Source organism: Pseudomonas sp. HN8-3, assembly GCF_020790195.1.
Lineage (GTDB): Bacteria > Pseudomonadota > Gammaproteobacteria > Pseudomonadales > Pseudomonadaceae > Aquipseudomonas > Aquipseudomonas synxantha_A.
The window spans coordinates 2,914,609-2,972,279 of the sequence record NZ_CP086206.1; the positions used below are offsets into that span (position 1 = coordinate 2,914,609).

The following is a 57,671-nucleotide window of genomic DNA, read 5'->3' on the forward strand; positions in this document are numbered from 1 at the left end:
CTCGAGTCAGCGCCAACTGCGAGTCTTCCAATCCGGTCTCAATCACAACGCGATTTGCATCAACGGTCGTGATTCGGAAACGGGCGCTACGCGACGGTATTTGCAGTTCCTTGCCTTGCAGACGGCTGGTTAATGCCCAGAGAGTGTTGTCGACCTGAATGATATGCTGCATGGGATAATTCCTCCGTTGCTGAACGGACGCTAGCTTTAACTTGAAGCGACTTATGGAATCTTGATCCCCAACGCATTCAGCGATGGTGTATCCATCCGGCCATTCACGGTCAGCCCACTGTCCATCTGAAAGGCCATCAACGCACCACGTGTCGCCTTGCCCATCACCCCATCAATGGTGCCTTGGTAATACTGGCGCACCATCAGCGCGGTCTGCACACGGGTGACCAGGTTGCTTTTCTGCTCATTGGTCGCGCGGCTCTTTGAAGTGCTCGAACTTGTCCCGCTGGTAGTGCCAGACGACCGATAAAGGCTGCTGCTGCTTGGGATGCTGCTCGAAGCACTCGGCGCGCTGTAGCTTCGGGTGCTGGTAGCGGGTGGGCTGTAGTAGCGAGGTGCGCTATAGCCACCCGAGCCGCTGTAGTGAGAACTGTGCGAACTGTGGGACCGGTGAGAACTGTGCGAGCGATGTGCCGCATAGATGTTGACGGTGTTTGGCGCATTGAGCGTATCGGCAAATACCGGGGGCTGTAGCTTGTCGGGGGGTTGCCAGTTCGCATCCGCGAGCGACAGATGGCCCGCCTGTGCCAGGGTGGTACTTGCCATTGGCAGCAGGCTGATCCCACTGATGAGGACTTTCCAGCGATCGAGCAATTTCACTGTGCACTCCTTGCATAGGCGCTAAAGGCCTCGGTCGATAGTAGTTGTACGCCGCGGCTCTGCCAGCGGTCGGTGTGGGATTTGAAGAAGCCAGAGCAATGTTTGACGGCAGCGCATTGCTGGCAGGTATCGATGAACAGGTTCTTCCAGTCCGAGATGCTCTGGCGGGCGAAACGCGAGAGGTGGGCCGGGATCAGGCACAGGGGCAAGTTGTAGATCGAAACCGGCACTCCGCGGTTGAACAGGAAATACACGGCCTGGCTCAACGACTCCTGATAGTCCAGCGGGTCAATCCACAGTTCTTCATAGTGCTTCCTGGCCAGGCCGGTACTCTCGATACCCATCAGCGCAACATGCCGCACGAAGGGCAGGTTCCTGAACACGTAGTGGGCAAGTTCTGGCAAGCGTGGCGTGGTCAGGCGATTGAGCACCACGCGTATCTCGATGATCTGGTTGGCACGCGCCAGGTTGTAAAGACCTTGCAGGGTTTCGCTAAACGCGCCGGGAGCCTGCACCACATGATCATGGTCTTCGGCATTGTCGGCATACAGCGGAATACCCCAGCTCAACTGAGGGTGGTCGATAGTAGAGAGTGCTTGGATCCAGCTCGGATCTTTGAACAGGCGCCCATTGCTGAGCACATGAATGGATTTCTGCGGCAAAACGGCTTTGCACTTGGCCAGAGTTTCGAGTAGGCCGTCGCGATAGAGTGTTGGCTCGCCGCCGCTGATGCCCAAGTTTTCCTCGCCCGGGTCCATCAGGTCGATCAGCCGAAGGTTTTCCTCGATGTGCCAACGGTCATCGATATCTTTGGGTGGCTGCGAGCACATCAGGCAGAGGCTGTTGCAACGATCGGTCATGAACAGCAGGTTGCTGTCCGAGCCTCGTCGATACAGCACTCGCACCAAAGCGTTGCCTGGTGTGATGGCAATGACATCGCCGGGCTGCACGACATCCGCATCTTTGGGTGTGTGCAGGTGTAGCCGCTCGCTGTCGAAGTCGCCAATCAATGGCTCTGGGGTCAGGAATCCACCCACGGGCAATGAAAGCAGGTTCGGGCTCCGTAGCCGTTCTTGGTTTGGCAGCCAAAGCAGCAGCTCACCGACCTCAGCGTTTCCGGCACATACAGCCAGGCCTTGTTCGATAAACTCATCCAGGGTGATGACTTTGAGCAGCTTTGGCTCATTCAGGTGATGGATTTCGAAATGGGTGTCTTTGCGCAGCATCGCCATCAGCCCCTGTAACCCGGGAACCGAACATCGCTGTAGGAGCGCCTGTTCAACCAGGACAACAGCACCCTCTGCGCGTTGTCGTCGCCATCGCGAAGCAGGCCGAATAAATGCTTCAGCAGTCCCATGTTTTTCTTGCAGAAGCTGCTGAACACCCGGTGTCCGATTGGGTCGCCTTGGCGCGCATAGTGTTCGATGGGGTCTGCGCCGCAGTAGGGGACCAGTGCGCAGTCCGAGCAGCCCGGCAGTGCCTCCGCAACACCACTGGCAAGCAATGCCTCCATGACGGGCGATGCCAGTAGTTCAGACAAGTGTTGCTGTACGGTGCCGAGCCTCAAGCTATCTTCACCCATCTCCAGCAACATTCGGGCTTCGTCCGAGGGATAGACATAACCGTCATAGTTGTAAACCAACGCCGCAGTACCTGCGCCAGCAGGGGAGCGCAGGTCCACATAGCCGGAGGAGAAGGGCGTGAGGATGTTCTTCAGCAGCAGGCTCGTGTAACTCTCCGACAGGTACACGCCCTGCTGGTTGATACGCAGCAAATAGTCCAGTGCCTTCTTGTAGAAGGCCAGGTATCGCTCAATCGGATAATCAAGTCGATGGGCACTCTTGGTGGCAAACCCATAAGGGCTCAGAGGCCGAAGCGAGATGCCGGAGAAGCCCTGGCTTACATACTCATCGATGATCGCTTCAGGTTGTTCGAGGCTTCTTGAAGTCAGCGTGGTCAGCGCGGAAACTGCATCATGGCCAAGGCGCTCACGGACCCACTGGATGCCTTTTACAGTGCGTTCGTAGGAGTCTCGTGACGGGGTAGGGCGGTTGGCATTGTGCAAGGGCGCGGGCCCATCGAGCGAGGTCGAAAACTGGATGCGATTTTTTTCTGCGAAGTCGAGTATTTCCTCCGTCAGGTGGTGCAGCGTGGTGGTGATGACGAACTGGATATCCCGTTGTTCGACCACGTTCCGTTCAACGACCCATTCGACAATCTGGCGGACGCGCTCGAAGGCCAGAAGCGGCTCGCCACCCTGAAACTCCACAGTCAGGGCGGGAGCATTCGATTCGAACAGGCGATCGACCGCCGCCTGTGCATCCGCTTCCGACAGGTCGTGGCCGGATCCTCCCAGAGGGGCCCGCGACACCTGGCAGTACTGGCAGGTGTGGTTGCAGCGCAATGTAACCACGAACAAGTGCAGTGCAGGGCCCTGGAAGATGAAGTCCTTGCGGCTGCGATACTGCGCGGCCATTTCTGGGAACGGGTCGTGGCGGCCGGGTTCGTAGATGAAGTGGCGGGCCAGCAGGTCCTTGTAAAAAGGCGTACTTGCTTGAACGTCGAAGTAACTGAGGGCTCGTAATTGCGCGTCGTTCACGTGCATGTACTCACCGGTATCGGAGGTGAGTAGGATGTCACGGTCATGTCCCGTGTTCATGCGCATGAATCGAAAAGGCAGCAAGCGGTAGTGCTTGGCGTCTGTCGCAATCAGTGTCACTGCGAAACCCCACATCCAGCGAGCGCGGCTCGGGCCAGGACTTCGCGCAACCCTGCTGTTTCGCGGTTTATATGGTCGCGTAGGGCGAAGTCGTTCAGATGCTGGAGGATCAGCGAGTGAGCCTGCTCCGGGGAAAGCGTTAGCCTTGCTTCAGCGGGGTGGGCCGTGATGCTTATCTGATTGGTTTCAATACCGACCTGGATCGCGACAGTGTCGGCCAGGGAATAAGCGGCGCGTTTCACCACGCTGAGCGGGTAGACTGCGCTGTCGAGTTTCAGCGTGACTGGCCATGTCATCGGAACCGATCCTTCAAATCCGTTGGAAACGTGTGGATTTTGCAGGTTGCCGAGGCATTATGCCATCATAATTTTTTACATTTGCACGCATTTGTCCAGCGTGGTGGGTGGTGCGCTCACTACGGCTCGGCCATTGATACGGGGTAGGGCCGAGGGTTCATATCTCCCTCAGTTCACCCATCCTCATCAATAGCCTGCTTGGCCTCAGGCTGGGGGCATTCTTTTCAAACCAGCATACCCTCAGATTTGCCCCCAATGTAGCAATCCACTGGAAGTGAATGGATCTCCATGGCCTATGAAAAGCCAGAAATGATCAGCTAAACAACCTGCCCGACAAAGCCTAAAGACTCTCAGGATCCCCGAAAAACATCTGAATCCGCGACCTCAACCACCGCTCCCCCGGATCATTATCCTGCGACCCCCGCCATGCCATATGCAGCTCAAACGAGCGCACGGGCAGCGGCGGGTCTTCGGCGCGCAACCCTCCCGCCGCGGTCAACGCTTCAGCCGCATAATCCGGCACGGTGGCCAGAATGTCGGTACCCGCCAGCAAGGTGCCAAGCCCGTTGAACTGTGGCACGGCCAGTACTACGTGGCGTTTGCGGTCGAGTTTCTCCAGCTCTTCATCAATAAACCCGCTCAGGTCGCCGGCGAATGACACCAATGCATGGGGGCGTGAGCAGAAGTCGTCCAGGCTCAGCGAGCCGGGCACGCTGTCGGCGCGCAGCAGTTTTGGCAGGCTGCGCCGCAGTACCTTGCGCTTGGCATTGGCCGGCAGGTCGGCGGTGTAACTGACGCCGATGGAGATTTCACCGGAGGCGAGCAGACTGGGCATCAGGATGTAATTGACGCGGCGTACCACCAGCACAATGCCGGGGGCTTCGGAACGCAGGCGTTTGAGCAATTGCGGAAGCAGGGCAAATTCCACGTCATCGGACAGGCCGATGCGGAACACGGCGGTGCTGGTGGCGGGATCGAATTCGGCGGCGCGGCTGACGGCGGTGGAAATCGAGTCCAGGGCCGGGGAGAGCAGGGCGAAGATTTCCACGGCGCGGGCCGAGGGTTCCATGCTGCGCCCGGTGCGCACGAACAGCGGGTCATCGAACAGCCCACGCAGGCGCGACAAGGCCGCGCTGATGGCCGGCTGGCCGAGGAACAATTTCTCGGCCGCGCGGGTCACACTGCGCTCATGCATCAAGGTTTCGAATACGATCAAGAGGTTAAGGTCGACACGACGCAGGTCGTTACGGTTCATCTTGTGTCCTGGAAGAGTCTGCAAACTTGATGTGAGCGGTCACACAGGAACCCATAAGGTCCTATTCAGAAGCATGACCGGCATGAATCTTACGGGGAAAGGCTGGTACTCTGCACCGGCTAATTGATTTTTCCTACGATAGTTGAGGTCTGCTCCTCCTTCGCGGAATCAATGACAGGCATGTCGACTATTAATGGCGACCGGTGGTCTTACCTGGAAAGCCCAGATAAAGTTCATGGCATTAGAGGTTACTTTGACGAGGTTTGCGATGTCCCGCACGATCCGTTTTCACAAGTTTGGTCCGGCCGAGGTGCTCAAATGCGAAGAGCATGCAGCCGCGCAGCCCGCACCGGGCGAAGTGCAGGTGCGTGTCGAGGCAATTGGCATCAGCTGGTACGACATTCTGTGGCGCCAGAACCTGGCGTCTTCCCATGCGCGCTTGCCTTCGGGCCTTGGTCATGAAATGGCCGGTGTTGTTGTCGCCCTCGGCGATGGCGTGGATGACTTGGCAGTGGGCGACAAGGTGGCCAGTTTTCCGGCCGAGAGCCCCAATGATTACCCGGTGTACGGCGAGCAGATCGTCCTGCCCCGTTCGGCGCTGACCCGTTACCCGGATGTCTTGAGCCCGATTGAAGCCAGCGTGCACTACACGCCGTTGCTGATTGCCTACTTTGCCTACATGGATCTGGCGCGGGTCAAACCGGGGCAGTTTGCCTTGGTGACCGATGCCAGCCATTGTTCCGGCCCATCGTTTGTACAACTGGGCAAGGCCTTGGGTGTGCGGGTGATCGCCGCTACCAAAGACAGTGCCGAGCGCGAATACCTGCTGTCCCTTGGGGCAGAAAAAGTCATCGTCACCGAAGAACAAGACCTGCTCATGCAGATCAACAAGTTCACCGATAACCGTGGCGTGGACGTGGTATTCGATGGCCTGGGTGGCCCGCAGATGTCGCTGCTCGGTGATGTGCTGGCACCGCGTGGCAGCCTGGTGCTGTATGGCCTGCAAGGCGGCAACCAGACGCCGTTCCCGGCCTGTGCGGCGTTCCAGAAGAACATTCAGTTCTTCGTGCACTGTATCGGCAACTTCACGGGCAAGCCGGAACTGGGCATCATCCAGGACCAGGTGGCAGTGCAGCGCGCCTTGCGTGAGATCAACCAACTGACGGCCGATCGGGTGCTGGTCCCACTGAAAACCACGGTGTTTCCGTTCGGTAAGTTCGTCGAAGCACATCGATACATGGACGAATGCCCGTGTCGCGAGCGTGTGGCGTTGCAGGTTGAAGCTGTTTGAGCTGTAGGAGTATTCGTAAATGAATACGTTGGCGTCTGGGCCTATGAGGCAAATGCGCCATTTGACAGGGCTTAACCCGCATCGGGGTTGAGCCGCCGCGAGGGTGTTGCGCCCTGCAAACAATACCTTTTTTCCTTACGCCGCCCTGAATTCCAGCGCGGCGCTGTTGCGTGCGCGCCAAAAAAGTTCGGTCGCCTGCCCATCTGAACTGCTTTCAGGCGTTGTTCTGTATCTGTTAATCATTATTTGAGTGCCGATAATTGTGTCTTCGCTGTCATCTCAAGGATTGAGCAATGATTGAATACCTGACATTAACGTCTCGCACCTCTGAAACTAGCGATGCACGGGTCGCCTTCTCGAAAGTGCAAAACAAATACGCAGTCGCTTTACCTGAGCCAACAATGAGCGGGTAACTAATATGCGTCGGACGTTTCCTTAGTTGCTTAGTTAAAGTGGTGTAGGGCGTTGTCGGAATATTCCTAAGACATGCGGCCAGCCGCGCTGGAAGCCGTGCACGCCCACGACTCAGCATCGGTGGCGCCATTGACTGCTCCGGTGAGCGGTCCTGCGATTTTGTTGCAGGGTGCTAATGTTGAATCAACCTCGCACGATGCAACTGACGACAAACTTATAGATGTAATGGGTCGAGCAATGACAATTGATAATTGCTTGAAGCTAATATTTCAATTCAGGTAGTAGAACGATGAGCGCTATTCATGAGCAAGCCATGAACTATGTTTACCAGCAAGTTCTGCAACGGTTGGTCGGGCACTTTACCCGTGACGAACGTACCGCACTGCAACTGTTGATCCAGCGAATTGTGGTAGCGGCCGGTGGCATGGAACAAGTAGGCAACTACAAAGTGCTGATTGCTCACGGCGGGGGTGAGGTCAGCAGCTACACCCTGGCGCTGTTGCGTGCGGCGCAACTGAGCATCGCCGGGCGTGCACCCAAGACTTTTCATCTGCGCGTGGCAACGTTGCGGCATCCGGGTATGACTCAGGCAACGCTTGATTCACTGCACCAGGGCTATGGCGCGTTGTTCTTCCATGATGATTCTCGGGTTGAACTGCTGATGGTCGAAAACCATGAAGTACTGCCCTTTAATCATCAGCGCCCGGCGTCCAGTGCCGGGCGTGAAGTCAGCCAGCGCAATATGCTGATGATAGGGCACCTGACGTCCGGGGACATTCGCGCCATCCTGCGCAACGACACGTATCTGGCCCTTGGCGATTTCTATCAGCGGGTTGCTACCTGGAACGGCGGTGTGCACGCGGTGGTCAGCGGCGATTCGGTGCGCAAGCAAAGCCAATACATCGCGTGGCTGAAGAAAAATGCCCTGGCAACCGGTCTCGCGTTCGCGCCCGGCAAGCCGACATCGCTCAACGGGTTGTTTGCACGCATGGAAGAATGGAGCGTCGGCTGCTACCGCGACCTCTATGGCGAGCACTACGCGGGCACCGAGAACCCAGGCCGGGGCGGGCACCGGCATTTGGCCTACATCGGTATTGCCGACCTGCTCGACGATGTCGACGTCGCGCGCGCGCCGCTGCTTACGGAGTTTCTGGCTCACAAGCGCGACCCGTTCGAGTTCCAGTTCAGCCACCCAGCCTATCCAAACCCATTGCTCATGGCACATATGTACGGCTTGCAGGCCCAATGCCTGCGTGAGCTCTCCTATGAGCACGGTGTCGAAGGTTTTGTTCGTCACGCGGCAGACTACATGCTGCGCAGACGCGTCCCCATTGAGTTGATCACCGAGGCGTCCAGCCCGGATGGGCGGGTATTGTCGACCACCTACGCCCAGGCGTTTTTTGGTCTGGATGAAAGTCAGTTGACTTGCCTGCTGTTCGCGCCTTTCGTTCAGCATGGCGAACGGCTGGAGGGCTTCTTGCGTCAATGCCATCCCGGCATGTTGGTGGCACTGCCCGAACTGCACAAGGCGCTGCAGGGCAAGCCTGCTGCGGACATGTTGCATCAGTGGCTGGTAGACACCAGTGGTTTGCCGATGGCCTTATTGCAGCATTTGTATCGCAAGCGAACATTGCCGGCTGCGCACGGCTCTCGCATCCACAAACAACTGTTTAGCCGGCCCGAGGCCCGGATCGCCCAAGTGTCGGGGCGCTAGCACCGTGCATTGGCGTATAGATGCCGGTGAGCGGCGATGAACCTGAGGGGAGAGCGGCAGGCAGACTTTGCCTATCAGGCGGTGTACCGCTACATGATCAACCTGATCAACGAAGTCAGCCTGGAAACGCCGGTCAAGTTGCCGTCGTTGCGTCAGTTGTCGACACGCATGAACGTGTCGATCTCGACGATTCAGTACGCTTACTCTTTGCTGGAAAAGGAAGGGCGGGTCTACTCGGTGGCCAAGTCTGGCTATTTCGCCTGGCCTGTGGCGACAAACCCGCCGGTCATGGCGGGCGCCGACCTGCTTGAGCGGCTGTATGCGGCGGCGCGACGCCCGACCATGGTTGTGCTCAGTGGTGATGAGCCGGCGTTGTTGGGGTCACTGGATGGCGCTTTGCTTGCGCTGGAGCGCCAGCTGGTGCGCAGGTATCCACACCACCTGCAACCGTCGCAACCTTCTGGCGTATGGGAATTACGGGCGGCATTGGCGGCCCGTTATACCTCGTCGCCTAGCCATTGCTGGCAGGCCGACGAGGTGTATATCGGCGCCGATCTTCAGGGCGTACTGCAAATCCTGATCGACACGCTTGGCCTCGAGGGTACGGTGGTGCTGGCTGAATCGCCCTGCGATTACCTGGTCTTGCGCCTGTTACAAAGCGCTGGCGTGCGGGTTATCGAACTGCCCTGGCACGCCGATGGCAGCTTCGACTTGGCCACGTTCGAGCACCTGCTCAAGCACGAACCGGTGCACCTTGTGCTGCTGTCCTCCGTGGTCAGCATGCCCTCGGGTAACGCGCTGACGCTACCTGAACGGCTGCAAGTAGCGCATTTGCTGGAGCGGCACGCCTGTTGGTTGCTGGAGAACGACACGTTTGGTGAGCTGAGCTTCGCGTCGTCGCAGACGGCTTTGCGCAACCTGGTCAACCCGCAGCGGCTGATTGTGTTTTCTTCGTTCGAAAAGGTGTTGGGGCCAGAAGCGCCGTTTGGGTACCTACTGACGCAGCAAATGGGCAGTGAGTTGCAGCGCCAGTTTTTGCTGCGCTCATTTCGACTTTCCTCCATTCGGCAACGCGCCATTGCTCGGCTATATGAGAGCGGGCGGTTGGATCAGCACTTGCAGACGTTATGCCAGCGCCTTCAGGAACAGGCGCAAGCCATGAGCCATCGGTTGGATGTGCATATGCAAGGGCGTGTGAGTTATCGAATGCCTATCGCCGGGGCAAGTTTCTGGTTGCAGTCGGTGGTGCCGGTGGATATGCGTCTGGTGTTCCAGCGCATGCTCGCCCAGCAGGTCGTGATTGCGCCGGGGGAGTTGTTCAGCCTCTTAGGCTTGCATCACCAGCATATGCGCTTGAGTCATACGTTCAGCGGCCACCCCAATCTGGATATTGTCCTGAATGCGCTGGCTCAGGCGCTGCTCCAGGCACAGACCGATTAATGTTTGAAACTTCTCTCCGAATTGTGGGATCGATAACATCGCTCAGTAGTCCAACTCTGAGTAAACTGTCATTTTTTCCGAATCCTTATTTTCCGAGGTTTATGCATGACTATCAGTCCTTTTGCGGGCAAACCGGCGCCGGCTCAGTTGCTGGTGGATATCCCGCGACTGGTCACGGCCTATTACACCGGCCAGCCTGATGCAGCAATCTCTACCCAGCGTGTAGCCTTTGGTACCTCCGGGCACCGAGGCAGTTCGTTCGAGCTGAGCTTCAATGAATGGCATGTGCTGGCGATCAGCCAGGCGATCTGCCTGTACCGTGAAGCCCAAGGCATCACAGGGCCGTTGTTCGTTGGCCTGGATACCCATGCATTGTCCACGCCGGCCGGTGCCAGTGCCCTGGAAGTGCTGGCTGCCAATGGCGTGCACGTCATGCTGGCTGAGGGCGATGAGTACACACCGACCCCGGCGATTTCCCACGCCATCATTTGCTACAACCGCGGCCGCACCAGCGGCCTGGCGGACGGCATTGTGATCACCCCGTCGCACAATCCGCCGCAGAGTGGCGGCTACAAGTACAACCCGCCCAATGGCGGCCCGGCCGATACCCACGTCACCAAGTGGATTGAAGCCAAAGCCAATGAACTGCTGGCCAACAAGCTTGCTGGGGTCAAGCGCATCACCCATGCCCAGGCGCTCAAGGCGGACACCACTCATCGCCATGACTACCTCAACAGCTATGTGGCCGACCTGATCAATGTGATCGATATGGACGCGATCCGCAGTGCTGATCTGCGCCTGGGCGTTGATCCCTTGGGCGGGGCGGGGGTGCGCTACTGGTCGGCAATCGCCGAGCACTACCGCCTGAACCTGGAGGTGGTGAACACCGAAGTGGATTCCACCTTCCGCTTCATGAGCGTGGACTGGGATGGACAGATCCGCATGGACCCATCCTCCAGCTACGCCATGCAGAGCCTCATTGGTCTCAAGGAACGTTTTGACGTGGCGTTTGCCTGTGACCCGGATCATGACCGTCACGGTATCGTCACGCCCTCCGGCGGCCTGTTGGCGCCGAACAACTACCTGGCGGTGTCCATCGATTACCTGTTCCAGAACCGTCCTGATTGGCGAGCCGATGCGGCGGTGGGCAAGACCGTGGTCAGCAGTGGCCTGATCGATCGCGTGGCTGCACGTATGGGCCGGCGCCTGTATGAAGTGCCGGTGGGCTTCAAATGGTTTGCCGATGGCTTGTTCGAAGGCTCGTTGGGTTTTGGCGGCGAAGAAAGCGCTGGTGCTTCGTTCCTGCGCAAGGACGGCACGGTCTGGAGCACTGACAAGGACGGCCTGATCCCGGCCTTGCTCGCAGCGGAAATGACCTCGCGCAAGGGCCAGGATCCCAGCCAGATCTACCGCGGCCTGACCGATGCACTCGGCGAACCGTTTGCCATTCGCGTGGATGCCAAGGCGACCCCGGCGCAGAAAGCCCTGCTGGGCAAGCTGTCGCCGGAGCAGGTGACGTCCACCCAATTGGCCGGCGAGAGCATCCAGCAGATCCTCAGCCATGCCCCGGGCAATAACCAGGCGATTGGCGGCTTGAAGGTCATGACGGAAAACGGCTGGTTTGCTGCGCGGCCATCGGGTACCGAGGACATCTACAAGATCTACGCCGAGAGTTTTATCGGCGAAGAACACCTCAAGCAGCTGGTGGAAGAGGCGCAGGTGCTGGTGGACGGCGCAATTTCCCAGTAACGGTGTAGGAGGGGGCTTGCCCCCGATAGCGGTGGGTCAGTCACAGATGTGTTGACTGGCATAACCTCATCGGGAGCAAACTCCCTCCCACATTAGATAGCAGCATGATGCAAGATCAGGCCAGGTCGACCAGCACGATCTCGCTGTCCTCGATCGCCGTCACCCGCAACACTTGCTCATCCTCAACGGCCACGCCGTCTCGCGCCTGTGCGCGCAAACCATTGACTTCAATTACGCCGGTTGCCGGCACCAGGTACGCCCGGCGTCCGTGGTCCAGCCGGTATTCGGCGCTTTCCCCAGCTTTCAGGTTCGCCGCCACCAAGCGTGCATCGGCACGAATGCGCAGGCTTTCACTGTCGCCAGCCTTGCCGCTGGCCAGCGTCACAAAGCCTTCACGATTACCTTGCGGAAACGGCTTGGCACCCCAGGACGGTGGCAAGCCGGCCTCATTCGGGATGATCCAGATCTGGAAGATCTTGGTCGGGGTGGCCTCCAGGTTGTACTCGCTGTGGGCGATCCCGGTACCAGCGCTCATCACCTGTACATCGCCCGCCTCGGTGCGGCCTTTGTTGCCCAGGTTATCGGCATGGCTGATTGCGCCTTCGCGTACGTAGGTGATGATTTCCATGTCGCGGTGCGGGTGCTGGGGGAAACCGCTGCCAGGCGCGATGATGTCGTCGTTCCATACCCGCAAATTGCCCCAGTGCATACGCTCGGGGTCGTGGTATTCGGCGAATGAAAAGTGGTGATGGGCGTCGAGCCAGCCATGATGGGCGCCGCCGAGGGTGTTGAAAGGTCGAAGTTCAAGCATGATCGTCTCCTGTGAATGAGCCCATCATCCAGCAGCGCATGATCGATAAAAAGCGTAAAAAATGCCTGATTCCTATCCATCAATTCGATCATTTAAATCTGCTTCAACTTTCACTTCATCGCCTAACTACATGACCGTAAAGCAATTGGCTGGAACTGAGCGTCGATTCCGGCGACCATGGCGGCCTTGTCAAAGCCAAGCTCATCGCAGGAGTCCGCGTGCCGCAACAAAAGCCTGATCTGCCCCCTGAACTGCGCCCCTTGGCTGAAATGCCGTTATTGAAGCGGCTGGCCGCTCGCCTGTTCGGCCATGGTCTCACCCGTTTGCGCGCGCAGCACCGGTTTTCCTGGCTGCATGGCCAGGCCGACGGTTTTCGCAATGGGCATGAAGCCGGTGTGGAATATGGGTATCGCGAGGGTAAGGCCGATGGTCTTGAAGAGGGCCGGCAAGTCCTGTTGATTCGCGACTTTCGCCCTGATGAGCACCGAGCGCCCGGTGTGGATGACAGCCTGTTCGACGATTGGCGATTGCCGCTCACCGCCCATTTGAAGAAGCGCATGAAGGCGGATGTGGCACGCCTGCTGTCAGCCCACGCGCAGCCGAGCACAGCGCAGTGGAAGATGATCTTCAGCGACACGCCCTCGACCTCGGTGATTGCGGGCGCCGGCGCAGGTAAATCGACCTCCCTGGTGTTGCGTATCCTGTTGCTCACCCATTACCTGGGTTTTGAGTTGAGTTCGATGACTGTGGTGACGTTCACCCGCGAGTCGCGCAAGGACTTCATCAACAAGCTCATGGAGATTCTGAGCCTGTGGGGCCAACCCCTTGACCTGAAACAAGCCCAGGCGGTGGTGCGTACGTTTCACTCGCGCATCCTGCCGATGGTGCGCAGCCTGCCGGGTTTTGAACGGCTGCAAGCCTTTGAAAACCTCAGTGGCGGCTTCGAAGACGCCGATAGCAATGCCTTCGATCTACGTATCAGTGATGCCCAGCGCCAACATATGAACGCCTGTTATCACCGTTTGCAGGGGCATCATGCGCGTTTTCGCGAGTTGATTGCGCCGCTGGCTCGCCAGGGCCTGCAGCTCAAGGAGCTGGAGCGCGATCATCCGGACGTGCAAAAGCGCATGGCCGTGACCGAGTTGGCAGCCAAACGTGATGAAGAACTCTGCGACGTGATCGAGGACCTGTGGTTCCGCGCGGGCGCCTGGCCGATCAAAGGCATCGAACCCAGCCGTCAGACTTTTGAAATCAACGGTGCCAAGTTTCATTGTCACGGCTATATCCCGCAGTTGGATGCCTGGGTCGTATTGGGTTTCGATGCGCGGGAAAACGCGGGGATCAGCCGCCCAAACTCAAAACTATCGGTGCGCGCAGAGTGGGCGGTAAAGCGCACCCTGTTTCAAGCTTTCTGCCATAAGCCGTTGATATGGCTTGATAACTACGATTCATCCAAGCGCCTTTTAAGCAGTCTGGCCGGCGAAGCCACGGCCGGGCCGGGCTTTGATTACAAGGTCAAGGGTGAACTCGCCTCGGCCCCGCTGCTGGACAGTTTTGTCATGGCGGCCGGGTTTATCGAGAACCTCGGGCTGGACGTACCGACGGCCGTGGGCCAGATGAGCTTCGCCAAGGACGACCCGGATCGGTTGTTCTTCGAGGCCTTGAGCATTTTCTGGAAGGCCCTGGAAGACCACCTGCTCGATCAATCACCGCCGATCATGACCTACAACCGAATGTTTTCCCTGTTTGGCGAAAATACCCCGGAGAACCTCAAGCTGCTCAGTGATCCCTTGCTGCGGCCGATGTCACACCTGATGATCGACGAATTCCAGGATGTATCGCCGCAGATCGTCTCGTGGATCCGTGCCACGCTGCGGGAAATCCGCAGTCGCGGCCCGGCCATGCACGTCGGGCGTGGGGCGCAACGCTCATCCTTGCTGTGTGTCGGCGATGACTGGCAGTCGATTTATGGCTGGCGCGGCAGTTCGCCCAAGTACTTCATGGAATTCAACCAGGAATTTGTCGCACCGAGCACCACTCGCGTGATGCTGGGCGAGAACTACCGCAGCCACCAACACATCATCGACGCGGCCGAGCATATCGTGCGCACCGCACCGGCCATCCCCGGCAAGAAGGCCAAGGCCAGTGGCGAGCCCAAGGCATTGGTGCCGGTCACCGTGCTGGAGCGCGACGACGCGGCGCTCGGCCGGCGGTTGCTGGAGCATTATCAACGCGGGGATACGGTCTTGATGCTTTATCGAAAAAGCAGCGATAAGTTGCTGATTCAAGAGCATATTCAGTCTGTTGTTAATGTGGATTCTAGCTTGCCGATCCACGAGCGCCGTCTGAAACAGCTCACTTACCACAGCGCCAAGGGCCTGCAGGCCGATGCAGTATTTCTGCTTGGGGACTGCCAGCATCTCACCAGCTCGCCCTACAAAAACCAGGTCTACCGCATGGCGGGCTTGGGCAAGGAAGGTGACAGCGAGCCGTACGACAATGCGCAAAAGGACGAAATACTACGACTGGCCTACGTCGGTATTACCCGAGCGGTCAGCCACTGCTACTGGTATGTGGAAAAGTCGGAGGGCCAGGGTGTAAACGTGCCCAGGGCATCCGAGCGGGTGGATGGCAAGAAAGCGTTTTTCGACGATCAGCGCTGAACCTTCATCTGACACACAGCAAAATGTGGGAGGGGCTTGTCCCCTCCCGCATCAGGTAATCGGCGGCTGACAAATACTATTCAGGCCCGCAACGACAACGGCGGCACAAAACACTCCAGCTCATCCTCCACGGCCTCGATAATGCGCTCCACATCAGCGGCGTTCATCACTGTGGCGCAAGGTATGCCGGCGATGGCGATCAATGTTTCACCGCTGGCGCGGTCGAACAGGCGGGCGATCATGCTGCCGGGGGCATCCATACTCCCCTCGAAGCCCATCGGATGAAAATGCCAGCGCATCAACTGGCACGCATTGGGAAAAGTCACTTTGTTCATGTTGCCTACCTTGTTCATTGAGCGCTTCCTTTAGCTCGCGGCAGGGGTCAGGACCTTCGTTGGTCAAGACGGCGAATAACTTAAAAATAGCATTCGTTCGCAAGTACAAGGTGAGTTTTTCGGCCCCGTTCGGCGGTTCTTTTACCTGATTTTGATGTGGATCATGTCCTACAGCAGATTAGGCAAAAGGCCATTACTTCGAATGGTCGTCTGGCCATTGTGGGGGGCGGGTAGATTTAGGCAATCTCAAGCATTTTGTTCGCTGTGCTGGCGCAGGGGCGGTGCGACGATTCGACTTGCTCCCGATGGCGGCCTCAGGGCTGACCAGGGTGCTGGATCAGACCGGGTATATAGCCGTTATTGGGTAACGGCTGCTATTGGTTCCGCTTTTACAGCGGGTCACTTTGGAAAAAAAGAGCCCCAAAGTAACCAAAGGGCTCTTGCCCCACCACTCGGCACCTCGCTTAGGCTCGGTGTGCCCGTAATCCGACAGGGATTTGGGGGGCCGCCGCCACGCGCCATCCATGGCGCGGGGCGGCTAAACCGGCATCCCTGCCGGTTTACCCCCCAAATCCCTGTCGAATTCCGGCCAGCGTGGTTTGACGGGGCGCTTAAGATCAAAAGCAGATCAAGATCAAGATCAAGAGCGGCTCGCTTCGCATCGTGGTTACTGTTGGCTGCTATCAAGTTGTGCGACGGGTCGGTCTATATCGCACCGGACGTTAATTGACACTTTTCAGATAATTAACCGGCCACTGGTTAAATAAATAATGGCGTCATGATTAAGACATTTTTTGTCAACTATTCCGAATGGAAAGAAGGGGTGTCACTGTGAGAGATTTCGGCCGCAACACGTAACACTCTCACATAACTGATTATCAACAGGTGACTTATATGTCTTCCATAGAAAGCCTTCCAATCGGCGGTACATGGACCCAGTCCGAGTTACGTGGCACAGACCAGCGCGAACGGCTGGAGGCCAGGCGCGGCGAGCCTTCAGTGCTGGTCGGCGGGGCAGGCGGCGACCAACTGGTGGGGCGTCAGGGTGCCAATACATTCAAATATGAAAAAAGCACCGACTCCCTCACCGATGATCCGGACACGATCCTGAATTTCAATCCGAAAGAAGATGAGATCGATGTGTCCCTGATGTTAAAGGACCACGCTATATCAGCAATCAACATTCAACCAGGCCCGCCTGTGGAGGTGGGCGATGTGCAACTGAGCCACGCGTTCGGCGTGAGTACATTGACTATCAAAGTCAATGCCGAAGGGCCGAACTTTTCCGTACGCGTTGATGGTGTAAATCTGTTGCCGCAGCATATTAATTTCTTCCATTCGGATTAAGCCTACGGGTTCTCCAGGTCATGCCCCAGCGACTGGATAAACAGTGAAAACAACTCGGGCTGTGACGAGATATCGAGCTTGGCGTAAAGGTGCCTGCGGTGCACTTTGACCGTGTCCGGCGAGATCTTGAGGCGTTCGGCCATGGCCTTGGAGGAAAAACCCCGTAACACCAGGCGAGCGATTTCCAGCTCGCGGTCCGACAGTACACCACTGCCGAAATGACTCAGCGCGTCCCGAATCTGGCTGTCTATTGCCGGTGCTCGCTGAGTGCTTTGCTGCCAGTGCTGCTGCATCAATGGCAGCACCCAAGCAGCCAATGTGGTCAACAGCCCGGTTTCCTCAAAGCTGAAGCGTCGCTGCATACCCAGGGACAGTGAAAGCGTGCCCGTGCCGGGCAATTGCAGGATCAACTGCACTTCGTCTTCCAGCACGTTGTCGTGGAAGTAGTTGAGGAAGTACTCACTCTGGCGAAAATGGTCCGGCGCCACTTCCTCCAGGCGGTACACGCCGCTGGCATAGTTCTCGCGGCACGCCTGGTAGAACGGATCGAGCAGGTACAGACCGTTGAGGTACACCAGCATCGACGCCGGTTTGCTGCTGGGCTGGGCGTCGTACTCCTCAAGGGCCTGGGGCGGGCCGTCCAGCGGGTAGAAAATCGCCAGGGCGTTATCGAAGGGCAGGCATTGGTGCAATAACAGCACCAATTGTTTCCAGAACCGTTCGGTGCCGATTTGTGACAGGGTGCGCCCCAATCCCGCGTGCATGCCGATTTCCCGGAACAGGCTCATATCACTGGCTCCCCTCAAAAGATCGGCCAAGGGTTCGGCTTTTAGCCGGTACCGTCAAGGGGAGTACGCCAATAGGGGAATTGGCCTACCGGCCCGCCAGCCGATAACGTCGTCACTATTCAACGGGAAGCATATCCCGCACACACACATCATTTTTCGTTTCTGCCTCACACCAAAAACAACGACAGAGGATAACGATATGAGCGCTACCCCCACGCCCGATGGCGTGCTCAAGCCCACCTTGAGCGTCTTTGATGTAGTGGCTATCACCGTTTCCGCGGTGACGCCGGCCAGTTCCGTATTTGTGATCGCCCCGTTCGCCATTCAGCAAGCGGGCAGCGGCGTGTTCCTGGCGTTTGTGATGGCCGGGTTGCTGGCGTTGATGTTCGCCTTCTGTTACGCCGAACTCGGACGCGCCCATAACAGTGCCGGTGGCGAGTATGTGTATGCCAAGCGCGTGTTTGGTGGCATGGCCGGCTACGCCACGTTCCTGACGGTGCTGGTGATGTTGCTGTTTATCCCGCCGGTATTGGCGACTGGTGCGGCGACTTATCTGAATAATGCCTTGGGTACGAACTTCGACTCCCAAACTGTCGCCCTGGTGATCGTGGTGTGCAGCTACGCCCTGGGCATTCTCAATATCAAGCTCAATGCCTGGATTACCGGCACCTGCCTGCTGTTGGAAGTGGCAGCGTTGCTGGTGATTGTGGTGATCGGCTTCGGCAACCCGGTGCAGCCGGCCAGCGTATTGTTCCAGCCGCAGATCGTCGAAAACGGCGTGTTGCACCTCGCGCCCTGGGCCCTGGTGATCGGTGCCGTCGGTATTGGCCTGTTCTCATTCAATGGCTACGGCCCGGCGGTGTTGCTGGCTGAAGACATGAAATGCGGCGGCAAGGGGGTACACAAGGCGGTGCTGTGGTCCCTGGGGTTGGTGGTGGTGATCGAACTTGTGCCAATCACCGCACTCTTGATCGGCGCGCCGTCCCTGAGTGAGATGATCAGCAGCCCCGACCCCATTGGCTATCTGTTGACCAGTCACGGTAATGAAACCCTGTCGCGGTTGGTCAGTGCCGGGATTTTCCTGTCGGTGTTCAACGCAATTGTGGCCATTGTCATCCAGATCGGCCGGGTGGTGTTCAGCAGCGGACGCGATGCACTGTGGACGCCGAGTATCAACAAGCTGTTCACGCGGATTCATCCGCGCTGGGATTCGCCGTGGCTGGCTACGTTGTTCCTGGCGATTCCTTCGGCGCTGTTGAGTTTCAGCTCGAACCTGGCGGATCTGACGTCGTTCAGCGTGTTGCTGATCATGCTGGTGTACCTGGTGGTGGCGCTGAGCGCGCTGATGAGCCGGGTGCTGCTGCGTGATCGCGAACATCCCTATCGCATGCCATTGTGGCCGTTGCCGGCCGTGCTGGCGGTGCTCGGCGCGGGGTATCTGTTAGTGACCTTGATCCTTGAGGCGTCGATGCGCGACATCATGGTCATTATCGGCTTGCTGGCGCTGTCGGTGATTTTGTATTGCATCAGTGGCCGGTCGAGTCCGGTCTTTCAGAAATTGTAAGGAGTGGGTATGCGCGCACGTCAATTGGGTATCACGCTGGGGCTGGGCACGCCTGGCGAATTGAATGCCATCACCGATGTTCCCGGGGTTCGCGTCGGCCACACCACGCTCAAGACGCGTATCGACGGCAAGCAGGTGCGTACCGGCGTGACGGTGGTCCAGCCGCGCGCCGGTGAGGCCCGGCATCAACCCTGTTTTGCCGGGTACCACGTGCTGAACGGCAATGGTGATGCCACCGGCCTTGAGTGGATCAACGAGGCCGGATTGTTGACCACGCCGATGGCCATCACCAACACCCACAGCGTCGGGATCGTGCGTGACACCTTGATCGCCCTGGAGCGCGAACGCCTGCAAGACCCCGCGGTGTACTGGTGCATGCCGGTGGTCATGGAAACCTATGACGGCCTGCTCAACGATATCTGGGGCCAGCATGTGCAACCTGAGCATGTGCGCCAGGCACTCGACCATGCCGAAACCGGCCCGGTGCAGGAAGGCGCCGTGGGCGGCGGCACCGGGATGATCTGCCATGAGTTCAAGGGCGGCATCGGCAGCGCATCCCGGCGCTTGTCGGCGGAGCAGGGCGGCTGGACCGTCGGCGTATTGGTGCAGGCCAACCATGGCAAGCGCCAGGAGCTGCGGGTCGATGGCTACCCGGTGGGCCGACATTTGATGGACATCACTTCGCCCTTTGCCGAGCAGGGCACGCCCGGCATGGGGTCCATCGTGGTGATTATCGCCACCGACGCGCCGTTGCTGCCCCATCAGTGCCAACGCCTGGCGCAGCGGGCGTCCATCGGTATCGCACGCACCGGTGGCGGCACCGAGGATTCCAGCGGTGACTTGTTTCTGGCCTTTGCCACCGGTAATCAGGATTTGCCGCAGGCGGACTACGGGCGCAAGGACCTGCCGCTGCGTACCGCGTTGCATATGGTCAATAACGATCATATTTCTCCACTGTTCAGCGCGGCGGCGGAGGCAGTGGAAGAAGCAATCATCAACGCGATGCTGGCAGGGGAAGACATGACCACACAGGCGGGTGTCCAGGTGCCTGGCCTGGCCGGCGAGACCCTCTTGGCAGCATTGCACAAGTGTGGCTGGAGTGTGCCCCGGCAATAGGGGACACTGCACTTTAATAGTGCAAGTAGTGGCTATTTAATGCCGCTAATGACACCGTGACAATATATTGGATCCATTACTCAAGTGCGCCGCTCAACTTGGAGCGGCTTTACTGCTATTTAATATTTAAATAATGCGGCGCTCGAATTCGGCGGGTAAAAGCAAGCGTTCCCAGTAAACACTGCGTGGGACTTCCTCAAGTTGAACCTGTGTCACATTTTTGCTGTGGAAATAGATGTAGACGAAAGATTTCAAGTTGTGTCAGTTTTCTTACGCCTTCAAAAGAGGTGAGTGATAGGACTATCCTCGCCCGCGAGGTTCCTATCGAACAAAGACTGATGCACTTGCAAACAAGGAAGTACGTTTATGTCAAAAGTAAAAGACAAAGCTATTGTATCTGCCGCGCAAGCCAGCACTGCTTACTCGCAAATCGATAGCTTCAGCCATTTGTATGACCGTGGCGGTAACCTCACAGTCAATGGCAAACCGTCCTACACCGTGGACCAGGCAGCGACCCAGCTGCTGCGGGATGGCGCCGCGTATCGGGACTTTGATGGCAACGGCAAGATCGATCTGACCTACACCTTCCTCACCTCGGCTACCCAGAGCACCATGAACAAACATGGCATCTCAGGGTTCAGCCAGTTCAACGCCCAGCAGAAAGCACAGGCCGCACTGGCCATGCAATCCTGGTCGGATGTCGCCAACGTAACCTTTACCGAAAAGGCTTCCGGCGGTGACGGTCACATGACCTTCGGCAACTACAGCAGCGGCCAGGACGGCGCCGCGGCCTTCGCTTACCTGCCCGGCACCGGTGCGGGCTACGATGGCACCTCGTGGTACCTGACCAACAACAGCTACACGCCGAACAAGACTCCGGACCTGAACAACTATGGTCGGCAGACCCTGACCCACGAAATCGGCCACACCCTGGGCCTGGCTCACCCTGGCGACTACAACGCCGGGAACGGCAACCCGACCTATAACGACGCGACCTATGGACAGGACACGCGTGGCTATAGCCTCATGAGTTACTGGAGCGAGAGCAACACCAACCAGAACTTCAGCAAAGGTGGCGTCGAGGCTTACGCTTCCGGCCCGCTGATCGACGACATCGCCGCGATCCAGAAGCTCTACGGTGCCAACCTCAACACCCGCGCCGGCGACACCACCTACGGGTTCAACTCCAACACCGGGCGTGATTTCCTCAGCGCCACATCCAACGCCGACAAGCTGGTGTTCTCGGTGTGGGACGGTGGCGGCAACGACACCCTGGACTTCTCTGGCTTCACTCAAAACCAGAAGATCAACCTCACTGCCACCTCGTTCTCCGATGTTGGCGGCCTGGTCGGCAACGTGTCGATCGCCAAGGGCGTCACCATCGAGAACGCATTCGGCGGTTCGGGCAACGACCTGATCATTGGTAACCAAGTCGCCAACACCATCAAGGGCGGGGCCGGCAACGACCTCATCTACGGCGGCGGCGGTGCGGACCAACTGTGGGGCGGGGCCGGCAGCGATACCTTCGTGTACGGTGCCAGTTCCGATTCCAAGCCAGGGGCTGCGGACAAGATCTTTGACTTCACCTCCGGTTCCGACAAGATCGATCTGTCGGGCATCACCAAGGGTGCGGGCTTGAGCTTCGTCAATGCGTTCACCGGCCATGCCGGCGATGCTGTGCTGAGCTATGCCTCGGGTACTAACCTGGGCACCTTGGCCGTGGACTTCTCCGGGCACGGCGTGGCGGATTTCCTCGTCACCACCGTTGGCCAGGCAGCCGTCAGCGACATCGTGGCCTGATGCACGGCGCGGCGCCTCGGCGCCGCGCTCCAGGATGGAGCTTTATATGCCACGTTTTTCTCATTTGATCGCCTGTGCTTCGCAGGTGTTGTTCGTTTTGGCAGGAGCCCACGCAATGGCTAGCAGTCTTGTATTACCGACCTCCGCCCAGTTGGCGGGGCATTGGCAATTGAAGCAGCAGGACCAGGTATGCGCGCTGGATTTATTGGAACAGGCCAATGCCCTGGGAGGCGATATCGCTTGTGTGGAGCAATGGCTGGGCGACAAGCCACAGACGTGGTCGCCAACGCCGGACGGCATTTGGCTGTTTAACGCCGAAGGCTCAGGGATCACGCATTTGAATCGCCAGAAAGAAGGCGAATATCAAGCCCGCACTAAAACCGGGCAAGTTGTCGAGCTGAAACGAATGCCTTAGTTAAAAGTTATAAGCATATAACTCGATTTAGCAGTTGGCCGTGCGCTTCCTCGGCAGGGCGACTATTACGTGCAGTGCGCTCCAGGAAGATAAAACAATATGGCGAAGTCCCAAGGGGTCGCGCCCTTATTCAGGGCGCTGGGTGAATACAAGAGTATTTTGATCAGCGTTGGCTGTTTCACGGCATTGATTAACCTGCTGATGCTGGTGCCGTCGATTTACATGTTGCAAGTGTATGACCGTGTGTTGTCCTCCCAGAATGAAACCACCCTGGTGATGTTGACGCTGATGGTCGTGGGCTTCTTTGCGTTTATTGGCCTGCTTGAAGTTATCCGCAGCTTTATCGTGATTCGCATTGGCAGCCAGTTGGAGCGGCGTTTCAATCTGCGCGTGTACAAGGCCGCATTCGAACGCAACCTGCAACGCGGCCAGGGTCATGCCGGGCAATCCCTGGGCGACCTGACCGCGCTGCGTCAATTCATCACCGGGCCTGCGTTGTTCGCGTTCTTTGATGCGCCATGGTTCCCGATCTATCTGTTCGTGATTTTCCTCTTCAACGTGTGGCTCGGCGTGCTGGCCACGGCTGGCGCGGTATTGCTGATTGCCCTGGCTTGCCTGAATGAATACCTGACCAAAAAACCATTGGGCGAGGCGGGTGTGTTTTCCCAGCAGTCAACCCAATTGGCCACCAGCCACCTGCACAACGCCGAGACGATCCAGGCGATGGGTATGCTCGGTGCGTTGCGCAAACGCTGGTTCGGGGTGCATTCGCAGTTTCTGGGCTTCCAGAACACCGCCAGCGATACCGGGTCGGTCATTACCTCTCTGAGCAAATCCCTGCGCCTGTGCCTGCAATCTTTGGTATTGGGGCTGGGCGCCTACCTGGTGATCAAGGGCCAGATGACCGCCGGGATGATGATCGCAGGCTCCATCCTGATGGGCCGCGTACTCAGCCCCATCGACCAGCTGATCGCGGTGTGGAAGCAATGGAGTTCGGCCAAGCTGGCTTACCAGCGCCTTGATGGGCTGCTGCGTGAATTCCCGCCAGAGGGCGAGCAAATGGCCTTGCCGGCGCCCAAGGGCCAGGTCAGTTTCGAACAGGTCAGTGCTGGCCCACCGGGGCGGCACATGGCGACCTTGCATCAAGTCAGTTTCAACCTGGCGGCCGGTGAAGTGCTGGGCGTGCTGGGCGCGTCGGGCTCCGGCAAGTCCACCCTGGCCCGCGTGCTGGTGGGCGTGTGGCCGACCCTGGCCGGCACCGTGCGGCTGGACGGCGCGGACATTCACCGTTGGGACCGCGACGACCTCGGCCCGCACATCGGCTATTTGCCCCAGGACATCGAGCTGTTCAGCGGCAGCATCGCCGACAACATCGCACGCTTTCGCGAGGCCGACCCGGAGCTGGTGGTCAAGGCCGCGCAACAGGCCGGTGTGCATGAACTGATCCTGCGCCTGCCCCAAGGCTACGACACGGTGCTGGGCGATAACGGCGGCGGCCTGTCCGGTGGCCAGAAACAACGCGTGGCCCTGGCCCGCGCCCTGTACGGCGGGCCGCGCCTGATTGTGCTGGATGAGCCCAACTCCAACCTTGATACGGTCGGCGAAGCGGCGTTGGCCAGCGCCATCGTGCAGATGAAAGCCCAAGGCAGCAGCGTCGTGCTGGTGACGCATCGCTCCTCGGCATTGGCCCAGGCCGACAAATTGCTGGTGCTTGGCGACGGCCATCTGCAAGCGTTCGGGCCCAGCCAGGAAGTGCTGCGGGCGTTGTCCGGGCAACAGCAGGAAGCGCCGAAAGAGAAAACCGGTGTCAGTTTCAGTCGTCAGTACCCGGCCGCAAGGAACCCAGGCGCATGAGCAGTATTACGGTAGAACCTCGTTTCAAAGAGCGCGATGCCCGCTTCTTCGTGCGTATGGGCTGGCTGATGACGGTCGTCGGTGCCGGTGGTTTTTTCCTCTGGGCCAGCCTGGCACCGTTGGATCAGGGCATCCCGGTGCAAGGCACCGTGGTGGTGTCGGGCAAGCGCAAGGCCGTGCAAACCTTCAGCCCCGGTGTGGTCAGCCGCATCCTGGTCAAGGAGGGCGAACTGGTCAAGCAGGGCCAGCCGCTGTTTCGTCTCGACCAGACCCAGAACCAGGCCGACGTACAATCCCTGCAAGCGCAGTACCGCATGGCCTGGGCCAGTGTGGCCCGTTGGCAGAGCGAGCGCGACAATCTGCCGAGCATTACCTTTCCCACCGAGCTGAGCGCCAATCCTGATCCAGCCCTGGCGTTGGTGCTGGAAGGCCAGCGCCAGCTGTTCAGCAGCCGCCGCGACGCCTTCGCCCGTGAACAAGCCGGGATTCGCGCCAGCATCGAAGGCGCTACCTCACAGTTGAGCGGTATGCGCCGTGCCCGCAGTGACTTGACCGCCCAGGCCCAATCCCTGCGCGCGCAACTGAGCAATCTGCAACCCTTGGCCGACAACGGCTACATCCCGCGCAACCGGCTGATGGACTACCAGCGCCAGTTGTCTCAGGTGCAGCAGGACCTGGCGCAAAACGCCGGTGAAAGCGGCCGGATAGAGCAGGGCATTGTCGAGTCGCGGCTCAAATTGCAGCAGCACAGCGAGGAGTATCAAAAAGAGGTGCGCAGCCAATTGGCCGACGCGCAATTGCGCAGCCTGACCCTGGAACAGCAACTCACGTCTGCGGGGTTCAACCTGCAACACAGCGAAATCAACGCGCCGGCCGATGGCATCGCCGTCAACCTCAGCGTGCACACCGAAGGCGCCGTGGTGCGCGCCGGGGAAACCCTGTTGGAAATCGTGCCCCAGGGCACGCGCCTGGAAGTCGAAGGGCATCTACCGGTGCATCTGGTGGACAAGGTCGGCACGCACTTGCCCGTCGACATCCTCTTCACCGCCTTCAACCAGAGCCGCACGCCACGGGTACCGGGCGAAGTCAGCCTGATTTCCGCCGACCAGATGCTCGATGAAAAAACAGGCGCCCCGTATTACGTGCTGCGCACCAGCGTCAGCGACGCGGCGATGGAAAAACTCCACGGTTTGGTGATCAAGCCCGGCATGCCTGCCGAGATGTTCGTGCGTACCGGCGAGCGGTCATTGCTCAATTACCTGTTCAAGCCGCTGCTGGATCGCGCCGGCTCCGCGTTGACTGAGGAATGAGCATGAAGCCAGTGTTCATTTCGCTATTGCTGGTGTGTGGCAGTGCCCAGGCCGCCATGGGCCCGTTCGATGTTTACGAGCAGGCGCTGCGCAACGATCCGGTGTTCCTCGGCGCGATCAAGGAGCGCGACGCCGGCCTGGAAAACCGCACCATCGGCCGCGCCGGGCTGCTGCCGAGGCTGTCCTACAACTACAACAAGGGCCGCAACAACTCCGAGGCGCATCTGCCCGACGGGCGCGGCGGCAGCTATAGGGACGACCGCAACTACAACAGCTACGGCTCCACCTTCAGCCTGCAACAACCGTTGTTTGATTACGAAGCCTATGCCAACTACCGCAAGGGCGTGGCCCAAGCGCTGTTTGCCGATGAAAGCTTTCGCGACAAGAGCCAGGCGCTGCTGGTGCGGGTGTTGAGCTATTACACCCAGGCGCTGTTTGCCCAGGATCAGATCGACATCGCCCGGGCAAAGAAAAAGGCCTTCGAGCAGCAATTCCAGCAGAACGAGCACTTGTTCAAGGCCGGCGAGGGCACGCGCACGGACATCCTTGAAGCCGAGTCGCGCTACGAGCTGGCCACTGCCGAAGAGATCCAGGCCCTGGATGAGCAGGATGCGTCACTCAGGGAGCTGGGCGCGTTGATCGGCGTGCAAAGCGTCAACATCAACGACCTGGCGCCGCTGAACCAGAGCTTTGCCGCGTTCACCCTGACCCCGGCCAATTACGACACCTGGCATGAGCTGGCGCTCACCAACAACCCGGTGCTGGCTTCACAGCGTCAGTCGCTGGAAGTGGCGCGCTATGAAGTGGAACGCAATCGTGCCGGGCATTTGCCGCGAATCACCGCGTATGCCACGTCGCGCAAACAGGAGTCCGACAGCGGCAACACCTACAACCAGCGCTACGACACCAACACTATTGGCGTCGAAGTGAGCATGCCGCTGTATGCCGGTGGCGGCATTTCGGCCTCCACCCGCCAGGCCAGCCGCGCAATGGAGCAGGCCGAGTACGAGCTGGAAGGCAAGACCCGCGAAACCCTGATCGAGCTGCGCCGCCAGTTCAGTGCATGTCTGTCGGGCGTGAGCAAGCTGCGTGCCTACCAGAAGGCATTGGTATCCGCCGAGGCGCTGGTGGTGTCGACCAAGCAGAGCATCCTTGGTGGCGAGCGGGTCAACCTTGATGCGCTGAATGCCGAGCAGCAGCTCTACAGCACTCGCCGCGACCTGGCCCAGGCGCGGTACGACTACCTGATGGCCTGGACCAAATTGCACTACTACGCGGGCAACTTGCGCGACACCGACCTGGCCAAGGTAGACGAGGCCTTCGGCCCGGATAAAAACCTGTAGGAGTTCGCTCCTATAAGGGGAATAACAATAATCAGGAGTGTGCAGATGATCACTGATTCACCGCGTTTCAAACCCTTCACCGCAGGTTCATTGCTGTTGTTGTCCGTTGCGGCACAGGCGCAATACACCGAGACCGGCCAAGCGGGTAACCCGGCCAGTTGGCGTTCGGCCGAATACCAAAGCGATTGGGGCCTGGGCCGTATGAAGGCCGATGAAGCCTACGCCGCCGGGATCAGTGGCCAAGGCGTGAAAATCGGCGCGCTGGACTCGGGCTTCGATGCCAATCACCCCGAAGCCTCCAAAGACCGCTTTCATGCGGTGACCGCCACCGGCACCTATGTCGACGGCAGCGCGTTCAGCACCACGGGCGCGCTCAACCCCAACAACGATTCCCACGGTACTCATGTCACCGGCACCATGGGCGCCGCCCGCGACGGCGTGGGCATGCACGGCGTGGCGTACAACGCGCAAGTCTATGTGGGCAACACCAACGCCAACGACAGCTTCCTGTTCGGCCCGACGCCAGACCCCAAGTACTTCAAGACGGTATACACCGCGATGGTGGATTCCGGCGTGCGCGCCATCAACAACAGTTGGGGCAGCCAGCCCAAGGATGTCAGCTACCAGACCCTCGGTGACCTGCACGCCGCCTATGCCCAGCACTACAACCGTGGCACCTGGCTGGACGCCGCGGCGGATGTGGCCAAGGCCGGGGTGATCAACGTGTTCAGCGCCGGCAACAGCGGCTATGCCAATGCCAGCGTGCGCTCGGCCTTGCCGTATTTTCAGCCGGAACTGGAAGGCCACTGGCTGGCAGTGTCGGGGCTGGATAAGGCTAATAACCAGAAATACAACAAGTGCGGTATCGCCAAATACTGGTGCATTTCCACGCCCGGCGCGCTGATCAACAGCACTATTCCCGACGGTGGTTATGGGGTCAAATCCGGCACCTCGATGTCGGCACCCCATGCCACCGGGGCGTTGGCGCTGGTGATGGAGCGCTATCCCTATATGACCAACGAGCAAGCGTTGCAGGTGTTGCTGACCACTGCCACGCAGCTTGACGGTTCGATCACCCAGGCGCCCAACGCAATCGTCGGTTGGGGCGTGCCGGACCTCGGCAGGGCGATGCACGGCCCGGGTCAACTGCTGGGAGCCATGGATGTGAACCTGGCAGCCGGGCAGGGTGATGTGTGGAGCAACGGCATCTCCGACCAGGCCTTGCTTGCGCGCCAGGCCGAGGACCGCGCCGAGCACAGCACCTGGCAGCAAACCCTGATCGACAAGGGCTGGCAGAACGGCGTGAGCGCCACCGCCAGCCAGCAGGACCAGACCGACTACGCCATCGGCAACGCCCGCGACCAGGCGGCGGCGAACCGTGTGTATGAAGGCAGCCTGATCAAGTCCGGCGCCGGCAGCCTGGTCCTCAGCGGTGACAGCACCTATCGGGGCGCCACTATCGTCAATGGCGGCCTGTTGGCGGTGAACGGTTCGCTGACCTCGGCAGTCACCGTGAATGACAGCGGCACCCTTGGCGGTTCCGGGCGTATCGCCGCGTTGTCGGTAAACAACGGCGGCCGCGTGGCACCGGGCAATTCCGTGGGCACCTTGCAGGTAGCGGGAGATGTGAACCTCGGCGCGGGCTCGACCTATGCAGTGGAACTGACGCCCACCAGCAGCGACCGTATTGTCGCGGGCGGCAAGGCGGTCCTGGGCGGCGGCACCGTCACCTTGGCGCTGGAAAACAGCCCCACGTTACTCAGTCAAAGTCAGGTCCAAAGCCTGATCGGCCGGCAATACTCGATCCTTGAGGCCGCGGGCGGCATCCAGGGCCAGTTTGGCCAAGTGCTACCCAACTACCTGTTCCTCGGTGGCACCCTCGACTATGCCGCCAACGCTGTGCAACTGAACGTGGGGCGCAACGACGCGAGTTTTGCCAGCGTCGCCGCCACCCGTAACCAGCGCAACGTGGCGGCGGCTGCCGAGCAATTGGGCGCCAGCAACCCGGTGTATGAAAGCCTGTTGCAGTCGCAGTCAGTCGCCATCGCCCAGCAGGGTTTGCAGCAACTGTCCGGTGAAATCTACCCCGCCGTCGGCGCGATGCTGATCAACGACAGCCTGCAACTGCGCAATGCCGTGGGCGAGCGCCTGCGCCACGTACCAGTGAGCGGCGAAAGCAACCTGTGGTTCAAGGCGCTCGGTGCCTGGGGCAAGAGTGACAGCCGCAGCGAAACGGCCGGTTCGACCACCTCCATCGGCGGCCTGCTGGCGGGCGTGGATGGCGCACTGGATGAGCAGACCCGCGTGGGTGTTGTCGCCGGTTACAGCGACAGCTCCTTGAATATGGGCAGCGGCACGCACTCATCGGCATCCATCGACAGCTACCACTTCGGCGCGTATGCCGGGCGCGAGCTGGGCGACTGGCGCTTGAGTGTCGGCGGTGCCTACAGCTGGCATCGCGGGGATGTGAAGCGCGACCTGCAATGGGGTGATGTCAGCGGCAAGCAAAAAACCAAGCTGGATGCGACCACAGCGCAAGTCTTCACCGAAGCAGCGTACCGCATCCGCCTGCAAGCGGTGGCCTTGGAACCGTTCGCCAACCTGGCCTATGTGCACCTGAACAGCGAGTCGTTCCACGAAAAAGGCGATGCCGCCGCCCTGGAACGCGGCAGTGACCGCCGCGATGCGGTGCTCAGCACCCTTGGCGTACGGGCATTGAAAACCCTGGCCCTCAATGACCACCAGCAACTGGAACTCTCCGGTTCGTTGGGCTGGCAACACAGCCTCACCGCCGTGGAATCCGAAGAGCACTTGGCGTTTGTCGCAGGCGGGCCTTCATTCGCCGTGCGCAGTGCGCCGTTGCTGCGTGACGCTGCTTTGGTGGGGCTGCAAGCCAGCCTGGCGCTGAATGCCGCGACGCGGGTCAACCTGGATTACAACGGCCAGTTGGGTGGCCGCGCGAAAACCCAGGGTGTGGGTTTGAGCCTGAACTGGCAGTTCTGAAGACACCGCGAACAAAAAATGTGGGAGCAGGCAAGCCAGCGCCCACATTGAATCGGCGGTGTTCTGGAGAAAGTGATTTACACACGTGCAATAAGAAAACTAAGGAAGGTCACCGTGAAAAAACGCAAGTCAGGGTTAACTACCGCCATCCACACCGGCCCGGGCTACCCGCTCAAGGCGCTGAGCTGCGTGCCATACGGCGCGTTGCTGTGTTGCCTGGCAAGCCTGGGAACCGCTCAGGCTGCACCCTATGTGGAAACCGGCAAGCTGGGTGATGCCGCCAGTTGGCGCAGCAACGAGTTCAAGGCCGACTGGGGCTTGGGCGCCGTGCATGCCGACACCGCGTATGCCGCCGGCTACACCGGCAAGGGCGTCAAGCTGGGGATCTTTGACCAGCCGGTGTATGCCCAGCACCCGGAATTCGCCAGCCCCGACAAGGTGGTGACGATTGTCACCGAGGGCATTCGCCAATATACCGACCCGTATATCCCGGTGAAGGCCGGTGATGCGTTCCGCTACGACGGCACGCCGTCCAAGGACTCCAACGGCAAGCTGGGTAACCACGGCACCCACGTCGGCGGCATTGCTGCGGGTAACCGCGATGGCGGGCCGATGCATGGCGTGGCGTTCAATGCGCAAATCCTCACCGCCGAAAACGGTGACCCGGGCCCGGAAGACGGGATTATCCTCGGCAACGATGGCGCGGTTTACAAGGCCGGCTGGGACGGGTTGGTTGCCAGCGGCGCACGCATCATCAACAACAGCTGGGGTATCGGCATCGGTGACCAGTACGCCAAGGGCGGCCGCGATCCGGCGTTCCCCAATTTCACCGTGAATGAAGCCCAGGCGCAGTTCAATACGATCCGGCCGATCCTCGGCACGATCGCAGGTGGTGCTTATCAAGGCGCCATCGACGCGGCCCGCAGTGGTGTGCTGACCATCTTTGCCGCCGGTAACGACTACAACCGCAACAACCCGGACGCGATTTCCGGCCTGGCGTATTTTGTGCCGGAGATTGCGCCGAACTGGCTGTCGGTGGCGGCATTGCAGCAGAACCCGGACACCGCCAGCCCTGATCCGTATGTGATCAGCACCTTCTCTTCACGTTGCGGCTATGCGGCGAGTTTTTGCGTGTCGGCACCCGGTACCAAGATCTACAGCTCGATCATCAACGGCACCGACCTGAACAACCTGACCACCGACTGGGCCAACAAAAACGGCACCTCCATGGCCGCCCCCCATGTGGCGGGTGCAGCAGCGGTGCTGATGGAGCGCTTCGAGTACATGAGCGGCGACCAGATCTCCACGGTGCTCAAGACCACGGCCACTGACCTCGGCGCGCCGGGTATCGACTCGCTGTATGGCTGGGGCATGATCAACCTGGGCAAGGCGGTCAACGGCCCGGGGATGTTTATCACCGCCGAGGACATTCCTGCCGAGTTCCGCATTGAGGGCGCCTATGGCAGCGGCCAGTTCGTCGCGGACCTGCCGGGCGTCGGTGCGGTGGTGGACGCGGGCAAACCGACCCAGCGCATTTGCAACGACGTGCACTGCGGGCTGGATGTGTGGAGCAACAACATTTCAGGCCATGGCGGCTTGACCAAGCAGGGCATCGGCACCCTGGTGCTGGCCGGCGCCAACACCTACAGCGGCCCGACCCTGGTCAACCAGGGCTTGCTGGCGGTCAACGGTTCGGTCACCTCCGATGTCATCGTCAGCCAGACCGGCGTAATCGGTGGCTCGGGGCGTATCGGCTCGCTGACGGCAAATAGCGGCGGCGCCGTGGCGCCGGGCAATTCCATTGGCACCCTGAACGTGGCAGGTAATGTCACCTTCAACCCGGGCTCGACCTACGCTGTGGAATTATCGCCTACCAGCAGCGACCGTATCGTCGCCGGGGGTACCGCCACGCTCAATGGCGGCACCGTAACCCTGGCCCTGGAAAACAGCCCGACACTGTTGAGTGCAACCCAGGCCCAAAGCCTGATCGGCCGTCAGTACAACATCCTGCAAGCGGCGGGCGGTGTCACCGGCAGTTTTGGTGCCGTACTGCCCAACTATCTGTTTGTCGGCGGCACCTTGAATTACGCGGCCAACGGTGTGCAGTTAGACGTGACACGCACCAACAGCTTCGCCAGTGTTGCTGCTACACCGAACCAACGCGCCGTGGCCGCAGCCGCTGAGCAATTGGGTGCGGGCAATGGCGTGTATGAAAGCTTGCTGTTGGCACCGACGGCCGCTTCGGCCCAGGGCGCGTTCCAGCAACTGAGCGGTGAAGTCTATCCGGCGCTGCAAACTGCATTGGTCAATGACAGCCGTTATGTACGCGAAGCAGTGGGCGAGCGCTTGCGCAATGGCGAGATGGGCGCAACCAGCCAAGCCATCGACAGCCGTGGCAACGTATGGGTCAAGGCCCTGGGCGCCTGGGGCAAGACCGACAGCCGCAGCGACACCGCTGGCTATAACACCTCCATCGGCGGGATGCTTGCCGGGGTGGACGGTGCCCTCGACGACGCCACGCGCATTGGCCTGGTCGCGGGTTACAGCGATACCTCGCTGAACATGGGCAGTGACACCCATAGCCGCGCCTCGGTCGACAGCTACCACTTCGGTGCTTATGCCGGGCATGAAATCGGCGCCTGGCGCCTGAGCGGTGGGGCGACCTACAGCTGGCACCGCGCCGATGTGAAGCGCGACCTGCAATACGGCGATGTCGCCGGCAAGCAAAAGGCCAAGGTCGATGCGCACAGCACCCAGGTGTTCACCGAAGCGGCGTATCGCATCAACCTGCAACCGCTGGCCCTGGAGCCGTTCGCCAACCTGGCCTATGTGCACCTGGACACGGACAGCTTCAAAGAGAAGGGCGATGCCGCTGCGCTGAAAAGTGGCGACGACAGCCGCGACCTGGTGTTGAGCACCTTGGGTGTGCGCGCCTTGAAGACCTTCAACGTCAACGACCACCAGCAATTGGAAGTCTCCGGCACTCTGGGCTGGCAGCACAACCTGAGCAGCACCGATTCCGAGCAACACCTGGCGTTTGCCTCGGGTGGCCCGTCGTTCGCGGTCGAAAGTGCGCCGATGGTGCGGGATGCCGCACTGGTTGGGGCACGGGTCAGCCTGGCGTTGAGCAAGGATGCGCGGGTGAACTTTGACTACAACGGCCTGCTGGCCAGCAAAGAGAAGGTGCACGGCGTCGGCTTGAGCCTGGACTGGGCGTTCTAAAGGTCAGGTGTAGTTGGTTGTGGCGAGGGAGCAAGCTCCCTCGCCACAGAAGCTCACTCCTACAGTAGGTAACGGATAACAGGTGTTTTGGCTTTCTCTACAAATCCAACAACAGAGAGGCACTACCAATGGGTATCTTTGACTATAAAAACCTCGGCACCGAGGGTTCCAAAACGTTGTTCGCCGATGCGATGGCGATCACGATGTATTCCTACCACAACCTGGATAACGGCTTTGCCGTGGGTTACCAGAACAACGGCTTGGGCCTTGGCCTGCCGGCCACGCTGGTGAGCGCGCTGATTGGCAGCGGCAACGCCCAAGGCGTGATTCCCGGGATCCCGTGGAACCCGGATTCAGAAAAAGCCGCCCTCGACGCAGTGCAACAGGCCGGTTGGACCCCCATCAGCGCCAGCACCCTGGGCTATACCGGCAAGGTCGATGCCCGTGGCACCTTCTTTGGCGAAAAGGCTGCCTACGGTACCGCCCAAGTGGAAGTGCTGGGCAAATACGATGACGCCGGCAAACTGCTGGAAATCGGCATCGGCTTCCGTGGCACCTCGGGGCCACGGGAAAGCCTGATCACCGATTCCATCGGGGATGTGATCAGTGACCTGCTTGCTGCATTCGGTCCCAAGGACTATGCAAAAAATTACGCTGGCGAGGCGTTTGGCAACTTGCTCGGCGACGTCGCTGACTATGCCAGCGCCCAGGGCCTGAGCGGCAAGGATGTGGTGGTCAGCGGCCACAGCCTGGGCGGCCTTGCGGTCAACAGCATGGCGGATCTGAGCGGGAGCAAATGGTCAGGGTTCTACACCGATTCCAATTACGTAGCCTATGCGTCGCCCACCCAAAGCGCCGGCGACAAGGTGCTTAACGTCGGCTACGAAAACGACCCGGTATTCCGGGCGCTGGACGGTTCCTCATTCAACCTGTCGTCCCTGGGCGTACACGACAAACCCCACGAATCGAGCACCGACAATATTGTCAGCTTCAACGACCACTACGCTTCCGCACTGTGGAACGTGCTGCCGTTTTCCATCCTCAACCTGCCGACCTGGGTCTCGCACTTGCCCACCGGTTATGGCGACGGCATGACGCGCATCCTCGAGTCCGGCTTCTACGAGCAGATGACCCGTGACTCCACAGTGATCGTCGCCAACCTGTCCGATCCGGCACGGGCCAACACCTGGGTGCAGGACTTGAACCGCAACGCCGAGGCGCACAAGGGCAATACCTTTATCATCGGCAGCGACGGCGACGACCTGATCAAGGGCGGCAGGGGGGCGGACTTTATCGAAGGCGGCAAGGGTAATGATACGATCCGCGACAGCAGCGGGCATAACACGTTTTTGTTCAGTGGGCAGTTTGGTAATGATCGAGTGATTGGCTATCAGTCGACAGACAAGCTGGTGTTCAACGATGTGCAGGGCAGTACCGATTATCGCGATCACACCAAGGTGGTTGGCGGGGATACGGTGATCAGTTTTGGTGCCGATTCGGTGACGTTGGTGGGCGTGAGCAGTCTGTCGGGGGAGGGGATTGTTATCGCTTAAGTTGGAATGCGGTTGAAAACTGTGGGAGGGGGCCTGCCCCCTCCCACATTTGATCGGTGTTGATTCGAAGATTAGTTTTCCTTGCGCACCGTGGCTACATCATCGGCCTTGATGCGAATGCGCTTGCCGGCGATATCGGTAAATTCATAGAAGCCGTCGGCTGTCTTGGCGTTGGGCGTGTCCTTGGTCAAATACTGCGTGCCATTTTGCAATGTCACTACCGTTTGCGTGGAGCAACCGGCCAATACCAGAAAAGTGAGTGCAACCAGCGGCAGACCCAAATTCTTCATGTTCATAACCCTTACCTTTAACCCTGAAAAGTCCCGCAGCGTCTGGCTGTGGGCTATAAATGTTACGCGATCAACTCCCTCATCTGATCGTTTTTTTGCAAAAAGTTGCAGGCGCCATTTATCTATTACCGATTGCAACAACGGCTTTGCATCGGCACTCTGTATGCATAACCAGTATTTGACTCCCTTGCGCCATGGCCAACCCCCTCGAAGACCCCTTGTATTACCTGCATAACTTCCGCCAGGTCCTGGCCTGGCTGGGGCAACGCTATGCCGATCTGCTCGATGCGGACGAACAGCATTTCATTCAGCAATTTGACAGGTTGCCCCAGGCGTCCCAGGCGTTATTGGTGCGCATGGTGATGCGCAAGGGTGTGCATTTTCGCGGCGCCAAGCTTAATTATGTGGAAATCGGCTGCCCCCATGCGGCCGCGGGCCCATTACGAGAACTGGGATGGGTGGATGACCAAAGCCCGCTGCCGTTTGCCACCTTGTTCGCCTTGCTGCAAAAGGGCGAAATCCTCGGCGCGTTCAGGCCCTGGATCGATCAGCCCAAGGGCAACAAGGCCACCTGGCTCGAACCGCTGGCGGCGCAGTTCAGCGAGCCGCGCAGTTTTGCTCAATGGTGCCCGGGCTTGGATGATGTGCTCTATAGCCTTACGGTCATGGCGTTGTGTGATCGCCTGCGCTTGATGTTCTTTGGCAACCTGCACCAGGACTGGTCCGAGTTCGTGCTGGCAGACCTGGGCATCTACACCTATGAAAAAGTCGAGATTTGCGCCGAGTCCCGCGGGTTACGCACGCGTGACGACGTGGTGGGGTTCCTGTTCCTGCACCAGTGCCAGCAAGCGTTTGAAGCCGGTGAGGCATTAGACACGCTGCTGGTGCAGATCGCTGGCCTGTGCACCGACAACCCCTGGCTGGAAAAACGCCGCGCCAAGCTGTTGTTCCAGATCGGCCAGTATTGCGAGCGCTGCGCCGAGCTTGCGCTGGCTGAACAGATCTACCTTGCCTGCGCCTATCCCGGTGCACGTGCGCGGTTGATCCGGGTCGTTGAGCGCCAAGAGGATTACGCCCGAGCGCTGGCCCTGGCCACTGCAGCCCAGCAGGCCCCGGAAAGCGCCGCTGAACAACAGCACTTGCTGCGTGTATTGCCGCGCCTGCGCCGCAAACTCGGCGAACCGGCGTTGCCCAAGGCCAAGCCGCAAGCGGTTGCACGCCTTGACCTGGCACTCGCCCAGGCGCCGCTGATGTCGGTGGAATACTGCGTCCAGGCGCACCTGAACGAGCCCGAGGCACCGGTGCATTACGTCGAGAATGGGTTGATCAACTCGCTGTTCGGCCTGTTGTGCTGGGAAGCGATTTTCGCGCCACTGCCGGGCGCGTTCTTCCATCCGTTCCAGCGTGGGCCGGCGGACCTGCACAGCGAAGACTTCCATCAACGCCGCGAGGCGTTGTTTGCTGCGTGTTTCGAGCAACTGGGGGATGAGCGCTACAAGGCCACCATCCGCCAACGTTTTCTGGACAAATGGGGTATCCAATCACCTTTCGTGTTTTGGAACCTGCTCAGCGAAGAGCTGTTGGAGCAAGCCCTGGCCTGCCTGCCCGCCGAGCACCTGCGCCATTGGTTCACACGCCTGCTGCTGGATATCCGCGCCAACCGCACCGGAATGCCGGACCTGATCCAGTTCTGGCCTGCACAAAAAACCTACCGCATGATCGAGGTCAAGGGCCCGGGCGACCGCCTGCAAGACAACCAATTGCGCTGGCTGCAATTTTGCGGCGAGTACCAGATGCCGGTCACCGTCTGTTACGTGCGCTGGGCGGAGCAACCCGCTTGAGTTACAGCGTGGCCGTACGGGCGCTGTGTGAGTTCACGGCCAAGGTCGGCGACCTTGACCTGCGCTTTACCCCGTCGCCCAGCGCCCAGGAAGGTATCGTCGGCCACCGTACGGTGGCGTCCCGGCGCAGCGCGCACTACCAGAATGAAGTCGCCCTGGAGGGGCAATACCAGCAGCTCAACGTGCGGGGCAGGGCGGACGGCTACGACCCCGACGCCAACCGCCTTGAAGAAGTCAAAACCTACCGCGGCGACCTCTCTGCCCAGCCCGCCAACCATCGGCAACTGCACTGGGCCCAGGTCAAGGTGTATGGCTGGCTGATGTGCCAGAAGCTCGGCCTCGGCGAAATCGACTTGGCGCTGGTGTACTTCGATATCGTTGGCGAAGGCGAGACGCTGCTGAACCAACGTTTCGAGGCGGCGCAGCTTGAGCGCTTTTTCAATCAGCAATGTGCGTTGTTCCTCGACTGGGCCCAATTGGAAATGCAGCACCGCGATAAGCGCAACAAGGCCGCCCAAGCCCTGGCATTTCCCCATGCCGATTTTCGTCCCGGGCAGCGTACGTTGGCCGAGTCGGTCTACAAGGCGGTCAGCACCGGTCGTTGCCTGATGGCCCAGGCGCCCACGGGCATCGGCAAGACCGTCGGTACCCTCTTCCCGATGCTCAAGGCGCTGGCGCCGCAGCAGCTGGACAAGGTGTTCTTCCTTACCGCCAAAACGCCGGGGCGCAAGCTCGCCCTGGATGCCGCCCAGGTGCTGTACGACAGCAGTCCGGATCTGCCGCTGCGTGTACTTGAGCTGGTTGCACGGGACAAGGCGTGCGAACACCTGGATAAAGCCTGCCATGGTGATTCCTGCCCACTGGCCAAGGGTTTTTACGACCGCTTGCCCGCCGCCCGCCATGCCGCGTCCAGGGTTCGCCTGCTCGATCAGCGCAGCCTGCGCAGTGTGGCGCTGGCCCATGACGTGTGCCCGTATTACCTCAGCCAGGAAATGGCGCGCTGGGCCGACCTGGTGGTCGCCGACTACAACTATTTTTTCGACTTCGGCGCCCTGTTATTCGGCCTGGCGCAGTTGAACCAATGGCGTGTTGCGACGCTGGTCGACGAGGCCCATAACCTGGTGGAACGCGCCCGTTCGATGTACAGCGCCAGCCTCGACCAATACAGCCTCAAGACCTTGCGCGATACCGCGCCCGAGCCGCTGAACAAACCCTTGCAGCGCCTGAACCGCGAGTGCAACGCGTTGCACAAGGAACAAGTCGCGCCGTATCAGGCCTATGCCACCCGGCCCGACAAACTGCTACAGGCCCTGAGCCTGTGCACCAGCGCCATGGGCGACTACTTCAACGATCACCCCGAGTCCCTCAATGGCGACCTGCAAGCCTTCTACTTTGAAGCACTGCAATTTTCCAAGGTGGCCGAGCTATTCAACGAACACTTCATCTTCGACATCAGCAAGCGCCAGTTCAGTGGCAAGCGCAGTAGCTCGACCCTGTGCCTGCGTAATGTGGTGCCGGCCGAATTCATCCGGCCCCGATTGACGGCGGCTCGCAGCAGCGTGCTGTTTTCCGCGACCCTGAGCCCACGCCACTATTACGCCGATTTACTCGGGTTGCCGGCGGATACTGCCTGGGTCGATGTAGAGTCGCCGTTCAAGGCCGAGCAATTGCAGGTCAGCATCGTTGAGCGCATCTCTACACGCTTTGTGCACCGCCAGGCGTCGCTGGAACCTATTGTGGAATTGATCGCCCGGCAATTTGCCGAGCAGCCGGGCAACTACCTGGCGTTTTTCTCCAGCTTCGATTACCTGCAGCAAGTGGCGCAGTTACTCGCCGAACGACACCCGCAGATTGCACTGTGGCTGCAGTCACGCGGCATGGCCGAGGCCGAGCGCCAGGCGTTCCTGGACCAGTTCACCCAGCACAGCCAAGGCATCGGTTTTGCGGTATTGGGCGGCGCGTTTGGCGAAGGTATCGACCTACCGGGGGCGCGTTTGATTGGCGCTTTTATTGCCACCCTGGGCTTGCCGCAACTCAACCCGGTGAATGAACAGATCAAGGCACGCATGGGCGAGGTTTTCGGCGCGGGGTATGACTACACCTACCTGTATCCCGGCATCCAGAAGGTGGTGCAAGCGGCGGGGAGGGTGATCCGCAGCCAGCACGATCGCGGCGTGGTAATGCTGATCGATGACCGCTTTGGCGAGGCACGGGTTCGACAGTTGCTGCCGAGGTGGTGGGCGATCAATGTTTGACAGATTACGGCGATTCAAATGTGGGAGGGGGCTTGCTCCCGATTGCGGCGTATCTGCCAGCCAGTATGTAGCTGACCCACCGCTATCGGGAGCAAGCCCCCTCCCACATTTGAGCGGTGGTGTTGCTTAGATTACTTCCAGGTAAGAACTGTGTATCGCCCGCGCCAACTCGCGCACGGTGTCGATAAAGTCCGTCAACCGGGCGTGCAGTCCATCTTCCAGAATCTCATCGATCCCGGTATACCGCAGCCTTGCTTCGAACTCCGCCGCCAGGCGCTGCGCCGTGCGTCCGTAACTGCCGGGCAAGTCGGCGAGGATATGGCTCAACTCTTCGATGCACGCGTGCAGCGAGCGCGGGACATCGCTGCGTAACAGCAGTAGCTCCGAGACCGAGCGTGCATTCAGGGCGTTGGGGTATAACTCGGTGTACGCCTCGAACGAGGACAGCGCACGCAGCAGGGCGCTCCACTGGTAATAACCGCGAGCCGACAAGTCGCTGACTTCTTCGGACTCTTCACCAAACATCTCATAGCGCGCATCCAGCAGGCGCAAGGTGTTGTCGGCGCGTTCGACAAAGGTGCCAAGGCGAATAAACCGGTAGGCGTCATTGCGCATGATGGTGCCCGAGGTCGCGCCGCGAAACAGGTGCGAGCGTTGCTTGACCCAGTCGCAGAAGTGGCTGATGCCATGCCGCGCCAGGCCGCCGGCGGCGATGCTGCGCATTTCCAGCCAGGTGGCGTTGAGGTTTTCCCACATATCGGCGGTGATGCGCCCGCGCACGGCGTGGGCATTGCCTCGGGCGGCGCGCAGGCAGTTGTAGATGCTGGCCGGGTTTTCTTCGTCCAGGGCGAAGAAGTGCAACATGCGCTCGGCATCCAGGGTCTGGTGACGCTCCAGGTAGCTGTCCAGGGTGCCGCTGCTGAGCAACGACATTGCCAGCTCATCCAGGCCATCGCTGCGCCCGGCCTGGGGCATCAACGACAGTGAATAACTGACTTCCAACATGCGCGCCAGGTTCTCGGCGCGTTCCAGGTAGCGCGACATCCAGTACAGATCAGCAGCGGTTCTACTCAACATACTCAGCCCTCCACCACCCAGGTGTCCTTGGTTCCGCCGCCTTGCGACGAGTTGACGACCAGCGAGCCTTCCTTCAGCGCCACGCGGGTCAAGCCGCCCGGCACCAGGCGGGTTTCCTTGCCCGAGAGCACGAAGGGGCGCAGGTCGATATGCCGGGGCGCGATGCCGTTTTCGACAAAGGTCGGGCAGGTGGACAGGCTCAAGGTCGGTTGGGCGATATAAGCGTGGGGACGCGCCTTGATGCGCTGGCGAAAATCTTCGATCTCGGCTGCGCTGGAGGCGGGGCCCACCAACATGCCGTAGCCGCCGGAACCCTGGGTTTCCTTGACCACCAGTTGTTCCAGGTTGGCCAGCACATGGGACAGTTCATCGGGCTTGCGGCACTGGAAGGTCGGTACGTTTTGCAGCACCGGCTCCTCGTCCAGATAGAAGCGGATCATCGCCGGCACATAGGGGTAGATCGACTTGTCGTCGGCCACCCCGGTGCCGATCGCGTTGGCGAGCACCACATTACCCGCGCAATAGGCCGCCACCAGGCCGGGTACGCCGAGCATTGACTTGGGGTTGAACGCCTCGGGGTCAAGGAAGGCGTCGTCGATGCGCCGGTAGATCACGTCCACCGCCTTGGGGCCATCGGTGGTGCGCATGAATACCTTGAGGTCGTGCACGAACAGATCGGCGCCTTCGACCAGCTCCACGCCCATTTCCCGCGCCAGGAACGCGTGTTCGAAAAAAGCGCTGTTGAAGCGCCCAGGGGTCAATACCACCACATTGGGGTTATCGAGGCGGCTGGCGCTTTTCAAGGTCTTGAGCAGCAGGTTGGGGTAGTGGTCCACCGGCGCAATGCGTTGCTTGGCGAACACTTCCGGGAACAGGCGCATCATCATCTTGCGGTCTTCGAGCATGTAGCTCACGCCGCTGGGGGTACGCAGGTTGTCTTCGAGCACGTAATAGGTGCCGTCGCCGTCGCGTACCAGGTCGACACCGGAGATGTGCGAGTAAATGTCGCGGTGCAGGTCCAGGCCGACCATCGCCTTCTGATAGCCCTCGTTGCCCAGCACCTGTTCTGCCGGAATGATCCCGGCCTTGATAATGCGCTGGTCGTGGTAGATGTCGGCGAGGAACATGTTCAGTGCGTTGACCCGCTGGATACAGCCGCGCTCGATCAGGCTCCACTCACTGGCGGGGATGCTGCGGGGGATGATGTCGAAGGGAATCAGGCGTTCGGTGTCTTGCTCGTCGCCATACAGGGTGAAGGTGATCCCGGCGCGATGGAACAGCAAGTCGGCTTCACGGCGACGCTGGGCCAGCAGTTCCGGCGGCGTGTTGGCCAGCCAGCGGGAAAAATCCTGATAGTGGGCGCGGCATACGCCGTTTGCGTCATTCATTTCATCGAAGAAAGTTCGAGCCATTCCAGTACCTTGTCAGTGCCGAGGGTTTCCTGGGTGGCACTGCCGCTTAAAAAACGCATGTTCTTATGAGCCCGTGGCTGAGGGTGCCAACAGGCCTGGTCCTTACTTTCTTATGGAGTCGGCTCTGGGTCGCGGGGTAACGAATGCTCCTGTTTTCGGGTAGATGAATGGATAAAGCAAGGGATGTGCCGGAACGCACACAAGGTGGCAATTACCTGTGGCGAGCGAGCTTGCCCGCGCTGGAGTGCGCAGCGCTCGCGCTTTTGTGGGGGCCGCTGCGCAGCCCAGCGCGAGCAAGCTCGCTCGCCACAGAAGCGGGCTCACCACAAGGGGGCAGAGGGCGCCCTGACTTGGTGCGCAAGAAACTTGAACTTCATCCACGTCCGATTCTTCTAACGAGTCCCGTCACTTTGTGGAGCATCGTTGTGCCCCGAATCATCTCCCCAAACACGCCGGAAGCGGCCCTGACCGACCATAGCGAACACAACGCCAAGATCTTCGGCTCGCCCAAGGATCGCCTCGACTTCTACCGGCGCGAGATCCAGTACGAAACCAGCATCCTGGCCAACCGCACCGACGCTTACCTCACTGCGCAATCGTTTCTGGTGATCGCCTTCGTGTCCGGCATGGGCAACCTCAACCCGGAATGGGGCAAGCTGTTCACGCTGGTGGTGCCGGTGATCCTCGCCGCGCTGGGTATTCTCAGCTCGCTCAACGCCTGGCCTGGCATACGCGCGGCCTACCAGATCATTGATCACTGGCACTACAAGCAAAGCGAATTGCTGCGCAGCGAGCCGGTGATGGGCCTGGCCTACGATGAATCGCCGCTGTTTTCCGAAATGGAGTCCAGTCACAAGGGCTATCGCAAGTCGTTGCTGTTTTCCATGCGCGCGCCGTGGTTGTTCATGGTGTTCTGGCTGGTGCTGGGCATCTATGCGTTTTATATCCAGGTGGACAATCCACTGCGCTGAGCAATCGGACGGAACTTCACTGGGGCACGTGACGCCTTAGCTTTACGCGGTAAAGATTTATTACCGGTCTGTGAAGAGGTATGCCATGTCTACATCCAACGATCCCCAAACCAGCAACCGCAATGACCCTGCCATCGATGGTGGCGAGCCCGCTCCGGGCACCGCTGCCGATGCGCCCAAGGACCCGACGCCTGCCAGCGACCCCAAGGCCAAGGAAAACGACTACAGTCCAGACTTCAAGCCTGAGCGCGAGCACAAGCCTGAAACCGATGCCGATATCGATACCCAAGGCGGTTAACGGAGACGGTCATGTCAAAAGAACTCGACGAAGAACTCAACGACCCCGGCAATGAAGATCCGGGTTCGCTGATGGATGATGCGCAAGTGCCGCTCAACGATCTGGATGAAGCGGCCGACGTCGGCAATACCGACAGTCAGGATTGATCGGGCGGCGGGCCAAAGGGATCGGTGAGCTTGAACAGTAGGTATTCTTACTGTGCTTGATCCACTGAAACCTTCTGGCCCGGTACGCGGTTATCCGTCACGCCAAGCGCGGCGCAGGATTCATTTTTTGTGCGCGGCGCGTCGTTCGTACCACGCCAGCAAGGGCTGGGTGCTGAGGCCATGCACCATCACGCTCAGCGCGATCACCGAGAGGGTCAGGTTCACCGCCACGGCGCTGCTGGTACCGATCAGCCCATGGTTGAGCGCATAGAACAGGTAGTAGAGGCTGCCGATCCCACGAATACCAAACCAACTGACCAGGCTGCGTTGCCGCCGATCCAGCAGGCTGCCCCAAGGCATCGCAAACACGCTGAGCGGGCGAACCACACAGAACAGCAACGCCGCCACCGCCAGCGCGCGCCAATCCCAATGGCTTACCAATACGATGCCCAAGACGCTGACCAGGAACACCTCCATCGAGCGCTCGACCAGGCTGCCAAAAGCCAGCATGTCGCCCATCATCACGCCGGCGGCGATCTGGGTGTCCTTCAACTGGCTGACGTCACCGTGCAGCGCCTGCTCGGGCTCGATCTCCAGATGGCCCACCACCGGCTGGGCCAGGTGCTCGGCCGGCGTTTGCGCATAACCGGTGGATTTGACCTCGGCCTGGCGCAGCCCCAGGCCCGCCGCAAACACCGACAAGAAGCCGTAGCCGCCGACCGCTTCAGCCGTCACATACGCCAGGGCAATCAGCGCGAGGGTGAGGTAGTCATTCGGTGACAGGGTGCTATCGGCATTGATCAAGCGCAGGCGCAGGGTGATACGGCCAATGCCGCGGCCCATCCAGTAACCCATCAACAGCCCGGCCGGTACCGCCCACAGCAGGTTCTTCAGCACCCAGCCGCCGAACCAGTCGCCGTCGAAACCGCCATGTTGCATGAACAGCAGGCCAAAAATCACAAAAGGAAACGCAGTGCCGTCGTTCAACCCTGCTTCGCCGGACAGGCCGAATCGCAATGCGTCATAGTCCTGGGCATTGTTGACCTGCACCAGGCCGGCCAGCACCGGATCTGTGGGCGCCAGCATCGCCCCCACCAGCAATGAAACGCCCCAGGTTAAATCGAACAGGTAGTGCAGCAACAGGCAGGTGCCGAGGATGGTCAGCAGCATCACCGGCCCGGCCATGCCAAAGGCGATGCGCCAGGTGCGGTGCTTGAGCGGCAGGCGCAATTTCAAACCGCTGACAAACAGCGAAAACAGCACCGCCACTTCCGTCAGGTGCTCCATCCAGCGCGCTGAGCCCTTCACGTCCAGGTGCAACAAGTCCACGCCCAGCGGGCCGATGGCGATGCCCAGCAACAAGCACACCGCTGAGGTGGTCACCGGCATCCAGCGCAAATAGGAGGAGGTGAGGGCGAGGGTGAGCAGTACGGCGCCCAATACGGCCAACCATAGAATGAAAGTCATCGTGCGTGTTCCAGGGCCGTGGTCTATGCAGGTTTGAGAACAGCGACCGGGAGGGGGTTCAATGTGATTGCCTGCCACGGGGACAAGGCCCTATTTATCCATTGAACGACGGTTTGCTATGCACTAAGTTGACCGATTGTTGCCGCGCGCATATTTATGGATTTGCGTCTTTATTCTTTCACCAGAGGCTCTGGCATGAGGTTTTCTCCCTTCGTTGAGCGAATTGCAGGGCAGGGCGTCGCCGCCTGGGACATCCACCACGCTGCGTTCGACGCTGCCGGCCAGGGCGAAGACGTCATCATCCTCAGCGTCGGCGACCCGGATTTCGCCACGCCGGCCTTTATCACTGACGCCGCCGTCAATGCCTTGCACGCGGGAGATTCCCACTACACCGAGATCGCCGGGCGCCCGGCCTTGCGCGAGGCGATCGCGACCCGCTACCGCCAGACCCTGGCCCGCCCGTTGGCGGCTGACAACGTCATCATCGTGCCCGGTGCGCAGAACGCGCTGTTCATCAGCTCGCTATGCCTGTTGCAGGCCGGCGACGAAGTGCTGGTGCTCGACCCGATGTACGTCACCTACGAAGCCACGCTCAAGGCCAGCGGCGCCACCCTGGTGCGGGTGCCCTGCAGTGCGCAGTCCGGCTTTCGACTGGATCCACCATTGCTCGCCGCCGCGATCACGCCGCGCACCCGGGCGATATTCTTTTCTAATCCGAACAACCCCACTGGCGTGGTGCTCAACCGGCAAGAGCTGCAAGCCATTGCGGACTTGGCGATCGCACATGACCTGTGGGTGGTAGTGGATGAGGTCTATGAAAGCCTGGTGTTCGACGGTGAATACCACAGCCTGGCGGCGTTGCCGGGCATGGCGCAGCGCTGCATTGTGATCGGCAGCTTGTCCAAGTCCCATGCCATGACCGGCTGGCGAATCGGTTGGCTCATCGCCCCAGCGCAAATGGTGCAGCACGCTGAAACCCTGCTGTTGAGCATGATGTACGGCTTGCCCGGCTTCGTGATGGAGGCGGCGACAGCTGCGGTGTTGGCCCATGACGAAGTCACGCAAGGCATGCGTGAGACTTACCGACGCCGACGCGACCTGGTGGTGACTGCCTTGAGCGCCTGCCCGGGCATCCGCGTGCAGGCGCCGCAAGCGGGCATGTTTGTGTTGGTGGATGTGCGCGATACGGGCCTGGGGTCCCTGGATTTCGCCTGGCGCCTGTTTCGTGAAACTGGCGTGTCGGTGCTGGACGCGGCAGCCTTCGGCGAGCCTGCCCAGGGCTTCGTTCGGCTTTCCTTTACCTTGGGCGAGGAGCGTCTGGCGCAAGCCTGTCGGCGGATTGTGCTGTTTGTTGAACAGCTTGCCAGTGAGCGGGCCGTGCACTGGGCGTGAGTACTTGCCCAACTCTCCCACAGGCTACGCAGCCCTGTTAGTCAGCCAACGGCGGCAAACGCCGTTTCACCGGGGTTTTCTTGACGATAGCGGTGTTGGTCTCGGCATAGGTATTCAGCCGGTCCAGCAGCGTGTCGAGGTGCTCCATGGTGCGTACATGCAGGCGTGCGATAAAGCAGTCGTCGCCCGTGACCTTATCGCATTCTGTGAACTCGGGGATCGCCTGGATCTGGCGTTCCACTTCCTGCAGTTTGCCGGGCAGGGGGCGGATGCGCACGATGGCTTGCAGCAGGTAGCCGAAGTGCTTGGGGTCGATGTCGACGGTGTAGTGGGTCAGCACGCCGCGCTCTTCCAGGCGGCGCAGACGTTCGCTGACGCTCGGCGAAGACAAACCGGTGATGCCCGCCAGGGTCTTGAGGGACAGGCGCGAGTCGTCCATCAAGGCGGCGATCAATTGCTGGTCGATAGTGTCGATCATGAGCTTTGCCTAATAAGAAAAGGTGAATCCTGGGTTTTGCCTTTTTTAGTCGCTGTAGCCGTGTCGAGCAGATTGCCATAATTGAGCCTCACTTGAGGAGCCTCAATCATGGATACATCAATCCGTCGCGGAACCTGGGAAATGATCGCTGCCATGCTGATCTCCGGCACCATTGGCTGGTTTGTGCTGGTGTCGGGCGTGTCGGTGCTTGAGGTGGTGTTCTGGCGTTGCGTGATTGGCGCGCTGACACTGCTGCTGGTCTGCGCGTTGCTGGGGTATTTGCGCCTGGAGTTACTCAACTGGGCCAAGCTAGGGCTGGCAGTGCTCAGCGGCGTGGCGATCGTCGGTAACTGGCTGTTGCTGTTCGAGTCCTATTCCCGTGCGTCGATCGCGATCAGCACGGCGGTGTACAACGTGCAGCCGTTCATACTGGTGATGCTGGCAGCGGTGTTTCTCGGTGAGAAGATCACCGTGCAGAAAATGGCATGGCTGAGTGTGGCGTTCCTGGGCATGTTGGCGATCGTGACCGCCCATGGTGAGCAATCGGGTGGCGGGAACTATCTTGCTGGCATTGCCTTGGCCTTGGGCGCGGCATTTTTGTACGCGGTGGCGGCGCTGATCATCAAACGCCTGAAGGACGTACCGCCGCATTTGATGGCGTTGATCCAGGTGACCACCGGCGCCGTGCTGCTGGCGCCGCTGGTGCCCTGGCACAGCTTGCCCGGGTCGACCACTGCCTGGGCGGCACTGGCGACATTGGGCGTGGTGCATACCGGTTTGATGTATGTGTTGCTGTACGGGGCTATTCAGAAGCTGCCCACGGCGATGACCGGCGCGTTGTCGTTCATCTATCCGATTGCGGCGATCCTGGTCGACTGGATCGCGTTCGGGCATCGCCTGGGGTGGCTGCAATGGCTGGGTGTGGCGGCGATTCTGCTGGCCGCTGCCGGGCTGCAGCGGGGCTGGTGGTGGCCCCGCGCCCGTCAGCTCAGTGCGTGCCCTGATAGATGAGGTTTTCCGGGTTGAAATGCTCTACAGCACTGCCCGGCTGCGGCAACCCAAGAATATGCCCCTTGATCTTGCCCACCACATGCATCTCGCACGGCTTGCAATCGAACTTCAAGGTCAGCACTTCGTCGCCGTGGATCAACTGCATCGGCGCGACTTTGGTCTTCACGCCGGTGACGCCCTTGGCCTGTTTGGGGCACAGGTTGAACGAGAAACGCAGGCAATGCTTGGTGATCATTACTGGCACTTCGCCGGTTTCTTCGTGGGCTTCGAAGGCCGCATCGATCAGCTTCACGCCGTGACGGTGGTAGAAGTCGCGGGCCTTCTGGTTATAGACGTTGGCCAGGAATGACAGATGCGCATCCGGATACACCGGCGGCGGGGTGGTCTCGGCCTTGCGTCCGCCCCGAGGGTGCGCCTTGATGCGGGCGGCGGTCAGGGCTTCGATCACTTCACGGCGCATGGCCTTGAGCTGCGAGTTGGGGATGAAGAACGCCTGCGGCGCGTCCAGCTCGATGCGGGTGGCGTGATACTCCGTAGTGCCGAGCTGGCCGAGCAGATCGCGCAGGGTGTCCAGTGCCTGTTCCGGCTTGTTGGCTACACCAAACGGGCCGGGCAGGGTGACACTGGCGCTGATGCCTTCTTCGCTGGTGGCGGTGAGGTGCAACTGCTCTTCACGCAGGCGTGCAACCCACGCCAGGCCGATACGGCGTTCGGCGGACGTCTTGAGCAGTGCCTGTTGCCAGTTATGGTCCAGGTTACGGTTCAAAGGATGGTTGGGGCGCAACTGATGCAGGCCGGCCGGCATTTCATTCGGCTCGACGCGGTAGCGATAGCGTTTCTCGCCGTCTTCTTCGAACTCGCCTTTAGGCTCGGCGATATTGGCGCGGAACCCTACCACTTCACGCTTGACCAGCACATTCAGACCATCGCCGTTGGAAAGCGGCTCATGGGTGACTACCTGCAAGTCGCGCTTGCCGGCTTTTTCCACCACACCCACGGGCAGGCCGGTAAACGTCGGGGTGTCGAACGCGCCGATGTCGATCTTGCGATCGGTGACGAAATAGTCGGTGCTGCCACGGTGGAAGGTTTTTTCCGGGTCGGGCACGAAGAAGTGCGCGGTACGCCCGCTGGAGGCACGGGCCAGATCCGGGCGGTCTTCGAGGATTTCGTCGAGGCGCTGGCGGTAGTAGGCGGTGATGTTCTTCACATAGCCCATGTCCTTGTAGCGGCCTTCGATTTTGAATGAACGCACACCCGCTTCGACCAGCGCGCGCAGGTTGGCGCTCTGGTTGTTGTCTTTCATCGACAGCAGGTGCTTTTCAAAGGCCACGACGCGGCCCTGGTCATCTTTCAAGGTGTACGGCAGACGGCAGGCCTGGGAGCAATCGCCACGGTTGGCACTGCGGCCATTCTGCGCATGGGAAATATTGCACTGCCCGGAGAACGCCACGCACAGGGCGCCGTGGATAAAGAATTCGATGGCGGCATCGGTTTCGTCGGCGATCGCGCGGATTTCCTGCAGGTTCAGCTCACGGGCCAATACCAATTGCGAGAAACCGGCCTGGTCAAGAAACTTTGCCCGGCCCAGGGTGCGGATGTCGGTCTGGGTGCTGGCGTGTAGCTCGATGGGCGGAATATCCAGCTCCATCACGCCCAGATCCTGCACGATCAACGCGTCTACACCTGCGTCATACAGCTGGTGGATCAGCTTGCGCGCCGGCTCCAGCTCGTTGTCATGCAAAATGGTGTTGATGGTGGTGAAGACGCGGGCGTGGTATCGACGGGCGAATTCCACCAGCTGCGCGATATCGCTCACGTCGTTACACGCATTATGGCGAGCGCCGAAGCTCGGCCCGCCGATATAAATGGCGTCGGCGCCATGCAGAATGGCCTCGCGCGCAATGGCGACATCGCGTGCAGGGCTGAGCAATTCAAGGTGATGCTTGGGCAAGGACATAGTTTTTTTAGTCAGGCTTGTCACGGTCGAGGCGCGCATTGTAGCCGTGAAATGCCCGGCCGGCATCTACCGCAGGGCTGTCGGGCCCAGGGCCCTGTGTGGGAGGGGCTTGCTCCCGATGAGGGTGTGTCAGTAATTAAAACTGTTCTGACCCACCGCTATCGGGAGCAAGCCCCCTCCCACATTTGCTGTAGCGTCATAGATATCAGGCTTTGGCAGCCATCGCCGTTACTTCAACACGCATCCCGTCCACCGCCAACGCAGCCACACCCACCGCAGCCCGCACCGGCCATGGCTTGGCGAAAAAGCGCTTGTAGACTTCATTGAACGCAGCGCGGTCGGCCATATCGGTGAGGTAGATGGTCAGGTGCATCACCCGATCCATGGAACTGCCGGCTTTTTCCAGCGCGACTTTGAGCGCTTGCAGGGTGCATTCGCTTTGCAGGGTGATGTCGCCCAGCTCCAGGCTGCCGTCGGCGTGGGTCGGGATTTGGGTCGAGACCAGAATGCCGTTGAAGCCGATGACATCGGAGGAGATGGAGTCGGCATCTGGGTCGGGAGTGAAAGAAAGATCGTGGTTGGCCATGTAGGTCTCATGTGCAGTGCGGATCGAAGGTTGGCGAACAGTTTAAACACTGCCCGCTCGAAGGTCACGGCGCCTGCGTCTGTAGTTGCTACCCCCTCTAACAGGTAAGCTTGCGCCAGCATGTCAGTGAACGAACGATAGGGATATTGGAATGGTAGTTAAGTTAATGACGACGGCAGCGTGCTGGGACATGGACGCTAACGTGTCGGCCAGTTTTGCGCACGCGGCCCCCAAGGACCTGTTTTATTTTTGCCCTTGTTGCCTTGAGGAGGTCGTTGCGGCCATTTCAATTCTGGGCAACTTCTATTTCAGGGCGCTGAACTCTCACAAACCGCGCTGTGTGAACGAAAAAGCCCCGTCTCATGCGTCTGCGTTTCCAGGAGTGTCAGCCCCGCGACCGGCCTATATCGCGCCGCCGCTTATCCCAAGCCACTTGGGCAAACTCTCCACGCGGCGCAAAAACGCCAAACCAACGGTTACCGAGATGCAAGCTCTGGCCTCGTCGCTCCAAGCGTCGACGTCTGCGGTTATACACCCAGGCACTTTGGCTGAAGTTGTTGAAGCATGGTCTGCTATGACCGTAAACGTCCGTCAGCGAACATCGCTATCTATCGCGGGCCAGCAACTGACCTATTTCGATGCGTTTGCGCAGCTTACTGCCGCTCAAAAGAACATTGCGTCCCTGGGATGTGATCGACTCATCACCCATGCTCAGGCGACGGTGTCGCTGCTGGATAACGTAGTTTTAGTCGTAACCTGGCTCAAGTTCGATACACAAAACAAACCCGTGCCGATCAGAGTAAAAATGAAGCGCAGTGATCCAGTAGCCAATCAATTGGCCAAAGGTCAGCACGTAAGGCTGTTTCTGCATGGTCCTGCCCCTGTACTCAATGCTCAGCAAAAATACTTCGAAATGCAGAACATCAGCGAGTACCTGGGATTCATTGTGATGACGTAAAACAACTGTTTTGCGCCATCACAGTTTTTACCGCGGTGAGCCTTGGCGGTTGGATGAGTCCGATGCTGACAAGGCGAATCAGCACCGGCAGGGCAATTACTCTTTAACGTCCATGAACTCTTCAGCCCACGCCACATAGCTCTCCGGCAACGTGTAGGTGTGGGTCAGCTCCGTGGCGCTGAGATTGGACGTGCTATGGGTAAGCTGGCGTTGCGCACGCAGGCTGTCGTAGGTGGCCTTGATCGCGGCGAAGTAGGCGCCATGCCCGGCTACGACGATGCGCACGCCCAGGCTGGCCAGGCGCTCGCTGTCATGCAGTTGCGGGTTGCCGTAGGTCACCAGCATCAACGGCACGCTGAGGTTCTCGGCGATTTGCTCCAGGTGCTCGAAATCTTTGACGCCGACCATGCAGATGCCATCGGCGCCGGCCTTTTCGTAGGCTTTGGTGCGGGCGATAACATCGGCGGTGGGCAACACGCCGGCGTTGGTGCGGGCAATGATCGACAATTCGGGGTCGACGCGCGCCTCAATGGCTGCCTTGACCTTGCCGATGCCTTCTTCTACCGAAATCAGATCGGTGGACTTGCGCCCGAATTGCGCTGGCAGCAGGGTGTCTTCAATGGTCAGCGCGGCGACACCGGCGCGTTCCAGTTCTTCGACGGTACGCATCACGTTCAGCGCATTACCGTAGCCGTGGTCGGCGTCGGCAATGAAGGGTAACTGGGCGACGCGGCCAATGCGGGTGGCTTGCTCAACGAACTCACTCAGGGTAATCAACGCAAAATCGGGGGCCGCCAGCACCTGCAGGGAGGCGACTGAACCGCCCAGGATTCCGACTTCAAAACCCAGGTCGGCTGCGATGCGGGCAGACATGGGGTCGAATACGGAGGCGGTTTCAACGCAGATGGGCGTTGCCAGCAGGTCACGGAAGTTACGGCGTAGCGCTGAGTGAGAAATCTTGGGCATGTTCTTTCCTGGCTTTGGTCATCGTCAAGTGACGATCAATGTCTATTCGTGGTGCCGGGAGATTACCACGCAGACGGGCAGGGGATTATGACGTTTGAGCGGGGCCGTGCTATTGAGCGACGGCGCTGTATGACTGGCCCAGGTCACGGGCCCAGCCGTCGAGCACTTCTTTTACGTTGTCGGCGGTCATCACTTGCTTGTCGTTATCCAGGGGAATGCCGGTGCCCTCGCTCACGATGGCTGCCACCACATCGCCGGTCGAGCCGTCTTCGAGGGACAGTTGCGTGGCGATCTCGCTGTCCTGGTCGCGGATGCCGGCGGCGGTGCTCACGCCCGCTGCGACCAGGGTGATCGGCAGCCATTCATACAGGCGCAAGCCTTGGGGGCTGGTGGCGATCCGGGTAATTGCGGGGCGTACCGTAAGCGTGTCGGGCCCGGGCTTTGCGGCCAGATACATGTGTTTGCCAAGCTCCGACCGCAGTACCAAGTCGTAATATCCGGTGACGTGGAAGAGGGTGCTTTGCGGTATCTGGGCGCTGGGTTCAACGGCCGGGAAAAACTGGCTGGGCGCCAGGTACACCTGCTTGTATCGGCCACGCTTCAAGGCCGGACTGACCCAACTCAGCACGGTCTGGCCCGAAGCACTCTGGTGCTCTTTAAGCAGGCTGTAATCGTGAAGAAAACCCGCGTCTTCGGGCTCGATACGGTTGCTGCTGCAGGCCGCCAGGCTCAAGGTGGCCGCCATCAATAACGGCAGTGAACGTTTGCAGGTCATCAGTGGGCTGCCTGTTCGTTCGGGTTGTCATGAGAGCATTCGATGTGCAACTGCCCATGGGTCATGATCCAATGGACAAGCTCGGCGATGGGGATGGAGTGGGCATACTCGACCCAGCGCCCGGCGTCGGGGCTGTAATGTTCGAAGTAGCGGCGCAATACGATGCGGTCCTGGTCCGCCGTCAGGCCCAGGCAGGATTCCTGGAACAGCATGGGGCTGTCCTGTGCGGGGGACGATGTGCGCTGGCTCAGCACCAATGGCCGCCCGGTGTCCTGTGCCTGCTCGGTATACCTGCTGCTAGAAACCTTCATGAACGTCTCCTTGAATGGAAGGCGTGCAGGATGCCCGACGGGTTTTTCCCGAAGATGTCCGGGTTGTGTCCGTGGCGAAGGAATGTTGCTCGATTGAAATAAATGACCCCGGCGCCGGAATGGTTTTAGATGTTTTCCTTTTTTGCCAGGGGACCTGGGAACGTGAGCAGACTGCTGATCGTCGACGACGACGGAGAAATTCGGGCATTGCTGAAGAAGTTCTTCGTGCAGCACGCCTATGAAGTCGACGTGGCTGCCGACGGAGAAGCCATGTGGGCAGCCATCGCCCGGCAGCGGCCAGACACCATTATCCTTGACCTCATGCTGCCCGGTGAAGGCGGTCTTAGCCTGTGCCAGAAAGTCCGGGCGCAGATGGGCATTCCAATCATCATGCTCACGGCCATGGGCGAGCTCAGTGATCGCATCGTCGGCCTGGAGCTGGGCGCCGACGACTATCTGACCAAACCGTTTGCCCCCCGCGAATTGCTGGCCCGTCTGCGTGCGGTGCAACGGCGGGCGGGGCAGCCCGTCGGCGCTGGCAGTGAGCATTCCCGGCCAATCATCGCGTTCGCCGGTTGGCATCTGGATATTACCTGCCGCGAGCTGCGCTCTCCCGAGGGCGTGATGATTCCGCTGTCCGGTGGCGAATTCGACTTGCTGGTGGTGTTTCTTGAGCATCCTCAGCGCATCCTCACCCGCGACCAATTGATCGACCTGACCCACGGCCGGGACCACGACGCCTTCGACCGCAGCATCGACGTGCAGGTCAGCCGACTGCGGCGCAAGATCGAGCCCGATTGCAAACGCCCGGACCTGATCCGCACGGTACGCAATGGCGGCTATCTGTTCACCGCCCCGGTCACCCGGTCATGATCCGCGGCCTGTTGCGTCGCGACACCCTGAACCGGCGCATCGCCCTGACCATTCTCGCCGCGATGCTCGCTTCGCTGGCGCTTAATGCCTTGTTCGTCCAGGTTGCCGGGGTCTGGGCGCGCCCGCCGATCGAGCGCACGGGGTTGCTGGAGCAGATGGCCGCCACCACCAAAGTCATCGAAGCCGCGCCTGCAACGCTGCGTTCGCAACTGGCGGCAGCGGCCAGCGATGCCCGCCTGCATGTGGCCTGGCATAACGAGCCCGCGGATTTCGGCCTTCCCGACGGCAACACGGCGCTTCAAACGGGCGAAGTCCCGGGGATACAAGCACTGTTTGGCACTGGGCGACAAATTAAGGTGTTCAGCCCCAACGATTGGCCGCGTGGCAGCCCCGAAGCGCACTATGTTGCGCTCGTGCAGTTGCTCGATGGCAGCTGGCTGTCATTCGTCCCGCCTGAACGCACGTGGGGGCTGAGCGCACCCACGCGCATCGCGGTGATCATCACCCTGGGGTTGATCGCGACCTTGTTGGTGGCCTGGCTCGCGACCCGGCAATTGGCCCAACCGTTGCAGCGTTTCGCCAGTGCCGCCAGGCGTTTTGGTGGTGATTTGCGCGCTCCGCCCATCGACAGCGAAGGCCCCCACGAAATACGCCAGGCCATCATCGCCTTCAACACCATGCAGGCGCAGATCCAGCATTTCATTGGCGAACGCACCCATATGCTCGCGGCGATTTCCCACGACTTGCGCGCGCCTTTGACGCGGATTCGCCTGCGTTGCGAGTTCATGGAGGATCTGGACCATCAGCACAAACTGATTCGCGATGTCGAGGAAATGCAGTCGATGATCAACGCTGCGCTGGCGTTCTTTCGCGACGATACGGTGCTGGAGCAACGCACTGCATTCGATCTGTCGGAGCTGCTGCAAACCATCATCGATGACTATCGCGACCAGCATTTTGCGGTGGATTTCATTGGGCCGTCCCACCTGGTCTATCACGGACGCCCACTGGGACTTAAGCGGGTGATCGTCAACCTGCTGGAGAACGCCGCCAAATATGCGCGTCACCCTGGCATCTCTCTGAGTGGGGACGGTCAGCGCATCTGCATTGAGGTTCATGACCAGGGGCCGGGGATTCCCGAGGCTGACCTTGAGCGCGTATTCGATCCATTCTTTCGCCTCGAAACCTCGCGCAATCGTAATACCGGTGGCGTGGGTCTCGGGCTTTCAGCAGCACGCGCCATTGTGCGCGAGCAGGGCGGCGAACTGACGCTAAGCAACCGTCTGCGTGGCTCAGGCTTGGTGGCGCGGGTCGAGCTGCCTCGATAGCCTGATGCGGTGCGCGCATTATTTGCGCATTACGTTATGCGTTATAGGTATTTTACACGCGCCTCTTAGAACAGCATCGTATTGATCCTTACGAACATTGCCGAGACCGCACGCGCGGATCGACTTGACTGCCCAACACGGCATCTGGAGACGAGCGTGCGTTACCTGACAACACTGGCGGCCGGGTTGGCCGCCACCTTGCTAAGCCTGACGGCACAGGCACAAACCCTGGTCGTGGGTGACCAGAGCTATAACGCCCAAGCGGTGATGGAAGCGGCGGGGGTGTTGGATGATCTGCCCTATACCCTGGAGTGGAAGCAATTCACCGCCGGGTCACCGGTGGCCGAAGCGCTCAACGTCGGCAGCCTGGATATCGGCCTGCTGGGCGATGCGCCGGTATTGTTCCTGGGCGCATTGGGCGCACCGATCAAGGTGATTGCCGTCAGCCGCCAGAATCTTGCGGGCGTGGCGATCCTGGTGAAAAAGGATTCGTCGATCCACAGCCTGGCCGATCTTGCGGGCAAGCGTGCGGCCATCTGGAAGGGCTCCTGGAGCCAGCAACTGCTGCTGACTGCATTGGATAAAGCCGGGGTTGCACGGGACTCTCTGGAGTTGCGCTACCTCAGCGCGCTGGATGCGTCCCATGCGCTGGAGGGCGGCGCGGTTGACGTCATCGCCACCTGGGAGCCCTATGTCACGCAACAGGAACGCCAGGGTGCGCGAGTGCTGGCGACCGCCGAGGGGCTGATCCCGGCGCAGAGCTTCATTGCCGCCAACGCCAATGCGGTAGAGGCCAAGCGTGAGCCTATCAGCGACTTTCTCCAGCGGCTGAAAAAAGCCCGTGACTGGGCTCGCCAAAACCCGGCCAACGCCGATGCCTATGCCGATGCCTGGGCCAAGCGCACCCGTGCCGACGCCGACATCGCCCGTGTGTGGTTTGCTCGGGCGCGCACCACCGTCGAGCCACTGACCGCCCAGGTGCCTGTGGAAGCGCAAAAGACCGTGGACTTTTTCGCCAGCCAGGGCCTGATCAAGGCTTACCCGGCCGCCCAACTGTTTGACCTTTCCTTCGCGGCGTCCTTGCAGCCCGCCGTCGCCAGCCGCCAGCCCTGAAGGGGTCTCGTCATGACTAAAAGACAGCTCAAACTGGGCGCCCTGACCATGGGATGTGGTGGCCCGGGCCGGCATAACCTGTGGCTCGACCCGCAACTGCCGGCCGATGCCAGCGTCAACGTCGACTGGTACATCGAGATTGCGCGCCAGGCCGAGGCGGCGCTGTTCGACTTGATGTTTATCGTCGACAGCCAATTTATCACCCCCGGCTCGCCGTCCCATTACCTCAACCGCCTGGAGCCGCTGACACTGTTATCGGCGCTGGCGGTGAGTACCCGGCATATCGGCCTGGTTGGCACGCTGACCACCTCCTACAACTCGCCGTATAACGTGGCGCGGCGCCTGGCGTCCCTGGATTTGATCAGCAAAGGCCGCGCCGGCTGGAACGTGGTCACCAGCGGTGATGCTGGCACCGCAGGCAATTACAGCCGCGATGAACATTATGACTACGCCACCCGCTATGGCCGCGCCGCCGAACACGTCCAGGTGGTGCAGGGGTTGTGGAACTCTTACGAAGACGATGCGTTCGTGCGCGACCGCGCTACCGGCCAGTTTCTCGACCCCAGCAAGCTGCACAGCCTGAACCACCAGGGCGAACATTTTCGCGTGGTCGGCCCGCTGAATATCCAACGCTCACCCCAGGGCCAACCGGTGATCTTTCAGGCCGGAGATTCCGAGCCAGGCCGCGATCTGGGCGCAGCCACGGCGGACGTGATCTTCACCCATGCGGCCAGCATCGAGCAGGGCCAGGCGTTTTACCGGGATATCAAGGGCAGGGCGGGACAAAGAGGGCGCGATCCGGAGCAGTTATTGATCATGCCCGGTGCGGAAGTCTATGTGGGTGACACTGATGCACAGGCCCGGGAAATCGAGCAGCACTACCATCAACTCGACCATAGTTTTGAACTGGCGCTCAAGGAGTTCGGGCGTAATTTCGGCTGGCATGATTTCAGCCAGTACGACCTGGATGCGCCATTCCCGCAAGAGAGCCTGGAAGCGGCGCGCAGCAGTTTTTTCACCAATGCCAAACGCATCGCCGATCAGGCGCGGGAGAAGGGTTTCACCTTGCGCCAGGCCATTGAGTTTGGTCGGCAACTGCGTCCTGGCGCCTTCGTGGGTAGCGCCGATACGGTGGCGCAGAAAATGGCCGCCTGGCTCCAGGCGCGGGCTGTGGACGGGTTCAATATCTACATCGGCCACCCCGGGCAGTTCGATCGATTCACCCGGGAGGTGATTCCGTTGTTGCAGGAGCGTGGGGTTTACCGCACAGAGTATGAAGGCTCGACTTTGCGCGAAAGTCTGGGGTTGGCGATACCACGGTTCAAGGTTTGAT

General features: G+C 60.0%; 46 protein-coding genes and 1 pseudogene (1 of these 47 running past the window's edge). 28 read left to right on the forward strand and 19 right to left on the reverse strand.

Annotated features, from left to right (window positions below; translation table 11 throughout):
* The 6 genes from LJX92_RS12780 to LJX92_RS12805 all read right to left on the reverse strand — a co-directional run.
* Positions 1-172: the 5' portion of a hypothetical protein gene (locus tag LJX92_RS12780; protein WP_032880944.1), read on the reverse strand. Its footprint begins 161 nt before the window's first position; the window shows 172 of its 333 coding nt (coding positions 1-172); it begins with the start codon at positions 170-172; its stop codon lies beyond the left edge, outside the window.
* 50 nt (positions 173-222) lie between these two features.
* Positions 223-831: a His-Xaa-Ser repeat protein HxsA gene (gene hxsA, locus LJX92_RS12785; RefSeq protein ID WP_228309854.1), complete on the reverse strand. Its 609-nt coding sequence runs from the start codon at positions 829-831 to the stop codon at positions 223-225.
* Complete coding sequence (gene hxsC, locus LJX92_RS12790) at positions 828-2,063, reverse strand: His-Xaa-Ser system radical SAM maturase HxsC (RefSeq protein WP_228309855.1); 1,236 nt, start codon at positions 2,061-2,063, stop codon at positions 828-830. Before hxsC ends, hxsA begins: the two co-directional genes overlap by 4 nt.
* Positions 2,063-3,550 (reverse strand): His-Xaa-Ser system radical SAM maturase HxsB, encoded by a 1,488-nt coding sequence (gene hxsB / locus LJX92_RS12795; protein WP_228309856.1) that lies wholly within the window; start codon positions 3,548-3,550, stop codon positions 2,063-2,065. Before hxsB ends, hxsC begins: the two co-directional genes overlap by 1 nt.
* Positions 3,547-3,846, reverse strand: a complete 300-nt coding sequence (hxsD, locus tag LJX92_RS12800; protein ID WP_228309857.1) for a His-Xaa-Ser system protein HxsD — start codon at positions 3,844-3,846, stop codon at positions 3,547-3,549. The genes hxsB and hxsD overlap by 4 nt, the downstream gene beginning before the upstream one ends.
* A gap of 340 nt (positions 3,847-4,186) precedes the next feature.
* A complete protein-coding gene (locus LJX92_RS12805) occupies positions 4,187-5,101 on the reverse strand; it encodes a LysR family transcriptional regulator (protein ID WP_032875232.1) in 915 nt (304 codons plus the stop codon).
* A gap of 268 nt (positions 5,102-5,369) precedes the next feature.
* Here LJX92_RS12805 and LJX92_RS12810 point away from each other — a divergent pair, with 268 nt between their 5' ends.
* From LJX92_RS12810 to pgm, 4 genes are all read left to right on the forward strand, one after another.
* Positions 5,370-6,392 carry a zinc-dependent alcohol dehydrogenase family protein gene (locus LJX92_RS12810; RefSeq protein ID WP_005788465.1) on the forward strand — a complete coding sequence of 341 codons (1,023 nt, stop codon included), beginning with the start codon at positions 5,370-5,372 and terminating at the stop codon, positions 6,390-6,392.
* 703 nt (positions 6,393-7,095) lie between these two features.
* Positions 7,096-8,520 (forward strand): hypothetical protein, encoded by a 1,425-nt coding sequence (locus LJX92_RS12815; protein WP_228309858.1) that lies wholly within the window; start codon positions 7,096-7,098, stop codon positions 8,518-8,520.
* Positions 8,521-8,556: 36 nt separating this feature from the next.
* Entirely contained in the window at positions 8,557-9,960 is a 1,404-nt protein-coding gene (locus LJX92_RS12820) for a PLP-dependent aminotransferase family protein (protein ID WP_228309859.1), read from the forward strand.
* 105 nt (positions 9,961-10,065) lie between these two features.
* Positions 10,066-11,709: a phosphoglucomutase (alpha-D-glucose-1,6-bisphosphate-dependent) gene (gene pgm, locus LJX92_RS12825; RefSeq protein WP_032875244.1), complete on the forward strand. Its 1,644-nt coding sequence runs from the start codon at positions 10,066-10,068 to the stop codon at positions 11,707-11,709.
* Between the two features lie 115 nt (positions 11,710-11,824).
* Here pgm and LJX92_RS12830 read toward each other — a convergent pair whose 3' ends face one another.
* Positions 11,825-12,520, reverse strand: coding sequence for a pirin family protein (locus LJX92_RS12830; protein ID WP_228309860.1), 696 nt, complete (start codon positions 12,518-12,520; stop codon positions 11,825-11,827).
* Positions 12,521-12,738: 218 nt separating this feature from the next.
* Here LJX92_RS12830 and LJX92_RS12835 point away from each other — a divergent pair, with 218 nt between their 5' ends.
* Positions 12,739-15,183, forward strand: a complete 2,445-nt coding sequence (locus LJX92_RS12835; RefSeq protein WP_228309861.1) for a UvrD-helicase domain-containing protein — start codon at positions 12,739-12,741, stop codon at positions 15,181-15,183.
* Positions 15,184-15,263: 80 nt separating this feature from the next.
* Here the strand turns inward: LJX92_RS12835 and LJX92_RS12840 are convergent, their stop codons facing one another.
* Positions 15,264-15,536, reverse strand: coding sequence for a DUF1652 domain-containing protein (locus LJX92_RS12840; RefSeq protein ID WP_005788459.1), 273 nt, complete (start codon positions 15,534-15,536; stop codon positions 15,264-15,266).
* A gap of 876 nt (positions 15,537-16,412) precedes the next feature.
* Here LJX92_RS12840 and LJX92_RS12845 point away from each other — a divergent pair.
* Complete coding sequence (locus LJX92_RS12845) at positions 16,413-16,865, forward strand: M10 family metallopeptidase C-terminal domain-containing protein (protein ID WP_228309862.1); 453 nt, start codon at positions 16,413-16,415, stop codon at positions 16,863-16,865.
* Positions 16,866-16,867: 2 nt separating this feature from the next.
* Here the strand turns inward: LJX92_RS12845 and LJX92_RS12850 are convergent, their stop codons facing one another.
* On the reverse strand, positions 16,868-17,653 hold the full coding sequence (locus tag LJX92_RS12850) for a helix-turn-helix transcriptional regulator (RefSeq protein WP_005788457.1): 786 nt from the start codon (positions 17,651-17,653) through the stop codon (positions 16,868-16,870).
* A 199-nt stretch (positions 17,654-17,852) separates the two neighbouring features.
* Here LJX92_RS12850 and LJX92_RS12855 point away from each other — a divergent pair, with 199 nt between their 5' ends.
* The 10 genes from LJX92_RS12855 (at position 17,853) to LJX92_RS12900 (ending at position 34,833) form a co-directional block, all read left to right on the forward strand.
* Complete coding sequence (locus LJX92_RS12855) at positions 17,853-19,217, forward strand: APC family permease (protein WP_005788456.1); 1,365 nt, start codon at positions 17,853-17,855, stop codon at positions 19,215-19,217.
* Positions 19,218-19,226: 9 nt separating this feature from the next.
* On the forward strand, positions 19,227-20,333 hold the full coding sequence (locus LJX92_RS12860) for a P1 family peptidase (RefSeq protein ID WP_032875253.1): 1,107 nt from the start codon (positions 19,227-19,229) through the stop codon (positions 20,331-20,333).
* Positions 20,334-20,699: 366 nt separating this feature from the next.
* Positions 20,700-22,133 carry a serralysin family metalloprotease gene (locus LJX92_RS12865; RefSeq protein ID WP_005788454.1) on the forward strand — a complete coding sequence of 478 codons (1,434 nt, stop codon included), beginning with the start codon at positions 20,700-20,702 and terminating at the stop codon, positions 22,131-22,133.
* Between the two features lie 46 nt (positions 22,134-22,179).
* Entirely contained in the window at positions 22,180-22,548 is a 369-nt protein-coding gene (locus LJX92_RS12870) for an AprI/Inh family metalloprotease inhibitor (RefSeq protein ID WP_032875255.1), read from the forward strand.
* A 99-nt stretch (positions 22,549-22,647) separates the two neighbouring features.
* Positions 22,648-24,402, forward strand: coding sequence for a type I secretion system permease/ATPase (locus tag LJX92_RS12875; protein ID WP_228309863.1), 1,755 nt, complete (start codon positions 22,648-22,650; stop codon positions 24,400-24,402).
* Complete coding sequence (locus tag LJX92_RS12880) at positions 24,399-25,712, forward strand: HlyD family type I secretion periplasmic adaptor subunit (RefSeq protein WP_005788451.1); 1,314 nt, start codon at positions 24,399-24,401, stop codon at positions 25,710-25,712. Before LJX92_RS12875 ends, LJX92_RS12880 begins: the two co-directional genes overlap by 4 nt.
* 2 nt (positions 25,713-25,714) lie before the next feature.
* Positions 25,715-27,055 (forward strand): TolC family outer membrane protein, encoded by a 1,341-nt coding sequence (locus LJX92_RS12885; protein ID WP_005788450.1) that lies wholly within the window; start codon positions 25,715-25,717, stop codon positions 27,053-27,055.
* A gap of 45 nt (positions 27,056-27,100) precedes the next feature.
* Positions 27,101-30,058: an autotransporter serine protease gene (locus tag LJX92_RS12890; RefSeq protein WP_228309864.1), complete on the forward strand. Its 2,958-nt coding sequence runs from the start codon at positions 27,101-27,103 to the stop codon at positions 30,056-30,058.
* Positions 30,059-30,172: 114 nt separating this feature from the next.
* Positions 30,173-33,280: an autotransporter outer membrane beta-barrel domain-containing protein gene (locus LJX92_RS12895; protein ID WP_223018276.1), complete on the forward strand. Its 3,108-nt coding sequence runs from the start codon at positions 30,173-30,175 to the stop codon at positions 33,278-33,280.
* A 128-nt stretch (positions 33,281-33,408) separates the two neighbouring features.
* A complete protein-coding gene (locus tag LJX92_RS12900) occupies positions 33,409-34,833 on the forward strand; it encodes a lipase (RefSeq protein WP_223018277.1) in 1,425 nt (474 codons plus the stop codon).
* Positions 34,834-34,904: 71 nt separating this feature from the next.
* On the opposite strand, the gene LJX92_RS12905 is transcribed toward LJX92_RS12900, so the two are convergent.
* Positions 34,905-35,129 carry a YgdI/YgdR family lipoprotein gene (locus LJX92_RS12905; RefSeq protein ID WP_005788446.1) on the reverse strand — a complete coding sequence of 75 codons (225 nt, stop codon included), beginning with the start codon at positions 35,127-35,129 and terminating at the stop codon, positions 34,905-34,907.
* A gap of 188 nt (positions 35,130-35,317) precedes the next feature.
* Here LJX92_RS12905 and LJX92_RS12910 point away from each other — a divergent pair, with 188 nt between their 5' ends.
* Both LJX92_RS12910 and LJX92_RS12915 read left to right on the forward strand, forming a co-directional pair.
* Positions 35,318-36,964: a VRR-NUC domain-containing protein gene (locus tag LJX92_RS12910; RefSeq protein ID WP_032875265.1), complete on the forward strand. Its 1,647-nt coding sequence runs from the start codon at positions 35,318-35,320 to the stop codon at positions 36,962-36,964.
* Positions 36,961-39,219, forward strand: coding sequence for an ATP-dependent DNA helicase (locus LJX92_RS12915; protein ID WP_228309865.1), 2,259 nt, complete (start codon positions 36,961-36,963; stop codon positions 39,217-39,219). The genes LJX92_RS12910 and LJX92_RS12915 overlap by 4 nt, the downstream gene beginning before the upstream one ends.
* A gap of 126 nt (positions 39,220-39,345) precedes the next feature.
* On the opposite strand, the gene LJX92_RS12920 is transcribed toward LJX92_RS12915, so the two are convergent.
* Both LJX92_RS12920 and LJX92_RS12925 read right to left on the reverse strand, forming a co-directional pair.
* On the reverse strand, positions 39,346-40,296 hold the full coding sequence (locus tag LJX92_RS12920; protein WP_005788443.1) for an alpha-E domain-containing protein: 951 nt from the start codon (positions 40,294-40,296) through the stop codon (positions 39,346-39,348).
* Positions 40,297-40,298: 2 nt separating this feature from the next.
* The gene (locus LJX92_RS12925) at positions 40,299-41,708 is read right to left on the reverse strand and encodes a circularly permuted type 2 ATP-grasp protein (RefSeq protein ID WP_005788442.1); all 1,410 of its coding nucleotides are present in this window, start codon (positions 41,706-41,708) and stop codon (positions 40,299-40,301) included.
* 425 nt (positions 41,709-42,133) lie between these two features.
* Here LJX92_RS12925 and LJX92_RS12930 point away from each other — a divergent pair, with 425 nt between their 5' ends.
* The 3 genes from LJX92_RS12930 (at position 42,134) to LJX92_RS26990 (ending at position 43,123) form a co-directional block, all read left to right on the forward strand.
* The gene (locus tag LJX92_RS12930) at positions 42,134-42,679 is read left to right on the forward strand and encodes a hypothetical protein (RefSeq protein WP_032803895.1); all 546 of its coding nucleotides are present in this window, start codon (positions 42,134-42,136) and stop codon (positions 42,677-42,679) included.
* 85 nt (positions 42,680-42,764) lie between these two features.
* On the forward strand, positions 42,765-42,977 hold the full coding sequence (locus LJX92_RS12935; RefSeq protein ID WP_032875270.1) for a hypothetical protein: 213 nt from the start codon (positions 42,765-42,767) through the stop codon (positions 42,975-42,977).
* 11 nt (positions 42,978-42,988) lie between these two features.
* Positions 42,989-43,123, forward strand: coding sequence for a hypothetical protein (locus LJX92_RS26990; protein ID WP_005788437.1), 135 nt, complete (start codon positions 42,989-42,991; stop codon positions 43,121-43,123).
* A 120-nt stretch (positions 43,124-43,243) separates the two neighbouring features.
* Here LJX92_RS26990 and LJX92_RS12940 read toward each other — a convergent pair whose 3' ends face one another.
* The gene (locus tag LJX92_RS12940; protein ID WP_032875272.1) at positions 43,244-44,590 is read right to left on the reverse strand and encodes a cation:proton antiporter; all 1,347 of its coding nucleotides are present in this window, start codon (positions 44,588-44,590) and stop codon (positions 43,244-43,246) included.
* Positions 44,591-44,785: 195 nt separating this feature from the next.
* On the opposite strand from LJX92_RS12940, the pseudogene LJX92_RS12945 reads away from it, so the two are divergent.
* Positions 44,786-45,961: pseudogene (locus LJX92_RS12945) on the forward strand (pyridoxal phosphate-dependent aminotransferase); the annotation flags it as partial.
* A 58-nt stretch (positions 45,962-46,019) separates the two neighbouring features.
* Here the strand turns inward: LJX92_RS12945 and LJX92_RS12950 are convergent.
* Positions 46,020-46,460 (reverse strand): Lrp/AsnC family transcriptional regulator, encoded by a 441-nt coding sequence (locus tag LJX92_RS12950; RefSeq protein WP_032875274.1) that lies wholly within the window; start codon positions 46,458-46,460, stop codon positions 46,020-46,022.
* 108 nt (positions 46,461-46,568) lie between these two features.
* Between LJX92_RS12950 and LJX92_RS12955 the strand changes: the two genes are divergently transcribed.
* The gene (locus tag LJX92_RS12955; protein ID WP_032875275.1) at positions 46,569-47,471 is read left to right on the forward strand and encodes a DMT family transporter; all 903 of its coding nucleotides are present in this window, start codon (positions 46,569-46,571) and stop codon (positions 47,469-47,471) included.
* Here LJX92_RS12955 and LJX92_RS12960 read toward each other — a convergent pair.
* Positions 47,449-49,428 carry a peptidase U32 family protein gene (locus LJX92_RS12960; protein ID WP_032875276.1) on the reverse strand — a complete coding sequence of 660 codons (1,980 nt, stop codon included), beginning with the start codon at positions 49,426-49,428 and terminating at the stop codon, positions 47,449-47,451. The genes LJX92_RS12955 and LJX92_RS12960 overlap by 23 nt on opposite strands.
* A gap of 205 nt (positions 49,429-49,633) precedes the next feature.
* Positions 49,634-50,014, reverse strand: a complete 381-nt coding sequence (locus LJX92_RS12965; RefSeq protein WP_032875277.1) for a RidA family protein — start codon at positions 50,012-50,014, stop codon at positions 49,634-49,636.
* 190 nt (positions 50,015-50,204) lie between these two features.
* On the opposite strand from LJX92_RS12965, the gene LJX92_RS12970 reads away from it, so the two are divergent.
* Positions 50,205-50,972, forward strand: a complete 768-nt coding sequence (locus LJX92_RS12970) for a hypothetical protein (RefSeq protein WP_143508450.1) — start codon at positions 50,205-50,207, stop codon at positions 50,970-50,972.
* 96 nt (positions 50,973-51,068) lie between these two features.
* On the opposite strand, the gene LJX92_RS12975 is transcribed toward LJX92_RS12970, so the two are convergent.
* From LJX92_RS12975 to LJX92_RS12985, 3 genes are all read right to left on the reverse strand, one after another.
* Positions 51,069-51,938, reverse strand: coding sequence for an isocitrate lyase/PEP mutase family protein (locus LJX92_RS12975; protein WP_103735184.1), 870 nt, complete (start codon positions 51,936-51,938; stop codon positions 51,069-51,071).
* 109 nt (positions 51,939-52,047) lie between these two features.
* The gene (locus LJX92_RS12980; RefSeq protein ID WP_103735183.1) at positions 52,048-52,713 is read right to left on the reverse strand and encodes a DUF3313 domain-containing protein; all 666 of its coding nucleotides are present in this window, start codon (positions 52,711-52,713) and stop codon (positions 52,048-52,050) included.
* Positions 52,713-53,024 carry a hypothetical protein gene (locus LJX92_RS12985; protein ID WP_078821384.1) on the reverse strand — a complete coding sequence of 104 codons (312 nt, stop codon included), beginning with the start codon at positions 53,022-53,024 and terminating at the stop codon, positions 52,713-52,715. Before LJX92_RS12985 ends, LJX92_RS12980 begins: the two co-directional genes overlap by 1 nt.
* 129 nt (positions 53,025-53,153) lie before the next feature.
* Between LJX92_RS12985 and LJX92_RS12990 the strand changes: the two genes are divergently transcribed.
* The 4 genes from LJX92_RS12990 to LJX92_RS13005 all read left to right on the forward strand — a co-directional run bounded on the left by LJX92_RS12990 (position 53,154) and on the right by LJX92_RS13005 (position 57,670).
* A complete protein-coding gene (locus LJX92_RS12990; protein WP_032875287.1) occupies positions 53,154-53,897 on the forward strand; it encodes a response regulator in 744 nt (247 codons plus the stop codon).
* Positions 53,894-55,225, forward strand: a complete 1,332-nt coding sequence (locus tag LJX92_RS12995; RefSeq protein WP_228309866.1) for an ATP-binding protein — start codon at positions 53,894-53,896, stop codon at positions 55,223-55,225. Before LJX92_RS12990 ends, LJX92_RS12995 begins: the two co-directional genes overlap by 4 nt.
* Before the next feature lie 156 nt (positions 55,226-55,381).
* Positions 55,382-56,338, forward strand: a complete 957-nt coding sequence (locus tag LJX92_RS13000; protein ID WP_223018285.1) for an ABC transporter substrate-binding protein — start codon at positions 55,382-55,384, stop codon at positions 56,336-56,338.
* A 12-nt stretch (positions 56,339-56,350) separates the two neighbouring features.
* Positions 56,351-57,670: an LLM class flavin-dependent oxidoreductase gene (locus tag LJX92_RS13005; RefSeq protein ID WP_228309867.1), complete on the forward strand. Its 1,320-nt coding sequence runs from the start codon at positions 56,351-56,353 to the stop codon at positions 57,668-57,670.
* The last annotated feature ends 1 nt before the right edge of the window (position 57,671 follow it).

What these genes read in the sequence shown, in the direction of transcription:
- hxsC (WP_228309855.1), bottom strand. Translation starts at nt 2,063, where the DNA reads ATGGCGATGCTGCGCAAAGACACCCATTTCGAAATCCATCACCTGAAT.
- hxsD (WP_228309857.1), bottom strand. Translation starts at nt 3,846, where the DNA reads ATGACATGGCCAGTCACGCTGAAACTCGACAGCGCAGTCTACCCGCTC.
- LJX92_RS12805 (WP_032875232.1), bottom strand. Translation starts at nt 5,101, where the DNA reads ATGAACCGTAACGACCTGCGTCGTGTCGACCTTAACCTCTTGATCGTA.
- LJX92_RS12810 (WP_005788465.1), top strand. Translation starts at nt 5,370, where the DNA reads ATGTCCCGCACGATCCGTTTTCACAAGTTTGGTCCGGCCGAGGTGCTC.
- LJX92_RS12815 (WP_228309858.1), top strand. Translation starts at nt 7,096, where the DNA reads ATGAGCGCTATTCATGAGCAAGCCATGAACTATGTTTACCAGCAAGTT.
- LJX92_RS12820 (WP_228309859.1), top strand. Translation starts at nt 8,557, where the DNA reads ATGAACCTGAGGGGAGAGCGGCAGGCAGACTTTGCCTATCAGGCGGTG.
- pgm (WP_032875244.1), top strand. Translation starts at nt 10,066, where the DNA reads ATGACTATCAGTCCTTTTGCGGGCAAACCGGCGCCGGCTCAGTTGCTG.
- LJX92_RS12830 (WP_228309860.1), bottom strand. Translation starts at nt 12,520, where the DNA reads ATGCTTGAACTTCGACCTTTCAACACCCTCGGCGGCGCCCATCATGGC.
- LJX92_RS12840 (WP_005788459.1), bottom strand. Translation starts at nt 15,536, where the DNA reads ATGAACAAGGTAGGCAACATGAACAAAGTGACTTTTCCCAATGCGTGC.
- LJX92_RS12845 (WP_228309862.1), top strand. Translation starts at nt 16,413, where the DNA reads ATGTCTTCCATAGAAAGCCTTCCAATCGGCGGTACATGGACCCAGTCC.
- LJX92_RS12850 (WP_005788457.1), bottom strand. Translation starts at nt 17,653, where the DNA reads ATGAGCCTGTTCCGGGAAATCGGCATGCACGCGGGATTGGGGCGCACC.
- LJX92_RS12855 (WP_005788456.1), top strand. Translation starts at nt 17,853, where the DNA reads ATGAGCGCTACCCCCACGCCCGATGGCGTGCTCAAGCCCACCTTGAGC.
- LJX92_RS12860 (WP_032875253.1), top strand. Translation starts at nt 19,227, where the DNA reads ATGCGCGCACGTCAATTGGGTATCACGCTGGGGCTGGGCACGCCTGGC.
- LJX92_RS12865 (WP_005788454.1), top strand. Translation starts at nt 20,700, where the DNA reads ATGTCAAAAGTAAAAGACAAAGCTATTGTATCTGCCGCGCAAGCCAGC.
- LJX92_RS12870 (WP_032875255.1), top strand. Translation starts at nt 22,180, where the DNA reads ATGCCACGTTTTTCTCATTTGATCGCCTGTGCTTCGCAGGTGTTGTTC.
- LJX92_RS12875 (WP_228309863.1), top strand. Translation starts at nt 22,648, where the DNA reads ATGGCGAAGTCCCAAGGGGTCGCGCCCTTATTCAGGGCGCTGGGTGAA.
- LJX92_RS12880 (WP_005788451.1), top strand. Translation starts at nt 24,399, where the DNA reads ATGAGCAGTATTACGGTAGAACCTCGTTTCAAAGAGCGCGATGCCCGC.
- LJX92_RS12885 (WP_005788450.1), top strand. Translation starts at nt 25,715, where the DNA reads ATGAAGCCAGTGTTCATTTCGCTATTGCTGGTGTGTGGCAGTGCCCAG.
- LJX92_RS12890 (WP_228309864.1), top strand. Translation starts at nt 27,101, where the DNA reads ATGATCACTGATTCACCGCGTTTCAAACCCTTCACCGCAGGTTCATTG.
- LJX92_RS12900 (WP_223018277.1), top strand. Translation starts at nt 33,409, where the DNA reads ATGGGTATCTTTGACTATAAAAACCTCGGCACCGAGGGTTCCAAAACG.
- LJX92_RS12905 (WP_005788446.1), bottom strand. Translation starts at nt 35,129, where the DNA reads ATGAACATGAAGAATTTGGGTCTGCCGCTGGTTGCACTCACTTTTCTG.
- LJX92_RS12910 (WP_032875265.1), top strand. Translation starts at nt 35,318, where the DNA reads ATGGCCAACCCCCTCGAAGACCCCTTGTATTACCTGCATAACTTCCGC.
- LJX92_RS12920 (WP_005788443.1), bottom strand. Translation starts at nt 40,296, where the DNA reads ATGTTGAGTAGAACCGCTGCTGATCTGTACTGGATGTCGCGCTACCTG.
- LJX92_RS12925 (WP_005788442.1), bottom strand. Translation starts at nt 41,708, where the DNA reads ATGGCTCGAACTTTCTTCGATGAAATGAATGACGCAAACGGCGTATGC.
- LJX92_RS12935 (WP_032875270.1), top strand. Translation starts at nt 42,765, where the DNA reads ATGTCTACATCCAACGATCCCCAAACCAGCAACCGCAATGACCCTGCC.
- LJX92_RS26990 (WP_005788437.1), top strand. Translation starts at nt 42,989, where the DNA reads ATGTCAAAAGAACTCGACGAAGAACTCAACGACCCCGGCAATGAAGAT.
- LJX92_RS12940 (WP_032875272.1), bottom strand. Translation starts at nt 44,590, where the DNA reads ATGACTTTCATTCTATGGTTGGCCGTATTGGGCGCCGTACTGCTCACC.
- LJX92_RS12950 (WP_032875274.1), bottom strand. Translation starts at nt 46,460, where the DNA reads ATGATCGACACTATCGACCAGCAATTGATCGCCGCCTTGATGGACGAC.
- LJX92_RS12955 (WP_032875275.1), top strand. Translation starts at nt 46,569, where the DNA reads ATGGATACATCAATCCGTCGCGGAACCTGGGAAATGATCGCTGCCATG.
- LJX92_RS12960 (WP_032875276.1), bottom strand. Translation starts at nt 49,428, where the DNA reads ATGTCCTTGCCCAAGCATCACCTTGAATTGCTCAGCCCTGCACGCGAT.
- LJX92_RS12965 (WP_032875277.1), bottom strand. Translation starts at nt 50,014, where the DNA reads ATGGCCAACCACGATCTTTCTTTCACTCCCGACCCAGATGCCGACTCC.
- LJX92_RS12970 (WP_143508450.1), top strand. Translation starts at nt 50,205, where the DNA reads ATGGACGCTAACGTGTCGGCCAGTTTTGCGCACGCGGCCCCCAAGGAC.
- LJX92_RS12975 (WP_103735184.1), bottom strand. Translation starts at nt 51,938, where the DNA reads ATGCCCAAGATTTCTCACTCAGCGCTACGCCGTAACTTCCGTGACCTG.
- LJX92_RS12980 (WP_103735183.1), bottom strand. Translation starts at nt 52,713, where the DNA reads ATGACCTGCAAACGTTCACTGCCGTTATTGATGGCGGCCACCTTGAGC.
- LJX92_RS12985 (WP_078821384.1), bottom strand. Translation starts at nt 53,024, where the DNA reads ATGAAGGTTTCTAGCAGCAGGTATACCGAGCAGGCACAGGACACCGGG.
- LJX92_RS12990 (WP_032875287.1), top strand. Translation starts at nt 53,154, where the DNA reads ATGTTTTCCTTTTTTGCCAGGGGACCTGGGAACGTGAGCAGACTGCTG.
- LJX92_RS12995 (WP_228309866.1), top strand. Translation starts at nt 53,894, where the DNA reads ATGATCCGCGGCCTGTTGCGTCGCGACACCCTGAACCGGCGCATCGCC.
- LJX92_RS13005 (WP_228309867.1), top strand. Translation starts at nt 56,351, where the DNA reads ATGACTAAAAGACAGCTCAAACTGGGCGCCCTGACCATGGGATGTGGT.